The organism is Mesorhizobium sp. M1B.F.Ca.ET.045.04.1.1, assembly GCF_003952465.1.
GTDB lineage: Bacteria > Pseudomonadota > Alphaproteobacteria > Rhizobiales > Rhizobiaceae > Mesorhizobium > Mesorhizobium shonense.
The window spans coordinates 2,823,540-2,881,210 of the sequence record NZ_CP034448.1 but is presented as its reverse complement, the minus strand read 5'-3'; the positions used below and the strand labels follow the sequence as shown (position 1 = coordinate 2,881,210).

The 57,671-nt window shown below is 61.1% G+C and carries 45 protein-coding genes, 1 rRNA gene and 5 pseudogenes (2 of these 51 cut by a window edge); 20 read left to right on the top strand and 31 right to left on the bottom strand.

Annotation, left to right across the window (positions count from 1 at the left end):
* Together EJ071_RS13865 and EJ071_RS13860 are read right to left on the bottom strand one after the other, a co-directional pair.
* On the bottom strand, positions 1 to 928 hold the 5' portion of the coding sequence (locus EJ071_RS13865; protein ID WP_126098369.1) for a HipA domain-containing protein. It extends 302 nt beyond the left edge of the window; the window shows 928 of its 1,230 coding nt (coding positions 1–928); it begins with the start codon at positions 926 to 928; its stop codon lies off the left edge, out of view.
* Positions 921 to 1,511, bottom strand: a complete 591-nt coding sequence (locus tag EJ071_RS13860) for a helix-turn-helix domain-containing protein (protein ID WP_126098368.1) — start codon at positions 1,509 to 1,511, stop codon at positions 921 to 923. Before EJ071_RS13860 ends, EJ071_RS13865 begins: the two co-directional genes overlap by 8 nt.
* A 487-nt stretch (positions 1,512 to 1,998) precedes the next feature.
* On the opposite strand from EJ071_RS13860, the pseudogene EJ071_RS13855 reads away from it, so the two are divergent.
* The 3 genes and pseudogenes from EJ071_RS13855 to EJ071_RS13845 form a co-directional block, all read left to right on the top strand.
* A pseudogene (locus tag EJ071_RS13855) lies at positions 1,999 to 2,378 on the top strand (hypothetical protein); the annotation flags it as partial.
* A gap of 201 nt (positions 2,379 to 2,579) precedes the next feature.
* The gene (locus EJ071_RS13850; RefSeq protein ID WP_126098367.1) at positions 2,580 to 3,506 is read left to right on the top strand and encodes a nucleotidyltransferase and HEPN domain-containing protein; all 927 of its coding nucleotides are present in this window, start codon (positions 2,580 to 2,582) and stop codon (positions 3,504 to 3,506) included.
* 441 nt (positions 3,507 to 3,947) lie between these two features.
* Positions 3,948 to 5,267 (top strand): hypothetical protein, encoded by a 1,320-nt coding sequence (locus EJ071_RS13845; protein ID WP_126098366.1) that lies wholly within the window; start codon positions 3,948 to 3,950, stop codon positions 5,265 to 5,267.
* Between the two features lie 261 nt (positions 5,268 to 5,528).
* On the opposite strand, the gene EJ071_RS13840 is transcribed toward EJ071_RS13845, so the two are convergent.
* From EJ071_RS13840 to EJ071_RS13820, 5 genes are all read right to left on the bottom strand, one after another.
* Positions 5,529 to 9,701 (bottom strand): hypothetical protein, encoded by a 4,173-nt coding sequence (locus EJ071_RS13840; protein ID WP_126098365.1) that lies wholly within the window; start codon positions 9,699 to 9,701, stop codon positions 5,529 to 5,531.
* Between the two features lie 651 nt (positions 9,702 to 10,352).
* Positions 10,353 to 11,312, bottom strand: a complete 960-nt coding sequence (locus EJ071_RS13835) for a hypothetical protein (protein WP_126098364.1) — start codon at positions 11,310 to 11,312, stop codon at positions 10,353 to 10,355.
* A gap of 188 nt (positions 11,313 to 11,500) precedes the next feature.
* Entirely contained in the window at positions 11,501 to 13,723 is a 2,223-nt protein-coding gene (locus EJ071_RS13830) for a DEAD/DEAH box helicase (RefSeq protein WP_245460228.1), read from the bottom strand.
* On the bottom strand, positions 13,704 to 15,023 hold the full coding sequence (locus tag EJ071_RS13825; RefSeq protein WP_126098362.1) for an ATP-binding protein: 1,320 nt from the start codon (positions 15,021 to 15,023) through the stop codon (positions 13,704 to 13,706). The genes EJ071_RS13830 and EJ071_RS13825 overlap by 20 nt, the downstream gene beginning before the upstream one ends.
* A complete protein-coding gene (locus EJ071_RS13820) occupies positions 15,020 to 17,377 on the bottom strand; it encodes a TerB N-terminal domain-containing protein (protein WP_126098361.1) in 2,358 nt (785 codons plus the stop codon). The genes EJ071_RS13825 and EJ071_RS13820 overlap by 4 nt, the downstream gene beginning before the upstream one ends.
* A 303-nt stretch (positions 17,378 to 17,680) precedes the next feature.
* Between EJ071_RS13820 and EJ071_RS13815 the strand changes: the two genes are divergently transcribed.
* The 5 genes from EJ071_RS13815 to EJ071_RS13795 all read left to right on the top strand — a co-directional run bounded on the left by EJ071_RS13815 (position 17,681) and on the right by EJ071_RS13795 (position 25,967).
* Positions 17,681 to 21,079: a TM0106 family RecB-like putative nuclease gene (locus EJ071_RS13815; protein ID WP_126098360.1), complete on the top strand. Its 3,399-nt coding sequence runs from the start codon at positions 17,681 to 17,683 to the stop codon at positions 21,077 to 21,079.
* Between the two features lie 151 nt (positions 21,080 to 21,230).
* On the top strand, positions 21,231 to 22,949 hold the full coding sequence (locus tag EJ071_RS13810) for an SIR2 family protein (protein WP_189521459.1): 1,719 nt from the start codon (positions 21,231 to 21,233) through the stop codon (positions 22,947 to 22,949).
* The gene (locus tag EJ071_RS13805; RefSeq protein ID WP_126098358.1) at positions 22,946 to 23,152 is read left to right on the top strand and encodes a hypothetical protein; all 207 of its coding nucleotides are present in this window, start codon (positions 22,946 to 22,948) and stop codon (positions 23,150 to 23,152) included. Before EJ071_RS13810 ends, EJ071_RS13805 begins: the two co-directional genes overlap by 4 nt.
* An 86-nt stretch (positions 23,153 to 23,238) precedes the next feature.
* Positions 23,239 to 23,556, top strand: a complete 318-nt coding sequence (locus EJ071_RS13800; protein ID WP_126098357.1) for a hypothetical protein — start codon at positions 23,239 to 23,241, stop codon at positions 23,554 to 23,556.
* Complete coding sequence (locus tag EJ071_RS13795) at positions 23,553 to 25,967, top strand: AAA family ATPase (RefSeq protein ID WP_126098356.1); 2,415 nt, start codon at positions 23,553 to 23,555, stop codon at positions 25,965 to 25,967. The genes EJ071_RS13800 and EJ071_RS13795 overlap by 4 nt, the downstream gene beginning before the upstream one ends.
* A 171-nt stretch (positions 25,968 to 26,138) precedes the next feature.
* Here EJ071_RS13795 and EJ071_RS13790 read toward each other — a convergent pair whose 3' ends face one another.
* The 5 genes from EJ071_RS13790 to EJ071_RS13770 form a co-directional block, all read right to left on the bottom strand.
* On the bottom strand, positions 26,139 to 28,370 hold the full coding sequence (locus tag EJ071_RS13790) for a hypothetical protein (protein WP_126098355.1): 2,232 nt from the start codon (positions 28,368 to 28,370) through the stop codon (positions 26,139 to 26,141).
* 24 nt (positions 28,371 to 28,394) lie between these two features.
* Positions 28,395 to 29,177, bottom strand: coding sequence for an SMC-Scp complex subunit ScpB (locus EJ071_RS13785; protein WP_245460227.1), 783 nt, complete (start codon positions 29,175 to 29,177; stop codon positions 28,395 to 28,397).
* Positions 29,178 to 29,179: 2 nt separating this feature from the next.
* A complete protein-coding gene (locus EJ071_RS13780; RefSeq protein WP_126098354.1) occupies positions 29,180 to 30,136 on the bottom strand; it encodes a DUF1403 family protein in 957 nt (318 codons plus the stop codon).
* 425 nt (positions 30,137 to 30,561) lie between these two features.
* Positions 30,562 to 30,676 (bottom strand): 5S ribosomal RNA (gene rrf, locus EJ071_RS13775).
* Between the two features lie 153 nt (positions 30,677 to 30,829).
* A complete protein-coding gene (locus tag EJ071_RS13770) occupies positions 30,830 to 31,846 on the bottom strand; it encodes a DUF2235 domain-containing protein (RefSeq protein ID WP_126098353.1) in 1,017 nt (338 codons plus the stop codon).
* A gap of 126 nt (positions 31,847 to 31,972) precedes the next feature.
* Between EJ071_RS13770 and EJ071_RS13765 the strand changes: the two are divergent.
* Positions 31,973 to 32,563, top strand: a pseudogene (locus EJ071_RS13765) (SOS response-associated peptidase family protein).
* A 371-nt stretch (positions 32,564 to 32,934) separates the two neighbouring features.
* On the opposite strand, the gene EJ071_RS13760 reads toward EJ071_RS13765, so the two are convergent.
* On the bottom strand, positions 32,935 to 33,219 hold the full coding sequence (locus tag EJ071_RS13760) for a hypothetical protein (protein ID WP_126098352.1): 285 nt from the start codon (positions 33,217 to 33,219) through the stop codon (positions 32,935 to 32,937).
* Positions 33,220 to 34,085: 866 nt separating this feature from the next.
* On the opposite strand from EJ071_RS13760, the gene EJ071_RS13755 reads away from it, so the two are divergent.
* On the top strand, positions 34,086 to 34,361 hold the full coding sequence (locus EJ071_RS13755; RefSeq protein ID WP_126098351.1) for a hypothetical protein: 276 nt from the start codon (positions 34,086 to 34,088) through the stop codon (positions 34,359 to 34,361).
* Positions 34,362 to 34,518: 157 nt separating this feature from the next.
* Here the strand turns inward: EJ071_RS13755 and EJ071_RS13750 are convergent, their stop codons facing one another.
* The 13 genes from EJ071_RS13750 to EJ071_RS13690 are packed head-to-tail and all read right to left on the bottom strand — an operon-like array spanning position 34,519 to position 47,323.
* Complete coding sequence (locus EJ071_RS13750; RefSeq protein WP_126098350.1) at positions 34,519 to 36,582, bottom strand: type IV secretory system conjugative DNA transfer family protein; 2,064 nt, start codon at positions 36,580 to 36,582, stop codon at positions 34,519 to 34,521.
* Positions 36,579 to 37,610, bottom strand: coding sequence for a P-type DNA transfer ATPase VirB11 (gene virB11, locus EJ071_RS13745; RefSeq protein ID WP_126098349.1), 1,032 nt, complete (start codon positions 37,608 to 37,610; stop codon positions 36,579 to 36,581). Before virB11 ends, EJ071_RS13750 begins: the two co-directional genes overlap by 4 nt.
* The gene (virB10, locus tag EJ071_RS13740; RefSeq protein WP_126098348.1) at positions 37,591 to 38,808 is read right to left on the bottom strand and encodes a type IV secretion system protein VirB10; all 1,218 of its coding nucleotides are present in this window, start codon (positions 38,806 to 38,808) and stop codon (positions 37,591 to 37,593) included. Before virB10 ends, virB11 begins: the two co-directional genes overlap by 20 nt.
* Entirely contained in the window at positions 38,808 to 39,617 is an 810-nt protein-coding gene (virB9, locus tag EJ071_RS13735; RefSeq protein ID WP_126098347.1) for a P-type conjugative transfer protein VirB9, read from the bottom strand. Before virB9 ends, virB10 begins: the two co-directional genes overlap by 1 nt.
* Positions 39,614 to 40,309 carry a type IV secretion system protein gene (locus EJ071_RS13730; RefSeq protein ID WP_126102572.1) on the bottom strand — a complete coding sequence of 232 codons (696 nt, stop codon included), beginning with the start codon at positions 40,307 to 40,309 and terminating at the stop codon, positions 39,614 to 39,616. Before EJ071_RS13730 ends, virB9 begins: the two co-directional genes overlap by 4 nt.
* Positions 40,310 to 40,347: 38 nt before the next feature.
* A complete protein-coding gene (locus EJ071_RS13725) occupies positions 40,348 to 41,346 on the bottom strand; it encodes a type IV secretion system protein (protein ID WP_126098346.1) in 999 nt (332 codons plus the stop codon).
* Positions 41,339 to 41,554 (bottom strand): hypothetical protein, encoded by a 216-nt coding sequence (locus tag EJ071_RS13720; protein WP_126098345.1) that lies wholly within the window; start codon positions 41,552 to 41,554, stop codon positions 41,339 to 41,341. The genes EJ071_RS13725 and EJ071_RS13720 overlap by 8 nt, the downstream gene beginning before the upstream one ends.
* Positions 41,551 to 42,249 (bottom strand): type IV secretion system protein, encoded by a 699-nt coding sequence (locus tag EJ071_RS13715; protein WP_245460226.1) that lies wholly within the window; start codon positions 42,247 to 42,249, stop codon positions 41,551 to 41,553. The genes EJ071_RS13720 and EJ071_RS13715 overlap by 4 nt, the downstream gene beginning before the upstream one ends.
* Positions 42,250 to 42,260: 11 nt before the next feature.
* Positions 42,261 to 43,316 carry a lytic transglycosylase domain-containing protein gene (locus EJ071_RS13710; RefSeq protein ID WP_126098343.1) on the bottom strand — a complete coding sequence of 352 codons (1,056 nt, stop codon included), beginning with the start codon at positions 43,314 to 43,316 and terminating at the stop codon, positions 42,261 to 42,263.
* The gene (locus EJ071_RS13705) at positions 43,313 to 45,727 is read right to left on the bottom strand and encodes a VirB4 family type IV secretion/conjugal transfer ATPase (protein ID WP_126098342.1); all 2,415 of its coding nucleotides are present in this window, start codon (positions 45,725 to 45,727) and stop codon (positions 43,313 to 43,315) included. The genes EJ071_RS13710 and EJ071_RS13705 overlap by 4 nt, the downstream gene beginning before the upstream one ends.
* Positions 45,728 to 45,729: 2 nt before the next feature.
* Complete coding sequence (locus EJ071_RS13700; RefSeq protein ID WP_126098341.1) at positions 45,730 to 46,020, bottom strand: VirB3 family type IV secretion system protein; 291 nt, start codon at positions 46,018 to 46,020, stop codon at positions 45,730 to 45,732.
* A gap of 11 nt (positions 46,021 to 46,031) precedes the next feature.
* Positions 46,032 to 46,340: a TrbC/VirB2 family protein gene (locus tag EJ071_RS13695; RefSeq protein ID WP_126102571.1), complete on the bottom strand. Its 309-nt coding sequence runs from the start codon at positions 46,338 to 46,340 to the stop codon at positions 46,032 to 46,034.
* 56 nt (positions 46,341 to 46,396) lie between these two features.
* Positions 46,397 to 47,323 carry a lytic transglycosylase domain-containing protein gene (locus EJ071_RS13690; RefSeq protein WP_126098340.1) on the bottom strand — a complete coding sequence of 309 codons (927 nt, stop codon included), beginning with the start codon at positions 47,321 to 47,323 and terminating at the stop codon, positions 46,397 to 46,399.
* Between the two features lie 126 nt (positions 47,324 to 47,449).
* Here EJ071_RS13690 and EJ071_RS13685 point away from each other — a divergent pair, with 126 nt between their 5' ends.
* The 6 genes and pseudogenes from EJ071_RS13685 to EJ071_RS13655 all read left to right on the top strand — a co-directional run.
* Positions 47,450 to 48,061, top strand: a complete 612-nt coding sequence (locus EJ071_RS13685; protein WP_245460225.1) for a hypothetical protein — start codon at positions 47,450 to 47,452, stop codon at positions 48,059 to 48,061.
* A complete protein-coding gene (locus EJ071_RS13680) occupies positions 48,058 to 48,603 on the top strand; it encodes a thermonuclease family protein (RefSeq protein WP_126098339.1) in 546 nt (181 codons plus the stop codon). Before EJ071_RS13685 ends, EJ071_RS13680 begins: the two co-directional genes overlap by 4 nt.
* 26 nt (positions 48,604 to 48,629) lie before the next feature.
* Positions 48,630 to 49,274, top strand: a complete 645-nt coding sequence (locus EJ071_RS13675; protein WP_245460224.1) for a thermonuclease family protein — start codon at positions 48,630 to 48,632, stop codon at positions 49,272 to 49,274.
* 617 nt (positions 49,275 to 49,891) lie between these two features.
* Complete coding sequence (locus EJ071_RS13665; protein ID WP_126098337.1) at positions 49,892 to 50,362, top strand: nucleoside deaminase; 471 nt, start codon at positions 49,892 to 49,894, stop codon at positions 50,360 to 50,362.
* A 143-nt stretch (positions 50,363 to 50,505) separates the two neighbouring features.
* Positions 50,506 to 50,625 carry a DUF983 domain-containing protein gene (locus EJ071_RS39395; protein WP_348628141.1) on the top strand — a complete coding sequence of 40 codons (120 nt, stop codon included), beginning with the start codon at positions 50,506 to 50,508 and terminating at the stop codon, positions 50,623 to 50,625.
* Positions 50,616 to 50,908, top strand: a pseudogene (locus EJ071_RS13655) (alpha-hydroxy-acid oxidizing protein); the annotation flags it as partial. The gene EJ071_RS39395 and the pseudogene EJ071_RS13655, both read left to right, overlap by 10 nt.
* Positions 50,909 to 51,204: 296 nt before the next feature.
* Here the strand turns inward: EJ071_RS13655 and EJ071_RS13650 are convergent.
* From EJ071_RS13650 to EJ071_RS13635, 4 genes are all read right to left on the bottom strand, one after another.
* Positions 51,205 to 51,525 carry a hypothetical protein gene (locus EJ071_RS13650; protein ID WP_126098336.1) on the bottom strand — a complete coding sequence of 107 codons (321 nt, stop codon included), beginning with the start codon at positions 51,523 to 51,525 and terminating at the stop codon, positions 51,205 to 51,207.
* Positions 51,526 to 52,302: 777 nt separating this feature from the next.
* Positions 52,303 to 52,692: a cupin domain-containing protein gene (locus EJ071_RS13645; protein WP_126098335.1), complete on the bottom strand. Its 390-nt coding sequence runs from the start codon at positions 52,690 to 52,692 to the stop codon at positions 52,303 to 52,305.
* A 293-nt stretch (positions 52,693 to 52,985) separates the two neighbouring features.
* Positions 52,986 to 53,279 (bottom strand): GYD domain-containing protein, encoded by a 294-nt coding sequence (locus EJ071_RS13640; protein WP_126098334.1) that lies wholly within the window; start codon positions 53,277 to 53,279, stop codon positions 52,986 to 52,988.
* 194 nt (positions 53,280 to 53,473) lie between these two features.
* Complete coding sequence (locus EJ071_RS13635; protein ID WP_126098333.1) at positions 53,474 to 53,767, bottom strand: DUF1127 domain-containing protein; 294 nt, start codon at positions 53,765 to 53,767, stop codon at positions 53,474 to 53,476.
* Positions 53,768 to 53,972: 205 nt separating this feature from the next.
* Between EJ071_RS13635 and EJ071_RS13630 the strand changes: the two genes are divergently transcribed.
* The 4 genes and pseudogenes from EJ071_RS13630 to EJ071_RS39385 all read left to right on the top strand — a co-directional run.
* The gene (locus EJ071_RS13630) at positions 53,973 to 55,733 is read left to right on the top strand and encodes a winged helix-turn-helix domain-containing protein (protein WP_126098332.1); all 1,761 of its coding nucleotides are present in this window, start codon (positions 53,973 to 53,975) and stop codon (positions 55,731 to 55,733) included.
* 141 nt (positions 55,734 to 55,874) lie between these two features.
* On the top strand, positions 55,875 to 56,435 hold the full coding sequence (locus EJ071_RS13625; RefSeq protein ID WP_126098331.1) for a GFA family protein: 561 nt from the start codon (positions 55,875 to 55,877) through the stop codon (positions 56,433 to 56,435).
* 182 nt (positions 56,436 to 56,617) lie between these two features.
* Positions 56,618 to 56,839, top strand: a complete 222-nt coding sequence (locus EJ071_RS39390) for a hypothetical protein (RefSeq protein ID WP_245460223.1) — start codon at positions 56,618 to 56,620, stop codon at positions 56,837 to 56,839.
* A gap of 265 nt (positions 56,840 to 57,104) precedes the next feature.
* Positions 57,105 to 57,322: pseudogene (locus EJ071_RS39385) on the top strand (thermonuclease family protein); the annotation flags it as partial.
* A 156-nt stretch (positions 57,323 to 57,478) separates the two neighbouring features.
* Here EJ071_RS39385 and EJ071_RS39380 read toward each other — a convergent pair.
* Positions 57,479 to 57,671 (bottom strand): annotated as a pseudogene (locus EJ071_RS39380) (Zn-dependent hydrolase) (its annotated part continues 14 nt past the right edge of the window); the annotation flags it as partial.

The window sequence follows — 57,671 nt, the reverse complement described above, 5'->3', positions numbered from 1 at the left end:
CCGAGCGCCGGTCCGGATAGATCAGCGACCAGTTTTTGAGGTGCATGTCGCCATTGCCGATCAGCGCGCTGAACACGAGGCGGCGAATGAACTCGGCCGCGCCGACATCGCCCGCCTCGGTGCCGATCACGCGCGCGATGTTGGCGTAACTTGCACGCTTGTACTTGTCGTCCGGGAAGACCCCGAACACCTGCGCGAAATCTTCGGTGTGGACAGGACCGTCACCGGTTCGGTCGAAGCGGCTGACAGCAAGCGCCTGCCCTTTTAATTCACCCACGCCTTCTGGAATACCGGCGATCGCATCGAGATCGACCAGGTTGATGATGGGCACCTCCATGCCGATCATCCCGGCGATCGTCATCATCGAAAACTCGTTTTCCGGAACGCCGGTGAACTGCTGGGACGGGAGCTTCACAATCCACGATCCGCCGACGCCCTCGGCGGGAATGGTCAGGCCGCCGCCCTTCCCTGCATTCTGAAACGCGGAGAACTTGAGCTGCACACCGGCGAGCGAGAAGCGCAGCGCATTGGGTTTGGCGTTCTTCGGAAGATCCTCGTCATCACCAGGAGGAAGGCCGTCACCGGCCGCAGGATGGATCGAGAGTGCTCCGGGCAGGTCGAGCCCCAGCACCCAGAGCAGGAAGAATTCGCGCTGCTGATTGACCCCGGCCCGCTCGGCGAGATAGCGACGCAAGCCGCCCTCCGGCAACAGGTTCGAGAAGAATGGCGGCACCACCCTTTGTGTCGGGCGGATCCTGGTGATGAGGCCGCCCAGGTCGTCCTTGAACGACAGGCTGAGGGTCGGCCGATCCGGGTTATCGACGTAGTCTTCGTTGAACGCAAATATCGTCCGATCGCCCTGCAGGTGGGTTAGCGTGCCAATAGGCTCGTCGTAGAGCCGTACATCCAGAACCGAGACATCAGGCATCCGCATCTCCATCGTCCAGCGAATAGGCAGGTCGCGGCTCCGATGGAACGGGATGGGCGATCGAGTTGCGAAGGCGCTGCAGGTTCTGCGCGATTTCGTGCAAGATGGGTGCTGCCTGCGCGCTCGCCTGATAGCGCTCGAGGCGGGCGATCAGCTCGCGCACGAGCTGCATCTCTTGATCGCTGAGATTCACCCGCCGCAGAAAGCGCAGCGTATCCTCGATGCGATCGAGGTCGGCTGAGCTGCCGTAAAGGTGCTTCATTTTCTTGACCAGGCGCTCGGCACGGGCAAAACGCCTGTCGTTTGGCTGACCGGCATGGATATGCATGTCCGGCGTCGCCTGGGCCTTGACCAGTCCGAGCACCGCCGACACGAGCTTCTTCGGCACGAGCATGACCTCGAGATCGAGCGCCCGTGTCAGGTCTATGAAGCTCGACAGTCCCGGCTCCATCTTGCCGCTCTCGATTTGCGAAATATGGCTCTGCGTCAGCCCGGCCCGCTCGCTGAGCGCGCGCTGGCTAACGCCGGAGGCCTCGCGGACCTCCCGTGCTTGCGCGATCAGGTTTTCGCTCTGGTAGGCCATGATGTAGAATCCGGATCAAAAATGTCAATGTGATCAGGATATTATATCGAGCGCGCATCCTCTGTCAACCGGTCGATATAGCATAATGATCAATTCGCTGCTCTGATATATGGTATTGTATCGCTCTTGTTGATTTGCGCTGTCTTGGCCCAGCAACAAATTCCGTCCGCCTGGCGGCCTAAGGAGCGTCAGCATAGCGCCGCCGCACGCGGGACGCGGGGCAGACCGCCCCCGGCGAGGCGTGCCACATGACCTGATGATTTCAACGGGCAGTTGGTCAAGTCTGGCTGCCGGGAGTCGAGCATCACGAGACCGATGGGAGCCAGCGGCAGGCAGGCTTTTACCAACGACATGCGGCGCGTTGCGGCCGATACCATCATTTCGACAATGAAGAGGGCGTTGAACGTCCTACAAGGTGTTAGCGTTGTCACTTGCTATGCCCTGAAATATGGATATGCGTGCCTAGGAGAACATTCGGAGATTTGTCGTGACCAACGCACGGCTCGCGCACTCGAAAGAGCTCTCAGGTTTCATCTGCAGCTTGCAGGAACCTCGCACGCTCCATATCTCCGCGAAGTGCCCATCGCAGCGCCGGGCCTGGAATTGACCAACCTGGCGCGATTGACAGATGTTCACCCCAACACGCTCCGTAATCCGTTATCGGAGCGACTGCAGGGCCGGATGCGCGAGGTGGTGAAGGTGATTTCGGCCGCAACGGAATGCATCCGCGCGGTAGACAAGGCGATCCACTGGTACCGCAACGAACTTATCGCCGACTATGACCGTCGCACCGCGGCGGAGCTCGTCGCCGACGGCCAGGTCGAAGCAGTTCCGGCCTTCATCCGAAACCTTGAGAACGGGGCGCGCGATGAAAGTCGCCCGCGCCGGGAAGGATGGGATTGTCCATTGCAAAGACTTTGCGCATTGCAATGCTCTTCACATAGGCTCAACAAATCATCACAATACAAGAATGACATTCGCGTTGCTTCGCCCGATCCGACGGATCATTATAGGGATTCGTAGCTTTTTCCCGGCTATGCATATGTAGTGGGCGGTCCACCTTTGTTCATGAAATCCAGCATCGATCATCTCCCCCCGCCAAAGCAGCGTGAGCTGACCAGGACTGTCGAGGTTCTTCTTGAGGAGCTCGAAGACGCGCTAAAAGGCGGAACGGCTGATTTCAAGAAGCGCGGCCGCATCCTGAAGATCATCCTCTTCGGTTCCTATGCCCGCGGCGACTGGGTCGACGAGCCGCATACGAAGAAAGGTTACCGCTCCGATTTCGATCTCCTAATTGTTGTCAACAATCGAAAGCTGACCGATTTCGCCAGCTATTGGCAGGCAGCGGCTGACCGCTTGATACGCGAGATCAAAACCCCAGTGAGTTTCATCGTGCACTCACGTCGCGAGGTGAACACCGCGCTGCGCGAAGGCCAATATTTCTTTGTGGACATCCGGCGAGAAGGCATCGCGCTGTACGAACTCGATGACGAATCTCTGGCGACGCCGAAGCTACAAAGTCAAACGGAAATTTACGATGCCGCCCGGGGGCATTTCTCTGTGCTTATGCCAGCAACCAATAGGTTGTTAGAGACAGCCCAATTCCATATCCATCGCTCTGGGGAGAACCCCGAATGGAGGAAGGATGCCGCTTTCAGCCTCCATCAGGCCATTGAGCGCGCCTACAGCACTTTTTTGCTGACCATGACCAACTACAGCCCTCCGTCACACAATATCAAGTTCCTTCGGAGTCTCGCTGAGGATCAAGCCCAGGAACTTGCCGAAGCGTGGCCTCGCGACCAGCAGCGGTACGTTGCGTGGTTCAACATTCTCAATGAGGCTTATGTCAAAGCCCGCTATTCGCAGCATTTCGAGATCACGCGCGAAGCACTTCAGTGGCTTACAGAGCGAGTGTTCAAACTGGCCGATCAAATCGACGCGATGTGCCGATCACGGCTTGAGAAGTTGAGGGCCGCGGCGAATTCGGCTGCTTAGATGGTGTCAATTCCAGACTGCCTTTTATGCGACTTTCGAAGCACAAAAAGCGAACATGCAGTAGCGGCTTAGGTGTTTTCGACGTCAACAGCTCTGGCTCAGTTCAGCGACCGGCAGGCTTGTGAATGGCTGGAAAGGAGGCCGAAAATAGTTGGGCAGCTCCCAGTGTGACGCGTAAGTGAGCGGACATTCAGCTCGGCGCAGGGCTCTGTCCCCACCTGACCCGTTCAAGACCTCCAACCGGCGGGGGCCAATGCAAGCCTCACCCAATCCGAAGCTTCCTGACACGGTTTGCCTGTCGAAAGCCGAGGGTGAGGCCGCCAGAGGACGCGACGCGAACCAACGCCTCTCGCTTGTGAGTAAGGAGTCCTTGCACGTTCCGAAGAGGCCGGGGGTCTAGTAGAAACAATCCAGGCGAACGGGCCAGCTAATGGGGGTGGGATGAACGCGGTACAGATGCGTGAAATTATCATAGGGCTGCTTGCCGCAACCTACAACACAGTTGGCGAAGACGGCCTTGCCAGCGCATTCATCCTTGGCCGACGTGATAGGCATCCCGCCTTAGGCGGCATTTCTGTCACGCTTTTCTTCCGTCGAAAGAAGCTGATGCCTGCGGTGGTGCAGTTGAGGTCCCTTGGGCCGCCGCATCTCCGTTATCTTCCATTGGGCCATTCCTTTGAGAAGCTGCGGTCCTTTCTCACAGACCGGTACCACTTGGTCGCGGGCAACAATATTTTCAGTCGCGCTGAAACCTCACTCTTGGAGCGGATTTCGAAGGAGCAAGTTGACTTGCTTGTCGACCAGTTCGCTAAGAGCGATATCCTCACTCCGCCTCAAGAAACTTGCCTCTTTCCGCTGGTCACAATCCAGATGAGAGATGCTTTTGAGGGGGTGGTGTTCTCGCTCTCGACAGCGTCTGGTCTTGCAGCACAAACGCCGCTGGCGGACCTGCCACGCGGGTACGTCAATGGCCAGCTATTCCCACCATTCAGCGACTGGAAGCACAAGACCCAATCCCCGATGAGCTGGCTCCTTGTCACGGCTCCATCGCCTGAGGTGGCAAAGAAATATCGAGCATCGATCTTGGGGGCGATCTCCCTCACCGTCATGCATGGTTACCGACACCAGTTTACCGGCAGGAAGGTTTTCGGCGGAGTGGTGACCGTTCGTGACGGCTGGTCTTTTTCCGACAGCTCGCCGCATACACCGGCGCTCGGCGAGGACGTTGTACTAGGGGTCGAGGATGGTGTCTGGCTTGATATGATTGATAGGGCGCTAACTTCCAGCAGCGAGGCCGATATCAAGAAGCTGAAATCGCTGCAGTACTTCTACAGGGCTTGGTTTCTACCGGACAGCGAGCGGTTTCCAATAGACTGCATCACGATCGACTCGATGTTTGGGGATGCAAATGGCGCAACGGAGGCTGTTGCACGCGGGGTGGATGAACTGTTCGGGGGAAAGCTGGATCGTGCCCGTGTACTTCTGTTGATGCGATTGCGCAACTCGGTGATCCACGGCGGAGCGCCGGATGTCTACGATTCGTCGAAATACGCGAGGTACTACCGAGACTATGGCGACGATCCGATCACCGACATGAGCGCCCTTGTCGCCGAGTGCCTCCGACGAAAGGTTTTCGACGGGCAGCTTCGAGAGCAACTTGACCCGTACGCTGAAGCGATCGCGCAGGCTGTCGCAGCGGGTAGGTTTCCTGCGAGAGAGCCGGCGGGAATCCTGGCTCCCTTAGCCATGGCGGCGGCGTGACCACTTGCGCCGTTCACAACAGAATTCGTGGCGATGGGATGCAGCTCTGTGTGCTTGCCCGAGGCTTTCAAGGGAGCTTCTGAAGAGACAAATGCTTGTTAAGACATTGAAATCGTCGGTGCCCCTTGTGTGACCCGAAACTTGCCCACCTGAACATGTCGCGGTCACAGCGCTCGCAGTCCGCTTCTTTGAGGAGGTCTACGACGCGTCAGGTTATCCACGTCCGACCGGCCTTCATGGCATTTACCGCGTGGCCCTAGGTCATTTGGGCGGCGCCATGCGTGAACGCGGTCCTCGATCGGCTTCTGGCGGCCAAGGAAGATTCGACGCGATGTCAGGGTGGCGCGGTTCATCCTCAGGAAAGCCATTCCGGTCCCGCATCTCATCAATCACCGTCAGCGCGTCGTTTGCGAGCCCGGCAATCGCACCGCCTTCGCAAACTGCGGCGAAAAGCGCTTTGCGAAGGGGTGCCGCATTGATCGGATAAATCTCGTAATGCGTTCCCTCGTCATTCTGGTAGCGCCGCGCCGTGACGGCGTGCTCGATTGCCATACGCAACGTGCCGTCCATTCGTCCGCCACCCCGATGTCGGATCATCGCAAGCACAGAGTTGCCGTCCGCTTCATTCGCCAAAATGTGTTCGACCAAAGAGTTTGCCGGACCAGAAAGCCCGACATCATAGCGTTGTGCGAGCTCGTCGCGTAACGCAGGGTTAGCGGCGACCAATGGCGCAATACTTCGCGCTGCGTGCCAGGTTTCGACTTTTTTCGCGGCGATACCCGCCGCGTGGCAGAACTCAACCAGGCCGATCACCATTTCCGGCTCCTGGCGGCTCAGCACCGCGTGGAGCCATCGATGGTGCTCCACGATGCGCGGATCGCGGCGGGCGAGCTCGAACAACAGTTCTAGGCCTTGAGCATCAGGCGTATCGCCGAGGGCATCGATCATGCCACCAAGATCGCTAATCCGATAATGATCGTCCGGCAGTAGGTTGAAGCCGTCGAGCACAGCGGCCGGCCGGTCCGACACCGGCAGCAGTTGCAACCACTCATTCAGCTCGTAGCGCTCCTGTTGGGCCACCCACCATTCCTTCTTCGAGCGCTCGACCCAATCGGCAACGCCGCTCAAGATGAGGTCGGCATGCACCACAAAGCCGGCCGCGGTGAGCGCATTCAGGAAATGCAGCTTCTTGGAGACCGGTAGCGGCAAGGCGAGGAGGCAACCGGCCAGATCGTCATGGCCACCACACGGCATCATGAAGGCGGTGGACGCTAGCGCCAACGCCCGCAACTGATCGCGCTCGATCGAGCCCGGCCCGATCAGCGATTCAACGACGTCGAAGATCGCCGCTGCGTCTTTGCTGCAATCGTTGGCCGTTGCCGCCGCGTATTCGGCCCTCCGCGATTGGAGGTTCGAAAGGTCTGGCCAGCGCGGTTGAAACATCCTCTGGCGAGGTACCGCAGGCGCCGCAATGAGGCGCACACCGATCGCTGCTTCGGCACCGAAGTCGGGATCAGAAAGTTGGCTGACTAGGTATTCCTTTGCCCGGTCACCGCCGATTGCTACCATGGCCTGGCGCATCTGCAGGTAGTGCGGATGATGCCTGGCGGCCTCCAGGTCCGCCTGCAAATGAGTGTGGTCGTATTTAATGCGCGCGGCACGGTGGCGAGCCACGTCTTTTTCAAGCAGCCGAATGAGGACATCAATTTCACATTCATCGGCAACGCGCTGGAGCGCGCCAACAATGGCGTAGCATTGCCAGGGCAGCCATGCATCACTGGCCAAAAATCGCTCCGACCAGCCGACCGCCATTTGTGCCATGGCTTTCTTCATCTCGGGTGGAAAGTCGGCACTCGCGCCCTGCCGATCACGGCCGTGACCGCTTAGCAAGTCGGCGAGCGCAACGACGGTGCCGATGTCCGTTTCGTCGGCGTAGCAAAGGAGTGCCTCCCCGAACGACGTGCCCCGTGACATCTGAATGAGGTCGTGTAGGCCACAGTATGCATCCACCTGGGGCTTTGCGGCTGGGTCATTGCGCTGGTTGGCGGTTGGCCGCTGCGCCAGCAGCCGATCAATCAGCTTGCCTATCGTCTTGGGGCCTACAACGAGGATCGCTTCATTGCGCTCGCGCCGCGCCACTGTTTGCCGAAGGGCAAGTTCCGCTACCGGACCTTCGTCGACAGCATCGAGCTGCTCTAGCAACTCTTCCCCACCGAACGGAAGCTTCTTCCCGGCGACCATGCGAGCGAACATGCCGCGTGCGACGGCATTTGTATCGCGCTCCATGAGATTGCGCAGGATCGCGGCCCCCCGATGATCCGCTGCCTCGAACTCGGCGGCGGCGATCAGCGAGACGACGTTGTCGGCGTCTAACTTTCCCGTTCCGGGGCGACTAAGCATTGCGAGCCGTTCTAATGGAATCTTCTCTGCCGCCAGCTTTTTTTCGCGAGCCGCGACGATCCGCTCAACTATTGCAGGATCGTCAAACTCTTCATCGTATCCGTTACGCGCAATCTCAAACCAGACGTTGTCGGGCGCGTCCTTCAAGGCGAGCGCGGCAAGACTGGTGCATCGTCGAAATAGTAAGGCGCCGATGACATCGGCGCGAACCGTCGGATCAGGCTCGTTGATCGCCAGGCCCGCGGCCAACATCATGCTATCGAAGTCTCCGTGGGAGGCAAGTTCACCCAATAAGTGCCTATGCACTTCACCCGTCAGAGCCGAAAGCTTCTTCGCGGCGTCAGGACCGAGGACGCCGGAGCGGAAGCGGTTGGCGGCACGTGTTGCGGCCAGATGCGTATTGGAATCCGATGCACTCAAGAGGGGCCAAACCTGCGGCGCGAAGTCTCCGCGACCCGTTGTGACCATGAATCGTACCGCCCGGTCGACCGTGCCGGGCCGATGCCAGCGCTCAGCAAACTTGATGACTTGATGCTTCACCAAGTTCCAAACAGCATCGGGCGACCGGAAGATCATCTCCGCTGCAAGGATTGGGTCGACGCCCAAGGTCCAGATGATGACGGCCGCAGCGGCATTCTGTTCCGCGCTGGAGCCGCGGCCAAGCCGCTCGACCGCGAACAGGATCGTCTCGGTCCAATCTCGGCGATCTAGAATATCGGCCGCGATTGACGCCATAAGCTCCGGCTTCGCCGCGGCCTCGACAAACATGTCTGCCACGCGATTTGAGGCGTACCATTCCTGGAACTGCTGGTGGTGGAACATGATGGTGCGCCCAGATCGGACCAGGAGGTGGTGGGCGACCAGCGCATCGATCACAGGCCCGGGCACGAGTTTGTCACCAATCTGCCCCGCTGCTCGCAGGCGCTTGAACTCCTCGGAAATCGCTGCGCGTGCCTCGGCGTCGGAGAAGCCAACCTTGCCCGCGTGCGACATCGCCATTGCTAGGCCGGTCAGCAATTCGGCGTGGACCCCTTCGAGTTCTGCCCTGAGGACCTGCGCATGGGCGGCTTCGATCCGAGCCACGAAGGCGTTCAAGACTTTGTCTTTGGTTGCGGGCAGGTTGCCTGTCGGTGAGTTCTCCGCGAGCGCGGTCAGGTAGAACGGAATGCTGACGAGATCCCGCAGACCGTGCGTACGCCAAGCTCGTTCCATAAGGTCGGTTCCGCCGTCTCCTACAATGGCGCGCGCCAGTTCAAGCTGCTGATCCTCCGACAGCGGCTGCACGTCGACCCGCCGCCCGTTGAAGGGTGCGTCGGTAGCTTCCTGCCGTGTGGTTCCGGCGAGCCGCATATGCGGATAGTCCCGCCGCAGCTTTTTAATGAAGGTCGCTGCCGCCAAGCGCGCATCATCATCGAGTTCGTTCCAACCATCGAGAAGGACGGCCAAGCGGCCGGAGGCGGCTAGAGCTTTTAAGCGGCCGGGGTCAATTCCCTCAAAGCTATTTCGAGCGGCAACCTCGGAAATAAAGCCAACACTGGTGTCGACTGACCACTCGTTTAGCGGAACGATGATTGGAACGAACGTCCGCGTCGCAACCAGCGCCTCTGCGATCTGGATCATTGCAGTTGACTTTCCCGTGCCGGGAGGAGCTGCGATCAGCAGCTCGCGCTCGATCGACAAGCCGGCCGCCAAACCCACGGCCGTTACCAGTTCACCACGATCATCGCCTTGGATCGCGAGGCTTATCGCGATCGGGTGCTTGGGGAATGTCTCCAAGCGCTTGAACTTTGCCAAATCGGCCGCCGCTGCTATCCAAACCTCAGTGTCGCCGCCGTCCGACGCCGGATTCGCAGCCGCCGCCAGCCGCCCGGTCGAAACCTCCACAAAAGCCTGATCTTGCGCTCTCCGTTTCCAGCCACGGAGAAGCTCGACCGTGTGATAAGCAGGATCAGAATCGATCAGCTTGCCGCAGTTCTGACAGAGCCAAATCCCATTCTCGGCAGAGGCACGCTCTTCAGCGGTAAGGGTTGCCACATAACGCGGTCCACCTGGGGCCGCCGCGGTGATATGGGCAGCTTGGCCGACATTGACGATCGACTGACCTTTTTCTGCGGACCCAATTGTCGGCCGACGGCACCCAGGGTTCGAGCAGCGGTTGCCCACCTGGTCACGAAGAAACTGAATCGTGGCCTTCGTAAAGTCGTGTCTCAAGTTGTAGCCAACATGTGGTCCGATCGAATGAACAAGTGCGCTGCCTAGACACCCTCGCGATAGGCGTCGAATAGCAAAGTCCGTTGTTGGCGCAAAGTCGCCGCCGTTACCTGAGCGCAGGAGATGTCCGCTTTAAGGTTGTGCCAAAAGCCCACGGAAAGGCCTAGATTGGGCGCAAAGCCACCGCTCAGCTCGTGGAAACGCGCGTCGCCATTGAGTAAGGAACTTGCTTCGATGAGAATGCCTCTCGGTGCGAATGGGTATTTCACACCCTGAATGTTCTACCGCGCGCCGAAGTTCATTCCTCCAATAAATCGCGAAGCGCCGATCGGATGCGCGGCCGAAGTGCGTTTATAAACGCGTTCGTCCGCTCATGAAGCCAGTTGAGCGCCCGTGTGCGGTCTTCTGGATTCTCTAGGTCCCGCACGGTGAAGTCCTGCGCAATAATCGGCCTATCGCCCTCAAAATCGATAGTCACCCCTGGGCCCAATTCCGCAGCCAGTTCTTCCGCCTGGGGGCCAGCGCTTTAGACGCCCGCTCGCCCACCGAGTTGCGGTTAGAGGAAAGGTCCAGGCCGACGCGGTTGGTGCGCACATCACGGTAAACGGTCAACCAACTTGAGCCACCGGGAGCTCCGAACTTGAAGACGATATGGCCGCCAAGGGCAGGTGGAGGCCGCATCTGATCCGGATCGTCGAGATGGAGTCCCGACAGGAAATCTTGCCAGAAGCTCTGCCTGATGGCGTTGCGCCGCTCCCGCCCGGCTCTTCTTTCCGGTGACTCTATGGAACCAGAGGATTCCTCTTCTTCGTCCTCAGACAGAGCGAGGCCATCCGGAAGCGCGATAACGCTCCTCACAATTGTCTGCGTCTTCGCGAGAACACGCGGCACCACGATCCGCGCCCCGTCTGCCAGCTGGTAGATCGGCATTTCGACGAGGCCCAATGTAAAATGAAGACCGGAATGGCCTTGCAGATACTCCGCGATCGTCTCCACCCCGACGCGAATACCATCACCAACAATCAGAAGCAGGAACCGCCCTCGCCTCAGGTTCACTGTCAGCGCGTCATTGAAGCTGATCTCGTCCACATCGTTCCCTGCTGCCCGCACCAGATCGAGGAGGACATTTCCTTCTCTGCCAACTCGTCGGCTGGCCTCGCGCTGCAGGTCGGATGAGGTCCACAGCGCTAGTTCCTTCGCATAGTCGAGAATCTGCCCAACTACCTCCCGCCTGCCTTCTGGATTGCGCCAAAGCTTGCATTCAGCGAGCACTGGCAGGCCTGTGGGCGTGACCATGAAGTTGTCGATTGGACCAGCCGGCGTCGAAAGCTCTCGGCAAATCGGTACCGGGTTAGCGAATAACGGATCGATCTCGGCGATTGGCAGGCAAGATGGAAAGAGATGAATGAGGTCCTGGATCGCCGCCTCGGTCATGCCATGTCCCCCTCCGCCAAGCTCGAGGAGCCTTGCAGTCACTACCGAAGCTCCGTCGCCGGAGATAACCAGAGGCGTTGAATGCTGCCTCGCCATGCGTCATTCCTCCTGTTTAGGCTGCGGCTGAACCGCATTTGCCCAGCGACCCGATTGCCTCGCTGGGCAACAATTTCGTCTCCAAGCACCGTTTAGCCGCGCGGATTGAGTAGCTCTGTCGCGACCGCGCCGATTTCTTTCCCTATGTTCGCGCGCGCGTTGGCCCACAGCCTTCTCAAAAGTGGCTCAGGGACCATACCGTCGAACCTCGCTGTCTCGAGGTTCTCGACGAACTCCGAAATGGACTGAATATCCGGCGGGCGTTCAGCTACCTGTCGAAGGACAGCCTCGGCTTCTTCGGGCGTAGTCTCCAGAACTGTCACCCCCACTTCGTGCGGCGCGCATTCAAGACCTGCCGAAACCATCGTGAAGGCGAGAACGGAGTTGGCTTCGGTACCTCTCCAAGTCAGGACGTGCGTATCCTTCCCCGCCGGCAGGAATCGGGTCTGCCGCAGTCCGAGCTCCAGATAGGCCTCCCTCCCCTGGCGCAGAAAGTCGGCAGCTGCCGCATCCAGATAAGCGGGAATGCCATCGCCTTCGAGGACCGCTCGCATTTCGGCCGAGAGCCTGTCGTGCACAGGTTCGCTCGTCACGTTGTCGAACTGAGGAATCTTTCCGGACCGATGCCGCTCGACCTCGAGCACCTTGCTGCGGTCGTCCACCGAAGCGATACGCCAGCGCTGCCCGGCAAACGCAATCACCACTCCGATGGCGACTGGGTTAGAGATCGGGATGGCGCCAAGCGTCCGCCCGCCGCAGACGATCCGCCACTCCTCGTCCGTCGAAAACACGGCATAGAAGTCGCGGCCAGCCGTAAGCCGCTCCCCGATTTCGCCGAGCATGATCGTACCATCTGGCGCCTGCTCCAGCAGCCGATTGTCCGCCGAAGCCATGCCGCGCAGCAACTCGACATAATCGCCCTTGCCCAAAACGGAAAGCGAACCACCCGAGCATATCGTCTCGAAAAGGCGATCGGCGCGCTGCCCGCCCTCCTGTGCGATCACGGAGAGCGTCTGGTGAAGCGCGACGGTCGCAACGGCGTCGACGACGGAAGGTGGCTCGACGAACTTTGCGACGAGCAAGCGCACGGCGGCAACTGCACGCACCGTCTCCAATCTCAGGTGATCGAGTGGGTCGGAATCTTGTCCGAGATTTCGTTCTCGCACATACATGCGAAGGATTGCCGGAACGCCACGCCGCCGGCCGCTGCGTCCCAGGCGTTGGCGGAGCGAAGCGAGCGACCGCGGCGCCCCGACTTGGGCCACCGACTTAATCGATCCGATATCGATGCCGAGTTCCAGCGTTGTCGTAGCGACCGCTGTCGTGGGCAGGTTGGACTGCTTCAGCCTGTCTTCGAGTTCCTCCCGCAACTCCTTCGAGAGGCTGCCATGATGGGGAAAGAACTCGTTGGGAACACCGGCTTTCTCGGATCGCGTCCGCAGCCTGTCCGCCAGGGCTTCCACGCGCCTGCGCGACCCGGCGAATACCAGGTTGTTCGCTCCGCGAAGCGTCGCGAACATATGGTCGGCGATGAAGTCGAGCGCGACTGGCTTCTCCTCCGCCTCCAGCCCGTCGATGTCTTCCGCGTCTTCGTCATCCGCGTACGCCCGCACCTGGAGCCTTAGCTCAGGCGAGTCGGCCAAGGACTCGACGATCGAAACGGAAGATGGCGAAGCTGGATTCAGCCAGCCAGCGGCAACGGACAGGTCGCCTATCGTGGCGGACAGCCCGATCCTCCTTGCTGGTTCCACGGACAAGGCATCCAGCCGCCGCAGCAAGGTCGCAAGGTGGAGGCCGCGCGGCCCGCTCAGAAAGGCATGCAGTTCGTCGATGACGATGAAGTCCAACGCGCCAAGCATCCTCATCGCGTCACCCGGACGACGCAGAAGCATCGCCTCGATGGATTCCGGAGTTATCAGCACGACGCCGCGCGGATCGCGTCTCGTCCGCTGCTTGGCGGCTTGAGGCGCATCCCCATGCCATCGGACGACGTCGATCTCCATCCGCTCGCAGAGGTCGTCGAGGCGGCGGAACTGGTCGTTAATCAGGGCCTTGAGCGGACTCACGTAGAGGACCGACACGCCGGGCTCCGTACGCGCCGCCACTTTCGTCAGGATTGGCAAGAAGGCGGCTTCCGTTTTCCCAGCCGCCGTGGCGGCCGCGATCAGGACGTCGTTCCGGCCGCCCAGGATCGCGGCGATCGCCTTGTCCTGGACATCGCGGAGTTCCTCCCACTTGCGCTCCCAGATCCAGCGCCGGATCGTTTCATGAAGCCTGTCGAATCCGGAGGGCGCTTCAGAGCCTGACGGTGGCAAGATCCTCATCCCCACCCGCGGTTTCGCCCTCGCTCTCGTCCGCCGAAGAGCTTTCGGCATCCGGCGCGATATCGACGCGGCCCACCAGGCTCGCCCATTCGGTCCCAGGATTCTGCTCAAGGATTGCCAGAAACTGCACGAACGCCTTTATCGTGTTCCGCGGCGTCCTGAAGTAGGCATCGCCCACGTGCTTGTTGCAATGCTCCATGAACGCTGGAAGGGCCTCGTCCGGAACGAGGTTCTTGGCCGGGTCACCGGAGGCAAACACTGATCGGATATTTGAAAGAAGGATCAGAAGGTCCTCTGGTGTGAGGCTTTGGAGGCGCAGCACCGGACCGGAAAGATCGACCAGGCCATTCGTTGCGAACGCGTTCTCGGAAAGGCGGGACTGCAGAGCGGAGTAGCTGTACAGGCCGCGGCGAGTGTCCATGAGGAACTCCGGCGTGCCGCCGAACGCGAAACCGAAGCCGCCGAAGTTGCCCTGCAGCACATCGTTGAGCATGCGCAGGACCTGCTCGAAGTTCTGGTTGCGAGCCTGGGCGCTCTGAAGCTTGTACAGGTTCACCATTTCGTCAAAGACGACGAACAGCCCGGCATATCCCGCAAGCTTCACGAACGCGGCCAGCAGCTTGAGGGAATCATAGACGTTGTCGTCATCGATGATAGTGCGGACGCCAAGCGCCTGGCGTGCCTCCGTCTTCGTGGAGTACTCCCCGCGGAGCCACCGGAGGGCCGAGGCCTTGAGGACTTCGTCGCCCTCCTCGCTTCCTTTCCAGTACGCCTTCAAGACCGTCGCGTAGTCATAGCCGCCGACGTGCTCCTGCAGGTGCGCAAGCCGCTGGTCGATGATGCGCTCGACCGGCACGCCCGCTTGTCCCACCTCCTGGATGCAGTCCGTCACGAAGCGCTCGACCACGCTCGGCAACGCGCCGCCGTCTGGCCGGGTCCGCGTCGCCATGTTCCGGACGGCTTCGGCATAAAGCCCCCTCGCCTGGCCTGCCGTCGCATGAATCCTGCGGTCCGGCGCGAGGTCGGCATGGATCGTGACGCATTTGCGCTCAAGCGCGACCAGCCGAACGAGGTTAAGGAAGAAGGTCTTGCCGGCACCATATTCGCCGATCACGAAACGGATCGCCGCTCCGCCGTCGCAGATGCGGTCGATATCCCGGACCAAGGCTCCCACCTCGGCCGCACGGCCGACCTGCACGTGACGAAGTCCCGTCTTGGGAACCACTCCGGCGGCGAGTGCCTGCAGAATGGCGTCGCGATCGCGCGTCTTGATAGTCGTCACAGCCGTCATGCTTCCACCCTCGCTTGCTGCAGCTTGTCCCTGAGATGCTCGGCGACTGAAACGCGTTCGTCGCCATCGATAATAGGTTCGTCGAACCTGTCGAAGCCCCATTCGTTTATCGTTTCGATCGCTCCATCGGGCAACAGCCGAAGCTTCCGTGCCTCGTCTTCGAACGCCTGCCGATCCAGTTCGCCGCTGTCGGCCAGAAGGCTCAGCAGCTTGGCATGAGCGCCATCAAGGCCGGCGAACGTCCCTTCCGCAGCCACAGGTTCCCTGGCTTGAGGCGGAGGGGCCGGCGGCTCCTCTTCGATGAAGATGCCCGCGAGAAGCTCCGATACGGCTGAGGTCTCCGATTTGATCCGCTCCAGGCGACCATGATCTATCCTGACACCGCCCGAAGAGGATGCAGGGGGCTGCGCGGGGATCGGAACGCCGGTTGCCCGCGTCTCTGGAGCGACGGCGACGGGCTCGTCCAGCGCGACCGACCCGCGATGGAGGGCGGAGTATAGATCCTCCACTGGGTAGCCGAGCGCCTTGTACAGCCGCTCGAGGAACTTGACCTCGTCAGGAGCTGCGTAGCCATCGGCCAGGATGGCCGATGTGGCCGCCCGGACGGCGCTGGCACGGGCATCCGCACCGATGCTGCCCAATTTCTTGATGGCGGATTGCTGCGCTGCCGGGTCCCTGAGAAGCGTGCTGGCGTACGCCATGAGCCTTCCGCGCTCGACGCCGCCCACGCCGGGGAACGAACGGATGTCCGCCTTGATCGACTCGAATTCGCTGGGCTCGATCTTTCCGTCGGAAACGGCTGCCAGCGCCGCCACCTCTACCATCGCTCTGGCGGCAGCATAGGCGGCGGACTCACCGTCCACGGGCGCTCCTTCCTTCGCCTTGAACAGCAGGATGTAGCCGTCGGCTTCCAGGCCACGCGAGCCGTACCTGCGGTCCGGCTCGAAGCCAACATCCAGCTTGTCCATCAAGGCGCCGATCTGGTTGCATAGGCCAGCGCCGAGTTTTCCCTTGGGCGGGATTTCCATTCCCAGGGCTTGCGCCAGTCGCGCCACCTTGACCCCGGCGATCCTGTGATCGCCAAAAAGATCGTCAATGCGCTTGAGCGCCGCGGCTCCGGTCCCCGAGCCGGACGTCAGGATCTCCTTGGGTAACAGGAAAGCCGCTTCGACGGTGTCCTTGGCCTCAGGTCTCTTCCCTAGAAGACGGCTGTAAGCGGCAAGTTCGTCGGTGCAGGCGTTGAGAAGGTCTCTTAGTCCATCGATTGGCGCGGAAACGGCAGCGACGTCGGGAAGCGGTCCTAGCTCGCGGTCCGACAGGTCCACCCTGCCCCCGAAGCCTCCGCTCGCCGCCCGGTATTCGATTTTGATCTTGGTCCTCGGCGAATTGACCTTCAGCCCGTCCGGATAGCGCGACGCGAACCGCACGTGCCAGAGTTCGGTGAGTTCCTCGAAGCATCTGGATGCGGGCGTGCGGAGCTGCGTATCCGGAAGGGACAGCACCCACAGGAGCGCGTCAGTGCTGTCGAAAGGAAGCTTGGAACCTAGCTTTCGTCCGAGATGGAGCCTTACGGACAGCGGCATCTCGTAGCCGCTCCTCAGATCTGGCGAGAGTGCCGGGCGGGAGATGTCCGGGCTCGCCATCAAATCTGCCACGTCCAGGAACTTCGACGCGTAGCCCTTGAAGGAGTAGTTCTCGCCATGGAGCGCGAGAAGGCGCCGGACCTCCGCTGCCATCGCCGGCGCTTCGTCCCTCGCCTCGTCGATGAAGAGACGACGTTCGAGGCCATAGAAGTATATGAAAACGTAGCCTATGCCGAGCGAAGCATCGTTCCTGCCTCCTGAAAGCCATTCGAGATAGGTCCGGCGCGCTCCGGGGGAGATCGACTGATATGATGGCCAGTAGGGCAACGTTTTGCCTTCGGGATCACCTCTTGCGGAGCCGACCTGGCAAGTTGGATCAACCAGGCAGTTCTCGGCCCCGGATTTTCCGGCGAAGGATCCGCCGAGATAGAACATGCCCGAGTTGATTGAGACTCCCGCCACCCGAACGCCTTCTCCAGAAGGTATCCATTTTGCCGGAGCCTTGGGCTGACGACCGCTATCGCCCACGAGCATGCTAGCCGTGACCGGGCGCCGTTCCCACTGGTTGTTTCCATCGGTGAAGCGCCTGTCAGGACGAGATCGTGGGTCCTGCCAAGGCTGCTGCGGCGACGCAATCCGTTGGCTCGTCGGAGCAACCCGCTCCTGCGCAGGTCGGCGTGAGCGCTGCGGCGCCTCTTCTGCGAGACTTTGCTTGCGTCCCAGATAGATCAGCCACGCAACCAACGCCGCGCCGATCAGGAACCAGCCCATAGTCGTCCCCCCGGACCCTCAGGATTTTCCGTCGACATCATGGCATGGTCTGCGGGTATCGGACAATCTTCGAATAAAGATTGCCGACGACGGCAAACAACTTCGATGACGAAGAGCACCTTCCTTGGTCATCACCGCCAAAGAGAGCCGGACAATAGGGCTGCGTGGCGGTCACGCGAGTACCACGCATCCCATTATCTTGCGGCTTCCGTGCACCGTTACGTGGCGAAAGTTTCTCCCGCTAGGGTTTATTAACGACAGGGAATGGAAATAGGCTCCGCAGCAGCAATGGGGGACGCGGGTATGCAGCTGGTTGCAGGCGAACTTCGACTTAGCGCGAGTGACTTGGTAGGCCATCTAAGTTGCCATCATCTGAGCGTCCTTGACCGGGCCGTTGCGGAGGGACAGCTCGCAAAGCCAACCTACTGGGACCCGCAACTGGAAGTTCTGCGCGAGCGCGGCGCCGTGCACGAACGGAACTTCGTGCAGCATTTGATCGACAGCGGATTGGAGACAACACGAATCGACGGCGTCGACATCTCGGACGCGGCCGTTGCTGCGACCCTCCGGTCGATGGCAGCGGGCACCGAAGTCATCGTCCAGGGAGCGTTGCGCCACGGCCGTTGGGGCGGTCGGGCCGACATCCTGCGGCGTGTGGAGAAGCCAAGCAACCTTGGTGCCTGGTCGTACGAGGTGCTCGACACTAAGCTCGCACGGGAAACGAAGGCGGGAACGGTACTTCAGCTCTGCCTCTACTCCGACCTGCTGGAGCGAGCGCAAGGCCTTGCGCCGGATCACATGCATGTCGTCGCCCCGTGGTCCGATTTCGTGCCGCAGACGTTCCGCTTCGCCGACTACGCGGCCTACTATCGGCAAGCAAAGCGTCGGTTCGAGCAGTCGCTTGAGCAGGAGGATGCTCCGGCCACGTATCCCGACCCGACCGCTCACTGCGACATTTGCCGCTGGTATGACGCGTGCGATCACAAGAGGCGAGAGGACGACCATCCCTCCCTGATCGCCAGCGTCACGAAAGTCCAGATCAACGAGTTCGCGCAACATGGCGCCGCGACGATGGCCGGCATCGCTGCGCTCCCCCATCCGTTTTCCTGGCGGCCCGAACGAGGATCGGTTGGCTCGTACGACCGCGTGCGGGAGCAGGCGCGCATACAGGTTGAGGCGCGAGAAGCGGGAATGCGCAAATTCGAGATGCTTGAGATCGAGCCGGGGTTCGGACTGGCGCGCCTTCCTGAACGCTCTCCTGGCGACATCTTCCTGGACCTCGAAGGTGATCCATTCATAGGAGAGCACGGTCTCGAATATCTCTTCGGCTACCTGTCCAGCGACGATCACGGCGAAAACGTTTATCGCGGCGAGTGGGCTTTAACCCGCGCCGAAGAACGGCAGGCTTTCGAACGGTTCGTCGATTTCGTCATGGCGCGCTGGGAGGCATATCCGGACCTGCACATCTATCACTACGCACCCTATGAGCCAGCGGCCCTCAAGCGTTTGATGGGACGATACGGTACGCGAGAAGATGAAATCGACCGCATGCTGCGCGCGAAGGTCTTCGTCGACCTTTATTTGGTGGTTCGCCATGCCGTTCGAGCCAGCGTCGAGAGTTACTCCATCAAACGCCTCGAGCCGTTCTATGGCTTCGTAAGGCAGGTGCCGCTCCCTGAGGCGAACAGCGCGCTCACAAACTTTCAGGCCAATCTCGAGCTCGGCGATGTCGCGTCCATCAGCGCGGAAATCCGCGCGACCGTGCGCGGCTACAACGAGGATGACTGCCTCTCGACAGCCGCTCTCCGCTCATGGCTTGAAGATCGGCGCGCTGAATTCATTTCCGCCGGCGTGGATGTCCCGCGGCCTGCAGCCGGCGATGACGGCGCCCCGAACGAGAATGTCACTGCCTGGCTTGCGCGCATCGCTCCCGTTATCGAGCAGCTTCTGCAAGGGATCCCCGACGACCCTGCCGATCGTTCGGAAGAGCAGCATGCACGTTGGCTGCTTGCCAACCTGCTGGATTGGCATCGGCGGGAAGCCAAGGCGACCTGGTGGGAGCTCTTTCGCCTTGCAGCGGTATCAGCCGAAGAGCTGCTTGATGAACGGGTGGGGCTGTCAGGGCTTGTGTTCGTCGGGGCAGCCGGCGGAACGGCTCGCGCGCCCATTCATCGCTACAGCTACCCAAAGCAGGAGACTTCCCTCCGCGGCGGCGAAGATCTTCGCAATTGCGGAGGCGAGAAGCTCGGATCAGTCTCGGCAATTTCGCTCGAGGAGCGGACCGTCGATATAAAGAAGCGCCAGGATAGCGCGGGCCTACACCCCGAAGCAGTTTTCGCCCACAAGGTCGTCGGCGCTGAGGTCATTGCGAAAGCGCTCCTCCGCATAAGCGAGTACGTCGTGGCAAACGGGATCGAAGGTCCTGGCCCATACCGGGCCGCGCGGGATCTTCTGTTGAGGCGACCGCCTCCCATCGGCGGCCATTCCATCAGGGAAGCCGGCGAGAGCACTCTAGCTGCCGCGCTGCGCCTGGCCGAGCATCTCGGCGAAGGCGTGCTGCCCGTCCAGGGACCTCCGGGTGCAGGGAAGACTTTCACGGCGGCGCAGATGATCTGCGCACTCGTCCGCCAGGGCAAGACGGTCGGGATCACCGCGAACAGCCACAAGGTGATCCGGAATCTCCTCGACAAGGTGATCGAGGAGGCGGACGGACTCGGGGTCGATCTCCAGTGCTGTCAAAAGGCTGACGATGACGAAGAAGAACAGCATCGGCTGACATTCGCCCGCCGGAGCGAAGACCTCATCGCTGCGATCGGCCAGAACGTACATGTCGGAGGAGGAACGGCCTGGCTCTGGTCACTGCCGGACGCATATGAAGCGGTCGACGTGCTCTTCGTCGACGAGGCCGCGCAGATGGCGCTTCCAAATGTGCTCGCCGTCTCCCAGGCAGCGAAGACAGTTGTGCTCGTGGGCGATCCCCAGCAGCTCGACCAGCCAATCCAAGGCAGCCACCCTGATGGCTGCGACGTGTCCGCTCTCCATCACATCCTTGATGGCGCCCAAACGATCCCGCCGGATCGCGGCCTGTTCCTAGACGAAACATGGCGGCTGCACCCCGACATCTGCGGATTCACGTCAGAGCTATTCTACGCGGGGGAACTCCATCCTCGCCAAGGACTCGCGGGCCAGCTAATTAGTGGCTCGACACGCTTGTCTGGCGCGGGCCTGCGGTGGCTGCCCGTGGCGCATAGCGGCAATCAGAGCAATTCGCCGGAAGAGGCAGAGGCAATCGCGGGCCTAGTGATGGAAGTCACCGCCGCCGGCATTAGCTGGACGGATCGCCTCGGGAACGTTCGTCCGCTCACGCTCGACGACATCCTCATCATCGCGCCCTTCAATGCCCAAGTGTTCGAGATCCAAAAGCGCCTGCCCGGCGCGCGGGTCGGCACGGTGGACAAGTTTCAGGGGCAGGAAGCAGCGATCGCCATCTATTCTACGGCGACCTCAAGTCCTGCTGACGCGCCGCGTGGCGTGGAGTTCCTTTACAGTCTCAACCGCTTGAACGTGGCGACATCGCGGGCGAAGTGCGTTTGCGTCCTGGTATCGTCCCCAATGCTTTTCCAAGCCGAGTGCCGAACGCCTCACCAGATGCGGCTGGCGAATGCACTTTGCCGCTACTTAGAACTGGCAACATCGCTTTAGCAGGATATGCATATCTGCTAGAAGAGGAGGCCGTGCGCCACATTGGTAGAAATGAGGCGTCAATAGCATTAGAAATGAGGTACGATTTGCCACTATTTCAAAAATGGAGTTTTCACGTTTCAAATCAAAGTCCTGTATCGAAAGTTCGCGCATGACTGTGGCGCCAGGTGCTTCCGAGATAACAATCCGCCAGACTCTTGACATCCTCGATGGCCCATTCCGCGCTGTCGCGCTCGGGGTGGCCGAGGATAGATACGCGTTTTGGCTGGGTTCCGGCATCTCATTCGGTCGTGTTGACGGGCTAAAGAAAATTATCCCTCGCGTCCTCGAGTTTCTGCGGCAGCAGATCGATGCCGCGGATGGGGGTTGCCCATTCAAAGAGGCACTCGATCGGGCGCTTGCGCTCGCAGGTCTTTCGCGTGAGGAGTGGACCCGTGTGGATTTTGGGTCGGGATTTGCAACCTGGCCTGACCGCGAAGCGATCGTCGAGCGCCTTACGAACAACTACGCACGGCTGCTGGACATCACCGTTCCCGGGAAGCCGGACGACTATCTCCTGTGGGAAGGTGTGGATGTGCCAACGACATTCGCCAATCCAACAACCGAGCCCGACGTCGAGCATCTTTGCGTGGCGATGCTCGTGTTGGAGGGCACTGCCTCGGACATCGCCACGGCCAACTGGGATGGGCTGGTCGAAAAAGCGATGAATGAGCTCACTGGGAATGTCCCGAAGCTCGTCGTCTGTGTCAGGTCCGAGGACCTTCGTCAGGCGGCGCTCGTTGCACAATTGATCAAGTTTCACGGCTGCGCCGTTCTCGCCGTGAAGGATCAACCGCACTACCGACCGTTTCTTGTCGGGCGCTTCTCGCAGATTAATCGTTGGGCCGCGGCTCAGGAAAACAAGGCGGTGATCGGTCGTCTCACCGATATCGCCGTCTCTAAGCCAACGCTGATGTTGGGTTTGTCGGCACAGGATTCCAACATCCAGGCGCTTTTCGCGAGCGCGGAGGCGACAATGCGATGGCCATGGCCAGGTGAGCGGCCGAGCTTCGTGTTTTCCGGCGACAAGGTCGGAGCCGATCAGGAGGCCCTGCTCAAGAACGTGTATCCCAACGATTACACTGGCGCGACGCGGACCCAGATCAATGGGCAATCCCTCATCAAGGCCTACGCGAATCCCCTTCTGATGGCTCTGCTCCTGTCCGTGATCTGTGACAAGATGAGAGCCATGGTTAACTTGGTCGAAGGCACGCTGAGCGACGACGGCAAGCAAGCCGTAGAGCAGGGCCTTGTCGCTCTGAGGAACCAGATTGCCAGTGCTGACAATGGAAGCCGCCTGGACTTTGTGAAGGCGTTCGCCGACCAGGCGTCGCGCGCGATGACGATGTTCAGGGATGGCTCGGCCGGGATAGTACCGCGTCGGTACAATCCCTTGACGTCGGTGCCTCTGCACCACGTGGCGGGCGATCCCAACATTCCTTCCTCCGGCCTGGCCGAGGTAGCCGTCGTCGCCGGCATATTGGGCATTGGCCTCGAAAGCGGCGCTTGGACGTTGGAAGGAGTGGACCCTTCGGATCCCACTGCCGGCATCGTTCGCGTGTCGACCGCGACCGCCAGCACGAAGGTTGTTCTTGCCGCGAACGGTCGGGCCGCGGTTCGACTGCAGCAGAACGGTCACATCGTTGACGAGGAGGACGCCGTGCTAGTTTACAGCGCCGAAAAGCCCCTCACAATGCCACGGTCGCCGCGTAGCTCCCCTGGCCGGACGGGCCACTTGGGCTTGCGCGAGGTCAGCATATACGATCTCCTGCAACGCGTGACCGGGGTTGCTGATCTCGTACAGTATTTCCGTGAGGAGGCTGCGATATGAGCGCTTCCACGCCCATAGAAAGCGTTGTCGAGATCCTGACTGGATCGGGCTATCGGCGACTCTCGTCGCCGCTTTCGATTGCCGGGCTTTCTTTCGAGTTCCCTGCCGCACTGATCGGCGAGAATCCATCTCCTGATCTCGTCCTGGTTGCGGACACCGCTTTTGAGGCCGACACGCGAATCCTTCGCAAGGTAGAGGGGTAGCCCGCGCCCTCGATGTCGCCCGGTCGAAACGCCCGCTCACCGCCATTTTGGTCGGACCCCGGCCCGCCGGAACGGTTCTCGATGCTATGACGAAGGTCTGCCGTGTCCTGCCCACCGGTGTCATCCAGCCCGACGACACCAGTGGCCTGTTACAGAATTGGCTGGCGGTCTTGCTTCCCCTTGCGCTACCCGAACCGAGCCAGAACGTTACGGAGCCGCTTGAATCAATCGCCCAGCGCTCGAAGGATCTGGATGACAGCGTCCTTGGGGTCATCACGCTGGCGGCCCAGGGAGCCGACACCGTGCAAGCGCGGCTCCATGAACTGCTCAACACCTCGTTGAAAGTGCCTACCGTGAACCAATTGAACGAATCAGGTCGACCAGTTGGCGGAGTTTTCGAATGAGCCCAGCTCAGTTGCAGTCCATTACGCTGACCGACTTCCGCAGCATCAAAGGCACCATTTCAGTCCCGTTGGACGCGCCGATCGTTCTTGTTCACGGACAGAACGGGGCGGGAAAGACAAGCCTGCTTTCGGGCATCGAGCTGGCTTTGACTGGAGGTGTCCCCTCGTTGGAGCGCGTCGACCCCGACTACGCCAGCCATCTGGTACACAAGGATGCCAAGTCGGCCCGTATCTGGATCAACACCGACGGCTTGCCCCGCAACGAGGCGGAGATCAATGTCGGCACTGATGGGATTTCGGGCGCCGCGCTGCTCGCCGCTGACTTGGCTCGATTCTACAGCGAGCGCTGTTTTCTTGCCCAATCCTCGTTGGGACGGCTGCTTGAATTGTACCAGGATTCCCCAAAGCGAACCGATTCCGCTCTCACCAAGTTCGTCAAGGACCTGCTTGGCCTCGATCATTTCGACGCCATTATAGACGGACTTCACGACGCGGGCGACGTTCGCCGCCTCCGATCGGGCGTGCCAGCCTATGCCGAAACAAGGGATGCGATCCCACAGATCGAAAACGAGATCGAGCGTTTGCGGAGTGGATTGGCGGCGACAGATTCCCGTATCCTCGAGCTCAGTAGGCAGAATGACGAGCGAACGAGGGCGGTCAACGCGGTGGAACGCCGTGACGTCAACGCACGTCCGCTCTCCGCCGAGCAGGAAGAACAGGAACTCATCCGATTGGCGAATCTCAGGCGGGAGATCGAGGTCGCGCACCGCCAGTGGCAGCAGGTTTCGACTACTGATGCCTCGCGGCAGCGAGTAGCTGCCCAGCCACGCAGCGAGGCAGCAGAAAATGCGTTGCAACAATGGAACGCAGCCCAGGGCCGCGAATTAAACCGACTGCTGGAACGCCTCGCTCCCTTGTTTCCCGATCTGCCGCCAGCTAGCGAAGGACCGCAACACGCCTATTCTGTGGCGCTCGCGTCCGTGACTCAGGAGCTTGCCCGTTGCTCGGATGTTCTGGCCAGCGACTCGCAGGCCGCACAGCGCGAGACCGATCTCAGCGGCGAATACACTCGGGCAAGGACCCGGGCCGACGCCCTTGAGAAACAGATATCCGGCTATGCTGCCGAGGCCGGCACGTTGGCGCAAGCGCTCAGTGGCCTCTTACCCCACATCCATTCGGAGGATTGTCCCGTTTGTGGCCGTGATTTTAGCGAGGAATCGAAGACCCCGCTTTACGCTCATCTCTCGGCAAGGATAGCGGAGCTGACGGCCGTCTCTGGACAGCTGCAGGCGCTGAACAAGGATCGCGCCGCGACACTTGCGGCTGCGTCCAACGCGGAGAGGCAGCTTGGCGAAATCCGGAGCAGACGGCTTGATAATCAGGCTCGTGACGCGCTCAAAACCAGACAGGCTTTGTTGCAGGAGATCCATATTGCGCTCGAGGTCATCTCCGATAGCGTTGCCGAGGGCCAACAGCTGCTTGCGGCTGCGGCTTCGGCATCGCGTGAGCTTTCGGATTTGGCCGCACTCGACCAAAGTGGGACGGCGCTGCGGGACTCCCTGGTTCGCTTTGCAACCGAACTCAATCTCGACCCGATCAGCCCGACGGAATCCGTAGATGCGGCCCTGTCGCGGTTCGGGGCGGAAGCGGCCCGGCTGGAAGAGGTCTACACCTCAAACCAGAGCATTCGGCGCGAAATGCGAGGCAACGCGCTTGAGGTGCAACGTCTGACTGCTGCGCGTGAACCTGTCGTGTCGGCGATTGCCAACTCGCAGGCGCGACTTGACCAACTGAATGCCGCCAAAGGTCGGGCGGACTCGATCATTCATGATGCGCGCGAGCTTGCGAAGCGCGTCGGCGAGGCGCGTACGACAGTCGTGAGGAAAGTTTTCAATGGTTCGCTCAATCGCGTTTGGCGTGATCTGTTCGTACGCTTGGCGCCGGAAGAACCGTTCGTGCCCGCTTTCGCAGTGCCTGAGACAAATGGGGGACCTGTCGAGGCTATCCTGGAAACTTGGTACCGCTCCGGCGGCAAAGGCGGAAACCCCCGAGCCATGCTGAGCGCGGGGAACCTCAATACAGCGGCACTAACGCTGTTTCTCGCTTTGCACCTGTCGGTCACTCCAGACCTTCCGTGGCTGATAATCGACGATCCAGTTCAAAGCATGGACGAAGTCCACATCGCTCAGTTTGCGGCATTGCTGCGCACGCTGGCCAAATCGAAACTGCAGCGCCAGATCGTCGTCGCAGTCCATGAAAAACCGCTGTTCGATTATCTCGCCCTGGAATTCAGTCCGGCCTTCCAGAATGACAGGCTGATAACGATCGAACTCAGCCGAAGCGCCGATGGGCAGACGCTGATGAATTACCAGCCCCACGTCTGGCAGCCCGACAAGGCGATCGCCGCTTGACGATTCGACGCCAGGTGCGGCTGTGGAGAAGAACGGCTTCTGCGAACCTGGGGGAAAGCCTATCTGAAGGTCACGCCCTTTGTCCGCGTGACTGCAGCCAGCGCGCGACGGCCGCTTGTCTCCTCGGCACCAAAGCAGCCGTTCATGGAGAGTTGGCTCGACTTCTGCCTGCTAATCATCGACATCGTCGAAGATCGTGCTGCTGTCGGCAGCAGCCGACGTCGCCGAGATACTTGCCGACGTAGCCGCCTGCGCTGACCACGCGGAAGGCTCAGGCGAGGGTCCGTCCTCCTCAAGCGTGCTGATATGGGCGCTGATCTCGGCATAGAAGGTGTCGAGCGGCTCCGTCCGCCCACTCGGGAAAAAGAACGGTTCGGCCTTTTCCATGCTGTATTTGAAGTCCTCATAGAGGCTGAGTTCGTTGTCCGAGGAGAAACTCCCCCGCACATGGTCCAGCAGGTTACCAAGATCATTCAGCCACTGTTTACGGAAGCGTGAGGCAAGATCGTCAAATTCGTCGCGAGTGAAGATCTGCTGGTACATCTCGTTCGCAAACACATCGGTCCGCATCCAGGTGATCGTGTCATCGTCGACGTATTCCACGATCCTCTCCCGGGCTTCTTCAGGCAGGAGACCGTAGGAGTTGAGGGCCGCCAGGAGCAGCAGACTGCCCGATGAAAGGTTGCGGGGGTTTGTCGTTGCTGACCATTCGAGAATGTCTGGGCGCGCAGCGACGATCTTGCCAAGAAAGCCGTCACCGGCACGGGCACCGAGGAACGATTTGAAAATCTCGTCGAGCGAATGATCCTGAAACCGCTCCGAGAGCTCTGCAAACAGCGAGGCCGGGATGCGGACATGGGCGCGTTCAGTAGTCAACGGTGCGCATACGACCTCGCGCATTAACCGATCGACCTTGGCGCCATGTACATAAAGCTCGATCAGCTCGGGGGAGCGAGCGACTATCTCGGCGAATGCATCGGTCACTGTCGGATGCCGGAACACCCAGCGGTCACCGTCATGAGCTGAAAGGCGCCGCGTCAGGCTGTCATTCAAATGCTCCATAGCCATGGCCACAGCCGCAGGCTGCACGCCCAAGAGCCGCTTGACCATTTCGAGCGCCGGCTGCTTCCCGATTGGCGATGGCACGCCGCTTTCCGAGTTGAGGAAAATCAATGCGATTGCGCCAAGGGACGGCGCATCGAGTTGTTCGAGCACTTCGGTCAGAAACTCGACCGGCTGCTCGACAAGCTCCTTCATCCGACCCGCGCTCAGCTTCAGCTTACCTGTGAACAGAGGATCACCGAGTCGTCGTGCGGTTTCTGGCAGAAATGCTTTGTTGGCAGCGACAGAGGGCATAAACGGCTTCAGTCGCTGGCGCATTGCCTGGGGCTGGATCCGGCGGACGTGATTGTAAAGCATCTGCGCGCGCTCATTGTCGGTCAGCTCTTGGACATTTACGACGACTTGGCTCTCCTTGAACAAGGGGAACGCACTCTGTTTTAGGTAGGGTCGGGCCGCTCCCCAGATATAATTGCGGGACGTAAAGACGATGCGGGCGCCGCCCTCGATCGCCGCACGCATCGTGCCGAGTTCGGCGTTCCACCGGCTCATTCGGTCCACGTCGAAGTGATTGGACCCGAAGGCATCGTCAACCCATAGCAACTGCTTCTCGCCAGGATGCCAAAGGTGCAACTGGTCTGGCGCGTTGATTTTCAGGGCGCCGATACAGCCGTCGTCGAGTGCGCCCAACGCCAGGATCGCCGCGATCGTCGATTTGCCCGAGGCCGGATCTCCCAGCAGGATTACGAAGCGATGCTCTTGGAGCGCCTTAACCGCCTGTCGATAGGCGTCGGTCGGCACGAAGCAGCTGAGATCGGATCCCATATTGTCGAGGATCGCCTTGGCCTGCTTGTAGGCATGGTCGGTGATGATGTGCGAGAGGTCGCCGATCCCGTAGATCCGTGGCACCAACATGCGCAGACGCACACTCTGGTCCAGCTGTTGCTGGATCCATGAGCCGCCAAACACCTGGCATCGCTTGACGCCTGCCGCCTTGAAGGCGTCGCAAATCTCCTTGTCCGCTTCACCCGATACGCCCGCATTGGTCAGGATCACATAATCCTCAGCGAGGCCGTTCTGAGCCAGCAACGCTGCCTTCGGCAGCTCGCTCTTGAGGTTGGCCAGCGTGAGGTTGGCGCCCGGCTTCCCCGTGTACTTGCACTGGAGCGTCGACTTGATCGGCTGGCCGTCGTCACCGGTCCAAGTCCCGAGAAACGCTCCGTCTCGACCTCCATCGTTCGACCCTAGGAAGGTCTGCACCGGGCGTTTCAGGATTTCGGCCGCGACGGCCGTGGCGAGATCCTGAAAAGCTTTCCAGCCCAATTTTGTCAGATCAAACGTCATCGCTGTGTTTCGCCGGCCGCAGGATCATTCATCCTGATGGTGGATTGGAACCTGACGCTGAGGACGAGATTCAGAGAGCACCCCAGAAGGCATTTCATCTTCAAAGACCTCTGTGTACGGCTCTTCGTCGTCCCCGTCGCTCTTCCCGCTCACCAATCCGGTCGGAATATCTCCCGCCAGAAGCTTTTCCTTCGACAGCAGCCCTGCGTCCTCGAGCGCCTCAAAATCCGGCAGCTGCCGCAGCGTGTCGAGCCCGAACTGCGACAGGAAGTTCTTGGTCGTCACATAGGTGTAGGGCGCGCCCGGCTGTGGGCTGCGCGGCCCCGAGGCGATGAGATCCTGTCCGCGCAGCACGCCGATGAGATCGCGCGACACCTCCTTGCCGAAGAAGGAAGACAGCTCGCCGCGGGTGATCGGCTGGAAATAGGCGATGCACATCAGCACGAGCGCCTCCGACTGCGACAGTTCTTTTGACCCGTCGGCGCCCTGCTGGCCGAATGCGGCGTGGATGACGTCGCCAAAAACCTTTTTGGTGCGGTGCTGCCACCCGCCGGCGACCGCGACCAGCTCATAAGGGCGGCCGGCGAGCTCGGCGCGAATGTCGTCGATGATCAGATCGATATTGCAGTTTCTTCCCACCACCCGCGCGAGGACACTACGTGTCACCGGTTCGCTGGCCGCAAAAATGACCGCTTCGACGCGGCCCATCCACTCGCGCCAGCGCAGTTCCGGCGGCAGGTGCTCGAGCTCGGTATCCAGCAGTGCCGGCTGATCGTTCGGCTTGCGGCGGACGGAGGCTTGGCCCATCGCTACAGCCCAAACAGCCGGAAGCTGGTGCGACCCGACAGCTCGCGCACAACCTCGAGGTGTTGCAGCCGCTCGAACAGTCGTCGCGCCGCAAAACGCGACAGGTTCTTGGTCGTCAGGGATCCGGCGACGGCATCTTCATTCAGGAGCAAAAAAATCACGTCGCTGGCGCCTTTGGCGCGCAGTTTTGGGGACACCGCCAGGAGTTTTTCGGCGCGGCGCCACAGTTCGCTGGCCAGCCGGCAGGCATCGGCTACTGCATGAACCAGCGCAACGCAGACCGAGCGCTCAAAGCTTTTTTCGCCGGGTCGGATGCGCTTGCCGCCGCCGCCCTCGGTGCGGAACGCCGGGCCAAAGGCCTGCGCCATCAACAGCGGCAGCGGGCGCGGCCAATGCAGACTTTGCGCCAGCACCAGATCGGCGAGCCACAAGGCGAACAGCTCGGCATCGGGGCGGGTGGCTAGGACATGGGCGGCGATTGCCGCCGCGGCGAACGGTGCCGGCCGCTGCGACCCCGCCACGTCTTCGATCTGCGTGCAGAGGTCGGCGAGAGCCTCATCGTCCCAGGCGAGCCCGAGCATCTCGGCCACTTTTGCCAGCCGATCGGCGCTGACCGCCGGCGGCTGCAGCGCCAGCTGGCGCCAGGCGCCATAGATGGCGCCGGCGGGACCGGGGTCGGCGCCGGCCGGGCAAAGCTGCCAGGCATCGCGCAGGCAGGCCGCGTCCTCGGCGCGGCCGGCGAGCCGCATGCTGGCGGCGGCGCAGTTGAGCGCCAGCCGCTGCCGCCAGGCGCCGGCCCAGGCCGGCTGCGCCCGAGCCAGCGTGTCGAGCGAAGCCAGGGCGGCGCCGGCTTGGAAGGCGGCGTCGCTATCGCTGCGCACGTCGTCGGCGAGCGCCCAGGCTGGGACGGTCGGTGGCGCGGCGACGGAGCTGGCGGTCGCGGGATCGAGGCGAATCATGTGTTTGGAGGGTAAAGCGGTCGTGCGCTTTTGGCGATGATTTTCGGCGCAAAACGCACAGCCTGTCGGCGCTATAAAACGAATGATAATGTTGCCTTATCAGCCATTTAGTCACGTTAGCTGCCGCTCCCAGAGCTCTCTATTAGCTCTACTGAGGAAGCTCTGGATTTAGTGCGGTTCCAAACCGCAATGCCGAAATTGCTTGAGGCGCAAAGCGGTGTCCGAATGCGGCTTTCGACAGTCTGCAGCGCTACTAAACGCGCTCGCGAGCGGCTTCATAACCCTCAGCTACACCACCCGACGGGACACGACCGTTTGGTTTTTGGGCTTTCGGGGCAACGACAGGCATCAAAAACCGTAAGAAGAAGATTGGTCTCAATCCGGATCCGTTTGATCCGGATGTGAGTTGAACGTGCGCTTGGCAGACCTGGCAGCGACCTACTCTCCCGCGTCTTGAGACGAAGTACCATCAGCGCTGGAGCGTTTCACGGCCGAGTTCGGAATGGGATCGGGTGCAGCCGCTCCGCCATCACCACCAGGTCGGCAAAACGCACGTTCGAGAAGCTGTCTATCCGTGCCGCCATCTGGCGACAACCCCTGGTAGTTATTCTAGAGTTCGCCCCCACAGCGCGTGAAGCCCAACACGCGATGCTTGCGGATAAAAGAGGGCCTCCCCCGCTGCCAACGGGTTCTTCATCCGGCGCCACCTCGAAGGAGGCCCTTTGACCTTAGCCACCTCTGCCCCGGGTCCGTGAGAAAGAAGTCAAACATTTCGTCGCCACACCGAGGGCAGTCGGCAAGCTCATGAAATGGTGGGGCGACATTCTCCTGCCTCGCGCGATCTAACGCCGACCTTTCGTATTTGAGACCCAATCTTGTCGTCAAATAATCGGAACAAACCGGCTCTTGATCGGGGTCAGCGCTACGCAACACCCCGAGTGCGTGCCCGTGTTCATGAAGCTGGCCACAGCCGATATTGTCGAATTCCAAATCAAGCCCATAAGCCTCGCGAACCATCCACCAAAGAGTTACGCATGCTAACCCTTCCGCGACCTTCATCCCTCCCCCGATATCGCTGTGGTAGCCGGGAAACCAGAGTTGGCTAAAGGTCTCCTGATCTCCTGTATTTTCAAACAGTATCGGCCTGAATGACCAGCGCCGTTCATGGATAGCCATCGCATGGCGGAAATGCCTTATTCCGGGCTCAAGCCGACTGCCATTAAGGTGCCTCGACCGGTCCCTCATCACATATATCTGGTTACCTGGGACACAATCAAAAAGACCAAGAAAATGTACCTCTTCGCGAGGGGATAGACATGGCTTTTCCGCGTTAACCTGCCATTCCCTAAATTCCTCCTCAATATTGCCTTGCCATCCTCTTAGGCCGTGCCTGACGATCATTCCAGCAAGATGCCGCGCCGCGAACGCCCCCCGGCTAAAGCCAAAAATGTAAATCTTGTCGCCACGCTGATGGTTTCCAGCCACCCATTTCCATGCTGCTCTGGCCGTCTGGAAGACACCCTTCCCGGTAGCGCCAAACAACCATTTTCCGAGCGTTCCGGCGTGTTCGCCAACACCTTGGAAATAGTTCTTTGTTTGATCTCTTTTTGACAGGGATTGGTATATTATGTCGATATTTGTACCGCTGTTGGTTTGGCTGACCGCATTGTTCCATGTGCCGTCGATACAGACGACAATTCGCTTACCCATTGACTACCCCTCGTCGCTAGGAACCACGTTCTAGCTTAATGCATTTTTTGTTGATCCAGTAGCCCGCAGATCCCGTGTCACTGATGGGCACACCGGACCACGCAAGTTCGTCTCTGGGACTTTCTCATGTGCAACGATTTCGAGCAGCATATCGCCTGGGCGGAGTATTGCCGGATGATGGCCTCACTGGCGCTCGAGATCCCGACACATCAAACCGAGCTCGATTTGCCACAGGCGGACGATGTCCGCATCAACGACCCGGCGCCGATCATACGCTCGGCTGATGATGCAATAGAGCGTACTTCAATGACCTTCGGGTTTCCGCCGGCAGGCCTGAATGGCGGGCCGGTATTCAATTTCCTCTCCGAAGGCCAGCAATTCGCAAATAGCAAACGCTGTCTCGTGCCGGCGTCTGCATTTTTCAAATTCACCGGGAAATATCCGTAGGCGAAGCACCGCTTCACGCTTAACGGGTCTCCCTTTATGACGATCGCCGGGCTGTGGCGTGCAGCTACCGGTAACAAACCGCCGACCTTTACGATGCTCACGACCGATCCCGGCCCCGATGTCGCGCCTTATCACAATCGGCAAGTCGTCGTCCTCCAGCCCCACGAATGGGTGGCATGGCTCAGCCTGACCAAGCCCGAAGCCGAGCTGCTGCGCCCGCTGCCGATCGGCTCGCTTGCCGTCGAGACCGTCCGCCCGGAGAAGTCATAGCCTACCGAAGGACTTCCGGCACGCTCAGCGGTCCAAGCTCCAGAATTCGTTCATAGGCTCCTTGACGCCGCCAGACGCCGCGTGCGCCCTCTCCCCGTCCCGCTTCGGGTCGAAGGCGACGCCTCCAAAGTGACCCAGAAAGGCAGCGGCGGCTTCGGGGGCGCGCAAAGCAATGCAGCCGCCACTGTTCCTGTTTGCCGTCGTCCCAAACTGCAATCACGGCTCTGATCCGGCATGCGGGAGGCGTTCTCTCAGAAAACGCCCGATCAGCGTCAAGTTGCGATCGGTGCAGATATCGTTGGGGAGCGCGACCTGATGAGGCTGCCAGTCATAGTTAATGACGGATGGCGTCGGAATGCTCCGGCTGCGCTTTACCACGCGTCGTCTAAGAAACTGTCAGCCTGAAGGCGAATCGCCGCGAGCGTCAGCGCAATAGCGCTGTTGGCCAGTGGTTTCTCCATGTTGAGCCGCCTGCCGAAATAGCGCCAGGCGGCGACACTTCTGTCGTCCAGATCGTCGCCGGTTTTATCACGTTGCGGATCAAGGATGCGTGCATCGCAAGGGTCATGGTCGATCTCGACCGTCCAGTCCTTGAGGGATTTCCGGGTGAATTCGGCGACCTTGGCCAGATCGGCGGTGAGATAGGGCAGACCCAATTCGGCGACCTCTTCCGCCGTGCTGGTTCGTTGACCCAGCCCATCACATAGCAGATGTCGATGTCGAGCCGCCGGTCCGGGCCGGTGGCTGTTTCCAAGCGAGTGATGATCTCCGGGTAGAGCCGCTTGCGGTCAGGCCCGGTGGCCAAGTTGGCCGTCTTCACCTTCGGCTCCTCCGGCCCGGTGCTCAAAGCCCGATGTCGGACTACCCTGTCTTCCGGCCATCCGGCACAGCATCCTCACAGGCGGCCTGCTCGGCCGCATACCAAACTTTGGCTGCTGCGCGCTGTTCGTCGGTTGGCTCTGCGTCTTTGGGCAACCCATCCATTTCCCACAGTTCCACCGCGAACATGCCATTATTGCATCTTCGATTGAGATTCCGGTAAAACTACATCCCCGTCCGATATTTTTGTCGATATCAGCGATGTACGTCACGACTGTGTGCCTAAATTTTGCGCAAAAAAGCCAATGCCGCATTAGTTAGCGACAACTAATACTCAACCTCAAATCTCGTGAGTTTTGGTAACTACAAACGGCGCGCAGCCCCGCAGGGCTGCGTTTTTGATTCAGGGCCGGCGTCGTGGCCGCGTGGCGGACCTGAGTTCGCGCGGCCGGCGCTGGCTGCCTATCGGGACAAGCCAGCGCCGGCCGCTTTCTTTCAGCCAAGGAGGACCTCGGCGGATCCATCGGGATATCTGTCTGTCGCAGACTGCGTGAAATTTCATATTCGATAAGCGTCGACTGCCGAATCTGCTTGACTGCCGCCTTGCCTGCAACGCTTCTCGTAAGCATTCCAGCGTCCGCCGGTTTCGATACGGGAACCTTTCGCAACCAGCGGAGTTGATGGCGCGGTTTGGAGGCTTTCCTTGAAAAATCTCGAAGCTGTCGAAGCGCTGATCGGCCCCGCAAATGCCGACGGTATCGAACAGGCAAGAAACCTTCTTGCTCGTTTCAGGACCTCTGAATCATTGGCGTCAGCAATCGACGAATTTCTGCTCGATTTCATCACACTTGTTTTCGTCGTCGAGAACAAGCAAGAGAGCTTCGAAAATTCGTTGCGGAGACTGACACTGCTTAAACTCGAGAGGGTCAAGAGGCTGTTGGCCATTTCACCGCTGTTGCAAGACAGCCGCGTCGGATGATGGACGTGCTGTAAAGCCAACCATGGCGGCATGTTCATCTTCGAGTTGCCGTGAACCTCAGCTGTTTCAGTTCGAATGTTCATCATCTGCGTGAACTGGTTTTCAGTGCTCGCCCAGGATCGGGATTCGCTGCTTGTCGCCGCGCCTACAGCCGATGCTAATCCAGCGACATCTGCTCGGCGGGGTCCGGCACGGTCGCATCGAAAATAGCCCCCCAGTCGCGGCCGGAAATGCCTCCTTCTGCTTTAGATTTCTCGCGAACGATTTTCCGCAACTTCCGGGCGGCCCTGGTGAAATTGGCTTCGAGCAATCGAGCCTTCGTTTCGTCGGAGAAAAGGCTCTCCTCTTCTCCAATCGATACGGCAGCTCCCGACCGCGAGGCAGGACCTGCCGACAAAGACGCCGGTGAGCTCGCTGGCCGCGCCGCGTTATACAGCAGAGCCGAAGACGGTTGGCCGCTGGCAAACTGTGTGCTCCCGGTCGACGACTGGACGGGAGCCGCAGGGTCCGGCTCGCGGACGTCCAAACCTCTCCTGTAGGTTTCTGTCAGCGCCGGCACCGTCGTTGGCGGCATCAGCTCGACCGCGGGGACCTCAGGCGTGTGTGCCCTCGAGAACGCTTCCATCCGGTGGAAGGGCTTCTGGCGGAAGAAGCGAAGCTTGTCGGCAAGCACCGGCGCCTGCGCCTCGGCCAGGATCACAATTTTGTCGGCAGAGAGCTGGCGAACCTCCTGCGGCATCATCAGGTCGCGTTCGCGAAGCTGCTCGACCTTGGTGCGGCGATGCAACCCCATCAGCTCGATCGATCGCGACTCCGTCGTGTAACGCACCGTCCGCTTGCCGAGGCTCTTCGAGATGGTTTCCGCCGTCACCTGATCGTTGGCCCCGTATACCAGCTGATAGCCGCAGTTGCCCATCAGCGAATGGCGCGCCGTCTCGCCATAGATCTCGTCGAGGTTCTTCAGGTCCTGGATGACGAAGGCAATCTTGATGTTGTAACCAGCGACATAAGGCAGCTTCGTGGTGATCTCGCTCATCTTCTTCAGCTGCCGGAACTCGTCGAGCAGGAAATAGACAGGTACCGGCAGGTTTGCGTGATCCAGCATCAAGAGATCGAGCAACTGCTGCACGAACAAGGCCAAGAGCGGTTTCAGCAGCGTGATGTCGGTGATGCCGGGAGACAGGTAGATGGTGATCGGCCGATGCTTGAGCGCACGCAGGTCCATGTCCGTGACGCTCGTCGCAGCCGCAATGCGCTCGTTGCGAAACGGGCGCAACGCCTTCTGGATATCGAGCAGCGCCGACGCGGCCGCGCGCTCCGACAGCGCAAGATAGGCGTTGAAACTTTCCAGCGTGAAGCGCGACAGGTAAGGCTCGCTCTCCCTGACGGCTGCCATCAGCGCCTGCAGGTCGACGCCGCTGTTGAAGAAGGAGTTCACCTCGGCGAGGTTTCGCCGGCCCTCATAATAGACGCTCTCGCAGACATAGCTGATCACGCCGGCCATGATCTGCTGGGCCGTCGCCTGCCAGATCGCATTCTCGGAGTCTACCGTCTCCGGCACCAGGATCGAAGCAATGTTCTGGATGTCGGTGGTGCGCTCGCCGCGGTCGGTGCGGATGAAATCAAGCGGATTGTAGCGATGCGTCCTTGCCGAGCCCGGCGCGAACAAAAAGACCTGGTTGCCTTTCGACTTGCGATAGCCGGCCGTGCTTTTGAAGATCTCGCCCTTGAGATCGGTGACGACCATCGAGCCTTCATAGGTGAGCGCGTTCGGCACAACATAGCCGGCGCCCTTGCCGGAGCGCGTCGGCCCGATCACCAGATGATGCCGCTCATCATCGACGCGCAGGATCTTCTTTCCATATCGCCCAAGGATATGCCCCTTTTTGCCGAACCACCCTGCCCTGCGAAGCGACATGGCATCCTGGAACCGCGCATCGCCAAGCGGGTGTGAAACCGGGCGAAGCCCTGCATAGGCTACCAGGGCCGCACCGAAGAGTGCGGGTACGATCGCGGCAAACGCCACCGAGCGAAGCACGCCCGAGTCCGGATAAGCCATCAGCTGCCGCACTGGCGCCAGCAGATCGGCGGTGATGGTGGCGCTCAGCATGCGGCCATCGCGATAGATCAGCTGCAAGGCTAGTCCGTAGCAGAGTGTCCAGGCCAGGTAGCCGATCACCAGGCTGAAGGTCAGGTAGAGAGCGCGCAAGAGGCCGGTCATGACGGCGTCGCCCGCTCGCGCGCGAACAGGATCTCGGAGACGCCGCGACGGCCGCCATCGCGGCGCAGCTGGATGACGATCGGGATGACGCTTCTAATGTAGGAGATCAGATCCGCCTTCGGGTAAGCCGACGACAGGCCGGATTGCATGACCATCATGGCCAGCTGCTCATAAGCACCGAGCGGCGTGTCGGCATGCACCGTCGACATCGAGCCCGGATGGCCGGTGTTGATTGCCCTCAAGAAGGCGAAGGCCTCCGTGCCGCGCACCTCGCCGACGAGAAGCCGGTCAGGACGCATCCTGAGCGAGGCCTCCAGGAGGGATTGAAGGGATACCTGCGCTGTTCCCTGGTCGCCGCGCGAGGCCAGCAAGTGGACGGTGTTTGGCTGAGTTGGCGTAAGCTCGCGCGTGTCCTCCAGCGTGATGATGCGCTCGTGGCGGGAGACGGCGCCAAGGCAGGCGTTGAGGAACGTCGTCTTGCCGGTCGAGGTCCCGCCGCTGATCAGCATCGAGACGCGATTTGCAATGGCCGAGCGAATGAAGCCGAATATGTCACCCTCGCCAAGCAGGCGGGCGAGCAGCCGGTCCGTCTCGTTCATGCCCTGCATGTTTATCGCCACACCCTCGAGCGCGCCGCTGTCGCGATAGTCCTCGAGCGTCAGCTCGCTGACCCGATGCTTGCGGATCGAGAGCGCGCCGCCATCGGGCGCCGCCGGCGGAAGGATGATCTGAATGCGCTCGCCCGAGGGGAGTGCCGCGCTCAGCAGCGGGTTGCTTGCGCTCACGAACTGGTTGGTTGTCGCCGCCACGCGCTCGCCGATGTTAACGATCTCGGCGCTGGTCAACTCAGGTATCCGATGGTGCTCCATGTGATCGGCGCCAAGGCGCTCGACATAGACTTGCCCCGGCCGGTTGACCGAGATCTCGACCACGTTTTCATCGTCGAGAAAACGCTTCAGCGGTGCAAGCGCGCGGTAGAGGAAATAGTGCCGGTCGCGGCGGGCAAGCTCACCTGAGGCCACGTTCACGACGGACCTCCTTCAGTGCCTCTGTTACGGGATCGTCATACATGGCCGAGAAATCCAGGTCCTGGCGCACGAAGACAAAGATGCGCTCGCCTTGGCCGACGCTGATGGTCGGCTTGATCTTCAGGCTGTCACCGAGCGCCTGGTTGGCCATGTCGGAAAACGTCCGCGCGATCGTCTCGTGCGCCGTCTCCTCGGCGTTCTGGGAATTTCCGCCGCCGCCTGACCTGTCGCTGCCATAGCCGGTGAGATAGCTCGCGCCGCCGCCAACGATCGAAAGCAGGATCGCCGCGCCGAAACGCTCACGGAATTTCTTGTCGACGTGCCCCGTCAGTCCGGACCGGCCGAGGCTGTCGGCTCCGATCGAATCGAGGCGGATGCTCACCCCGTCGTCGCGCAGCATCCGCGTCCAAACCACGAAGATCCGCGTCTGGCCCTTAGTTATCTCCGACTGGTACTCGCCGATGAGCCGGGTGCCCGTTGGAATGAGCACGCGACGACCGTCGAAGGAATAGACGTCGCGGGAAACGATTGCCCTGATCTGCCCCGGAAGATCGCTGACGATCGCCGTCTCGAGGATGCCCGATATCAGCGTTCCTTCCGGCACCATGGCGTCGATCCGGTCGATCTTGCGTGCCCTCGCAGCCCGGTCGCGAAGACCGGTGGCCGCGGCCAGGAACTTGCTTGAACGGTCCTCCCCGGCCACGGTCGTGCCGTTGCCGTCATCGCGCCGGGCACCGTCGGCTTCGCCGTCCGATCGCTGGTCGTAGATGACCATCTTCGAGCGATAACGCTCAGGGAAACCGTCATCGGGGGCGGCTGGTGGCTCTGGTGCATCCGCAACCGCGGCAGGCTCCGGCGGCGGCGGGACATTGAATTGCGTGGTGTCGACCTCCTCCTCGGCGGCCGCCGGCGGCGGTGGCGGCGGCAGCTCGAGCACCTTGGGTTCTGGAGGCTCCGGCTGCTTGCCTTCTTCGCGCATGAAGGAAGGCGGCCGAAAGCCGGTGGTCGAGAATTCTTCCTCCCCGTTCACACCGTCTTTTGTCGGCTTGTCTTGCCCGGCCAGCACGAAATAGGCCGCGACGAGGCCGGCAGCGACAAGCAGGCCGCCGCCGATCAGCTGCCCGCGGCGAAGCGAGCGATCGGCAATCTCGGGATCCTCGCCCTGCCCCAAAGCAATGAGTTCTGGAGCGCGTTGCATCAATTGCCGCTCCAGCGCCGTTTCTTTGCCTGCCTGTCTTCAGCCGGTCCAAGGATGGCGGGATCGGGAGCGCCCAGATCGGGCTTGCGCAGGTTGAAGATGCAGGTCCACTGATTGCCGTCCCTCAGCGTGAACTGGGCCGCCGTGCCGTCGACGACGATATAGTCGCCTTCGCGACGGAAATTGCGCAGGGTCTCCGAGAAGTCCGTGTTGACGGCAAAGATCGCCGGCACGCGTCGGTCGAAGCGGAAAAAGGTCTTGTTGCCGTCGTCGAACAGGAGAAGCGGCTTCAGGTCCGCGTCGCCGGAAAACGAATAGTCGATGTTGATGTTGGCCTTGTCGATCGCCGAAATGTTCGGCCAGGAGGCCCGTTGCTCGGCCTCCCGGCGCAGAGCGCTGTCGACGTCCTTGTCGGGATAGACGAAGCGGATGCCGAACACCGTCCGGCTCGCGCCCGGTGCATGGTCCTGGAGTTCGAGATAGTAGATGCGCTTGGTCGTGACGACATTCATGTTCGTCGCGGCATTCCTGGCGACCGGCTTGACGAAGAGGATGTTTCCCTTCTCCGCCGGCACCACCTGCCAGCTTTCGGTATCGCCAAGCGATATCGTCTCGAACTTCTCGTCCTCGTCGAAGATTACCATGGTCGAGACACCATAGGTGGCGAAGACCTGCACGACGTTGTTCTGCTGATAGACGACGCTTCTGACGCGCGGGTCGAGCGCCCCTGCTTTCGGCGTCTGTGCCGCGAAAGCCGCCGTCACGGTCGCGCCAAGCGCCAGACATGCCCCCAGGCAGCGGGCCGTCATCCTCCCTGCTCCGGGCTCACCGTCTCCTGATCGCGGCGGTAGCTGTAGACCTGGAAGCCAAGCGGGTTCTCGAACCGCCACTCGTTGCGCACCGGCGTATCGGTGTAGCGGAAGCGGACAACGGAAATCCAATGCTGGACGGTTGCCTCCGTCTCGCTCTTTTGCGTCGTCGAGAAGCGCACGATGGCGGTGCTGGCATTCGGCAGGGTCACGGACTTGACCTCGACCAGAACCCGCTTAAGCCGGCCATAGATCTTGGCCGGGTTCTCAGGATTGGCGGCGCTGAACAGCGCCTGCAGGTCGCGCGCCGCCTCCGCCGTCGACAGCAGGGCGGCGATGCCGAAATTCTCCTCGATGGCGTATGGGTCATAGCCCTCGCGGTTGCGGATATAGCGCACCACATTGGCTTGTGTGACCGCCTCCTGCTCGGTCAGATTCGTCGGTCTCGTCAGCCCCGACTTGACCTCGATGAAGCCCGTCGTGCGATCGACCGTCACGACATAGGGCTCGAAGCTCTTCAGCGGCAGCATCAGCACGACGGCCGAGAGACCGAGCGCGGCCAGCCCGGCAAGAAGAAGCGCAAAGAACCAGGCCAGCCGCGCCGAACGCTTCGCCCGCTTCACGATCTCTTCTTCCCAGACATCTCCCTGCTGGAAATAGGAGCGAAGCATGGTGTTCGAGGTCTCGTCCATTGGTTTCATGTCTTCACTCAAGCCATTTCCCTTGCCGGCTATTTCGGCGTTCCGTGCGAAACGATCGCTCGTTGCATGGCGCTTCCTGAAGATGACGAGGCCGACGACAAGCGCGCCTGCGCCCGATGCGCGGCGGCGTTGGTGCCGGCCGACCAGGTTACTGCCGCGCGGCCCAAGGCGAGGCCGCGATAAGCCTGGCGCCGCGCCTCATGTCCGACCGGTGTGCCGAATGTTCCGACAATGCCTTGGGCCAGCGACTGCACCTGGAACAGCACGAAAGCGCCTGCGATGCACAGCATGATGAAGGCCGCGAAATCGCTGAGCTTGAGCTCTCGGCTGCCGGAGATCTGGTCGATCTTGGTCAACTCGGGCTGCATGGCCGCAATCAGGAATGCGGCGATCACATAGACGAAGAGCGGGATCAGCGCATAAAGCAGCGACTGGTTCAGCCAGCCGAGCGCATAGCTGCGCGTGGCATTGAAGAACATGCAACTGATGAAGATCGGCGCGGTGCCGAGCAATACCCACAAGATGACTTTGGCGAGCACCAGGATGCCGAGCGCGATCGCCACGAACAGGCCGGCGAACACCATGATGATCAGGCCGACCAGAGCCGGCAGCACCGAGAGATAGCCGGCCTGTTCGGCAAAGGCGGAGCTTGCGACATTGGCCGTCTTCCAGATCTGCGACAGCCCGTTTGTGGGCTCCGTGACGCCGGTCGCCGAAGCGGCCAGGATCGCTCGCCCGGCCGCTTCCGGGACCTTCGTCAGCCAGTCGTAGATGAGCGTGTTGAAGTCGGCCCATCGGCCGGCCAGGATCAGGATCGCGAAGACGCGCACGAGCCGGCCGACGATCTCGGCAGCGCTCAGGCGCGACGTGCCGAGCACCAGCTGGATCCCGTAGAGCAGGACCGCAAGCACGAACAGAACACGCAGCAGCGGCGCGATGTCTGCGCTCAGCGCCTCGAACGCGCGCTGCGAGAAATTCTCGCCGGAAGCGTCGATGCGCTCAAGAAGCGCGCCGATGAAATCATCCATCGCTATCCTGCCCGGCCTGAAGCGCCCGGATGGCCGCCTTGGCGCGCATGTCATTGACCTGTTTCATCGGGCCGCATTCGTCGGCCGCGGCATAGCTCGACAACATGGCAGGCCGCTTGCAGGGCGCGGTCTTGTCCTTTGGCGTGCCACAGCCCGAAACAGCGACCGCAGCCGCCGCCCAGGCAGCCAGTACTGCGGGGCGTCTCATTCGTAGGTCAAAGCCTTGCGCGTGTTCGAGATGTCGGTCAGGCGCCGCTGGTTTTCGGCCTGCAGCGATTGCACGCCGGCGCCGAGCACGCCGATCATTTCGTTCAGCGTCAGGCCCGTCTGCACCTGCAACTGCGTGTTCTGATCGATCGACCCCTTGACGTCGGTTGCCTGGCCGATGCCCTGGCCGGCGCCTTCCAGCGCGGCACGGCGTGTCTCGACCGCCTGCCTGGAGCCGTTGATCATCGCGGCGACACCGAGCACGGTGCGCATCAGCTCTTCGTAGGACTTGTCGCTCGCCAGTCCGCTGCCTTCCTTGCCCGAAAGCGACCTGACCAGCTTCAGGCCGTTGATGAACGTCGATGCGGCTTCAGCGACGTTGCCGTTCATCGCGCCGAAGTCCGGCATGCCGTCTTGCAGCAGCTTGTTGAATGAAGGAACCGACGAGACGCTGAACCCATTGCCGATCGCCAGATCCTTCAGCGAGCCGGCGTCACCGCCGCGATCGCCCGTCACGGCTTGAAGCGTCTTCTCTACTGTCGCCAGCACGTCCTTATTGGTGTCGAGGATTTTTGCCGTGATGTCGGCGGTCTTGCGCGCCACGGCATAGTTGGTCTTGTCGATGACAGGCATATCGGCCCTTGCCGGCGACAGCGCGGCCATGGTTGCCAATACCGCGGCAGATATCCGTCTCATGATTTCCTCCTTCATTGGGGTGTGATCTGCAGTCCGGTTTCGCTGTCGCTCCCGGTGGTGCAAGGCCGCTCGGTAGTGGTCCTGGCTGGTCCTGCGTTCGTGGCGCAATCCTTGCCGGGAGGCCGCGAAGCGCCTCCGTAGCCTCCGGATCGGCTGGATCCGGAGATGTCGCTCAGCGACAGCGCGTTGCGCGAATTGGTGAGGTCCGCGAAGGCCGTGCCGAGCAGGATGAGCCGGTTCAGCATTTCGATGTTTGCGTTGCGCGCGCCGCTGTTTTGATCCCAGCTGTCCTGGACCGTGCCGGTGGTGACAGCGCCGAGCTGCTCGAGCCAGGAGCGCACATCGCCGGAGCCGTCGGCCATTGCCGCCGTCAGCCCCATGGCGTTGAGCGTGGAGTGGCGCGCGCCCTCGAACGCAGCGCTTCCGCCGCCATAGCTCAGCGGTATCCCGGACTTGTCCGATCCGCCGAATGCCGGCAGCCATTTGTGGGTGATGCTGGCAACGTAGCCCTGTGTCTCGCGAAACGGCGGGATGCCGCCGTATTTCTGAACGTTGCCCGCCCCGGCATTATAGGCCGCGAGCGCCAGCGCAACATTGCCGTTGAAGAGCCGCAGCTGCTGCTTGAAGTAGCGTGCGCCACCGCGCAGGTTCTGCTCGATGTCGTAAGGATTGACGCCGAGATCGCCAGCGGTGCCCGGCATAAGCTGCGAAAGACCGAGAGCCCCGGCGCCGGACTTGGCGCAAGGATTGAAGCGGCTTTCCTGATAGACGAGCGCCAGGAACTGGTTCTCGTCGATCCCCTCCTCCCGGGCAATGCGTCGCACCAGCCCCGCGATCGTCGGATTGGCCCTGGCGGCCGCGACCGGATCGTTCTTGCGGCCAGGCCGGTAGAGGGCGCACGTGATGCCCTGGCTTTTGCCGTACCGGTCACGATCGATCCGATCGAGTTGCGTCGCGGTTTTGTCGCGCTGCTGGCGCGGATCGAGCACGGTGCCGTCGATCGTCGCGACATCGGCGAACGCTGGCGACCAAAGCAGGCTGAAGAGAATGGGGAACCGCCTGATCATGTCGCCTCTCCCCATCCACAGAACTCGGAGAGCCATCGCTCAGGCTCTTCGCCAAGGCGCGCACGCAGCGCCGCACACGCCTCGACGGTCTCCTTGCGGCCGGACAGCACCTTGACGATGTCGGGCATCGCCGAAAGATCGAGCCGCGCAATGACGGAATCGTTGCCGTGCTTGATGAGGAATGTCCGTCGCTCGGGCGGCGTGTTCCTGATGAAGCCGAATTCCTTGGCCGTCAGCCCGAAGCGTCCGATGTAGCTTTCCTCATCGGCGCGAGGATTGGGAAAATGAATGTTGGTCGCCGACTGCTCGATCAGCGTGTGCGCCTGTGCCGCGCGGGCGATATCGGCAGCCGACTGAGTGCCAAAGCCGACAATGCCGTTCAGCTTGCGGATCGTCTTCATCTTGTCGACGATGAAGGCGCAAAAGGTCGGGTCCTGAAGGAGCTTCCAGCCCTCGTCCATGAAGATCAGGACGGGTTCGCCGGTCAAAAGCTCATCCAGGCGATGGTAGAGATACATCAGCGCCGGCGTCCGCACCTCGCGATTGTCCAGTATGTGAGTCATGTCGAAGCCGAAGATCCGCCGGCCCGAGAAGGAAAGGACGTCGCGATCGGCATTGAAGAGCCAGGCTTTCTCGCCTTCGAACCAGGGCCTGAGCCGCGACTGCAGATCGTTGGCGTCGGCGCGCGAACGGCCCATCAAAAGGCCTGAGAGATTGGAAAGCGTGCGCTGCTCGAGGGGCTCGCGCCCGATACGGGCGATCGCGCGCTCAAGCGTGTCCTCCTCGTCCTGGGTGAACCCGCCCTCGCCGGCCGGCTGCAGCATGGCTTTCATGAGCCGCGAGAGAAACTCGCGATTGACCGGATTGTCCTCAAGCTGAAGCGGATTGAACCCGGTCGGCACGCCCGGCTGGAGTTCCTCATAGGCGCCGCCGACGGCGCGGATGAAGATCTCGGCGCCGCGGTCCTTGTCGAAGAAGACAGCCTTCGGCTCCGGCCTTATGCGGAAGGCCTGAGCAAGCAGGAAAGTCAGCACCACGGTCTTGCCGGACCCGGTCGGACCCGTGACCAGGAAGTGACCGATATCGCGCTGATGGAAGTTGAAATGGTAAGGCGTCTGCGAGGTCGTCTCGAGGATGGAGATCGGCAGCCCCCAGTGCAGCCTGTCCACCGCGCCGGTGGCGAAGTTGTGCATCGACGAGAAGCCGGAGAAGTTCGCGCTCGAAAGCATCGCGCGCCGGGCAATGTAGGCGTGGTTGCCCGGCAGCTGCGCCCAGAACGAAGCCTCCAGATTGAGGTCTTCGCGCAGCCAGTTGATGTTCATGTCGGTGAGGCAGGAGCCGAGTTCGGCGATCGTCTTGTCGAGGCCCGCCAGGTCGCGCGAGACGCAAAGCAGGCTGAAATGGTGATAGCCGAAAACCGCCTCCTGATTGACGAGGCTGTCGAAAGCGAAGTCGATGTCGGTTTCCACCGTGCTGCCGGCCTCGTCCGAGGCCTGGATCTGTCGCTGCAGCCGTGAAATTCGCTCCTGCGCGATCGGCTTGTCGGCCAGCGTGAACGACTGGGTGCAAATGAACTCATGCTCGGCCTGCAACAGGCCGTCGAGCATGCCGGGAGCCGAAAACGGCGGATATTCCTTGATCGACAGCATCGCGCCGAAACGGTTGTCGGACCGGGTTGGACCCTGCGCCTGCATCACGCGCCGGGAAAAATGCAGACGCGAGGATCCGACGTAGCTTGCGATGCCCATGCGCGGCAGGCGCATCGGCTGCGAGACACCGCAGTTCAGGATCGCATTGAAGAACGCGCACGGCTCCGAATAGGGGTCGCCACCGCGATAGACGATGCCGAGGGCACGCGCGCCATAGCTTTGAAGCTCCCGCACGACGTTGCCGGCGACTTCCTCGAGTTCAGCGACACGTTCTTGGAGCCGGCGCTCCGCGACCGCGGCGCCGGAGGTCCTGTCGAGCACTCTCGAGACGGCCTCCGCCACGCCAAGCGCACCGCGCATGCCAGCACGCACGATGGTCAGGTAGAGCTCGTTCTTGAACATGTGCTTGGCGCGCAGCTGCGCCATGTAGCGCTGGTCGAGCAATGCGCAGAACGGATCGGTGAACGCGCCCGAGATCGCCGGGTCGATCCGGCTGCGGATGATCGTTGACCACAGCGAATAGCGGCTGGATCCGAGCGCCCGGATCATCGTGTTCTGCACGCTTGCGCGCATATTGAGCTCGGCCTGGTCCTGCGTCTGGAAAAACAGGCCATCAAGCTTGATCACGCTCGCGATCGCGCCGCTTTCCAGGCCAATCACGGTGTCGGCAAGATGGCGCGTATAGGGAATGTGGGCGGCAATCGCGCGATCGCGCCGGCTCTCCCGGCCAAAACCCAGCTCTTCGGCAACGATGTTCAACATGGTCATGGTCCGTAGGAGTTCGTGCGCCAGAAGAGCCGGTTCGGCGTCCGCGGCGTGCGGCGGCCGGCAACCTGGGCAAGGTCGAGGATGCGAATGTCTCGGCTGCAGAAGCCAAACAGCGTGAGATAGACAAAAGGTGCGATTGACGCCGACCAGAAGCTCGCGGTCACCAGGAAGGCAATCAGCGTGACGCCCACGATGATGTAGAATGCATTCAAGGGAATACCCCACATCATTGGCGGCCGCGTCAGACCAATCACCAGCGGCGTCAGGGTCGGTTTTTCGTCGGTCATTCTCAGGCCACCTATTGACCGACGGCCGAGATCATCTGGTCGACGATCGCCGGCGCCCCAAAAACCAGGCCGATGCCGAGCACGACCGCGCCTGCCGTGAACCATGACAGGCGTCCCGCGAAAGCCAGGAAACCAAGGCTGATCACCGCGATGATCGCCAGCAGCCGGCCGAACGGGCCGGTGATGAAGTCGACGATCATCTGAACCGCGGTCTCGAGCGGCGCAAAGGCGCCACCCGAACCCTGGGCGAAAGCGAGATCCGCGCCGGCAACGTGGAAGGCCGCGCCGAGGCAGATGATGAGGACAACACGCCCCCTCATCGTTTGCGTCGCACTCGAGATTGGCTGCATGGTAGCGCTCCTTGGAAAATTTCGGCTCAAAACTGCATGACCCCGCCCGCCCACTGGCGGCGGCGGTCAGGGGTGATCACGCCGCGATCGGCGAGAGGCGAAACTGCGGATCCTTTGTAAGGTGAGCCGTTCTTCGCGCGCCGCGGGACCGAGATGCCAAGCTGATGGTTCAGAACCTTGGCGACGTAGCTGACCGTCTCGGAAAAGGGCGGGATGCCGCCATATTGATAGATGCGGTCCTCGCCGGCATTGTAGGCAGCCACCGCAAGGATCGGGTTCTGGAACTCCTCGATCAGCTCTCCAAGATGGCGTACGCCGGCGTCGATGTTGGCGACAGGCTCGCACGGGTCATCGAGGCCGAACCGCACCGCAGTTTGCGGCATCAGCTGCATGGGTCCCCGGGCACCGGCGGGTGAGTTGCGATTTCGGTCGAAATCGCTCTCGACGGCTGCCACCGCCACCGCAAGCGACTGCTCGACCTGGTGACGCTTGGCGGCCGCTATCACCAGGGCTGCGATCTGGTCGGGCTCGTAGGGGGACGGGCCACATGCGCCGGGGCGAGCGCCAGTGCCCGACATTGCCCGCGTTGGACCGACGTTACCAAATTGATTGGAGCCTGCGGACTGGGATTGGTCCTTAGCGCTAACGCTGGATCGATCTTCCGCGTTATCAAATTGGTGGGCGACGCTGAGCTCTCGGTCGTCTCTTGCGCCGGTCAGCTGGATGCTGGCGATCGTATCCGAAGCCTTGAGGACATAATCCTTTTCGCGCGGTGAGCCACTTGTGGCCCGCACTGCGGGGGCGTCGGCTTTCTGCGCGTCAGTTTGCCTAACATCTTGTAATATAAGCTGTTTCTCGGTCGACTCGGCCGGCAGAGCAAATGCCGCCAGGGAGCACGCTGCCAACAGTGCTGCAAGCTTCGCGCCGTTTGCGAATTTCGGCCTGCGCGCCATTGCCGGTCCTTTCCCGCGAAAACCCATTGACTAATCAATTTGATTGGAAAATGATCGAGGATACCTGGTATGTCAAGCCGGAATGCAAAGAGAATTCGGGGAAACATTAAGCAGAAGGGTAATGAAATGCGTTTTGGTCTGAAGATCGGCTTCAGCATGGCCGCGGCTGCCGCGGCTTCCTCCGCCTTCGCGGCGCCACCTGTCGACAAGGCTTACATCCGTTCGCTTGCGACGCCCGGCAAGACGGTGCTGGTCGTGGAATACTACGATGGCCAGTCAAGGGTTGTGGATCGCAAAGGATACGCCTCGTCCAATGGCTACAAGGCGGCCTCCGCGACGGAAATCCGGGTCGATCGAAAGCTGTCGCTGCGCCTGTTCGGCATCGAGCCTTGCGCAGGCGACATGGTGAATCGCAAAGAAAATTACGCCGGGAGCTGCTCGGACTTTGCCAGGCATGGACTGATGACCCTTTTGCAGTCGCCAAGGGTGATCCTGTGCCGCGCATTCCTCGCCGAGCAGCAAGCGCAGGTCCAGGATGCGACCTGTTATGGCTACTACAATTTTCCGGGAAGCCTCGATTCAGTGGACATGTTCGAGGAGCAACTGGTCTCCCTCGGCAGCCACCGCATCGCCAGAAAGACGGACGGCTCCCCTGCCCGTCCCGACCTGATGGAGGCCGAAAAGATTGGCCGCAGCGGCTATGGCATGTGGGCCGACCCAAGGATCAAGGGCCAATGAAAATTCAAGCCGTAATCCGAACAGCAATATTGGCAATCACGGTTTCGGCCGACTTTAGCAGCGAAGCCGGTTCCGCGAGCTTTACGCTCCTGCCCGGTGTGACGCTAGAGACCGGCGACAGCTGGACCACGGAGGGACGCCATTATCGCCTCTACGGCGTCCAGGCTTGCCTGCGCGGAAGCGCCTATACCGACCGAAGCGGCAAGAGACGGGACTGCGGCGAAGCCTCCTTGGCGGTGCTTGGCGCCTATGTGCGCGACACAAGGCCGACTTGCGCGGTGCTTTTCACGAGTGCCGCCACGACCTATGTCGCGTGCTCGGCAACCGTCGGTTCCGACAGGCTCGATCTCGCCGATCTCCTCATCGCGTCGGGCTTTGCCTTCGCAGCCGTCGGCCCCGACGGGCTCCCGCAATACCCGCCCTACGCCGTCGTCGAACAGATGGCCCGCAACAGAAATGCCGGCCTCTGGCAGTTCGGTGACGTCCAGCATCCTGCCTTCCTGCTTGCACGCGCAAGGCAGGCCAAGCGAGGCGCCCAATGAGGATATCAACGCCAGGCCTGGTCCTGTTGCAACTGGCGATCGCCGCGCCTTGTCTCGCCGGCGCCACCGACGCTGCGGGCAGCAAGGCTCAGCCCGCAAGGGTACGAGCCGCTACAATCGCGGGCGGCGTTGCAATCATCGACGGCCACACGCTTTGGTTTCCGCGAGAAGCCGTGATGGTCCGCCTGGCTGGCATCGACAGTTGCGAGCTTGCACAATGGTCGTTCGATCCAACGGCCTATGGGTCGCATTCTGAGCTCAAACCCATCCCCTGCGGAGCGCTGGCAAAGGCATGGCTGAAAAGGGCTGTTGGCCGCAGGCAGGTTGTCTGCACGATCTCGACGTCCGCTGCCGGGGCGGCCGCGCTGACCGGCGTTTGCGCCGCGGCAGGGCAAGATCTCGCGCTTCGCATGCTTCGGTCGGGCTGGGCACGGGTCACGGCGTCAGACTGGCGCCCGGGCTATCTCGCTGCGCAGGCAAGGGCGCGTGCTGCCCGCTACGGCATGTGGGCGACGTATGTTCTCGACGCCGACGAGTGGTGGGGCAAGGCCGTGGACAAAACCCTGGCGCGACTGCCCGTCGCCGACCTTAACCTCCTGGCTGAACGGGAAAGCGAAGTCTCTCCGCCGTTCGACGATGCTCGAAAGCTTCCTGCGCGGACTGATCGTTGACTCGTGAAATCGGCGCCCCATGAATTAGGCGGTGGTTTCATAAACGTCAGACCGATCCGATCGCACTTCCGCTATTCGGATGCACCGCCAGCGTCGCAGCCGCCACCGTTTCCGCAAGTAAATCAAAAGGTTGTTTGAAGGCTACGCGAACCTTGCCTTCGCGCGAATGAACAAGTTGGCGATCGCGTCCTGAGCAACACCGAAACCTCGTGCCCGACTAAGCTCCGTCAGAAGGCGTCGCGCGCTCCGGTCCTGCGGCGAAAGCGCCTGCCGGTTGACACCTCCCTTGGGCGCGGCGCCGATCCTGGCGAAGGCATCGAGACGATTAAAGAAACGCTCGGCGTCTATCCGAGGCTCGCTCATACAATGTTTCCATAGGCGGCATCATGGAAGGCAATCTCCAGTGCCTGCACGCGGCCGAAGACGGCGCTGAGCCGGGCCTGACCTGCATCGTCCCGGCAAAGACGCGGCCGTCAGCCAACTAGCACCGAGGATGGCTGATTGGACCTATGCGCCGGCCGATGCGACTTCCGTCATAGAATTAGTGCTCGCTAATATGCTATATCCAAGGCGAGGGTTTCCATGGGGCGGCCACACAGGAGTACAGGAGTATTGATATGACGCGCGACCGGATGATCGCTCACATACTCGCGGCAGATGCTGTTGCCCGCGACGCTGCCGCGCATGGCCATCATCCCTTCGGTGCGGTGCTGGTCGGTCCCGACGACGCGATCCTCATGCGCCAAGGCAACATCGACACCGTGCATCACGCCGAGACCGAACTTGCGCGGCGCGCGGCGGAAGCCTATTCGCCGGAGTTTCTCTGGACCTGCACGCTGGTCTCAACCGGTGAGCCCTGCGCGATGTGCACCGGAACGCTCTACTGGGCGAATATCGGCCGTCTGGTCTACGGCTTCGAGGAGACCAAGCTTCTCGCGCTGACTGGGGACCATCCTGAAAACCCGACGATGAGCCTGTCCTCGCGCGTTGTGCTCGGCTCCGGGCAGAAGAAGATCGAGGTTCACGGCCCCTTCCCCGAAATTGAGGACGAGCTTCTCGCTGCCCACCGTGACTTCTGGCGGCGGTAGCCTGGCGGCCAAGGCGGCGGGCCGCAATACCGCGCTTATCGGCGCTCCCGATCTATTCCCCGCAAAGGGGGCGTGTTTTCACGCTTCCTGACGCTCGCACGCGCAGTGCGGGGGGTGCGGCTTGGGCTATTCTTTTTGCAGATTTGGCAGACGGCCCCGCCTTCTTTTCGACGTCCATCGTTGCATTGCCCGCCCTGAGCTTCGCTCTGTGGCTCCGGCTCGACTTCGATCCGCCATATTGGGTTCGTGTCGTGAAGCGGTAGGCTCGGAGGTGGAGGTGCTGTTCGACGGCGGCGTGCGCTCGGGCCAGGATGTGATGCGCGCATTGGCACTGGGCGCCCGCGCTGTCTGGTCGGGCGCGCCTACGTCTACGGCCTCGGCGCCGGCGGCGAGGCCGGCGTGGCGAAAGCGATCGAGATCCTGCGCAAGGAGCTCTCCGTCACCATGGCGCTGACGGGGACAAGGAGTGTCGAGGAGATTGATCAGAGGGGTGCTGAACTAGACGGCAGTCCCCTCTGCACGTCACAGGCGCTTACGGGGAGGTGAGGAGCAGTGGCCGCGCCGGCTTACTCGGATGGGCCAGCAGCGCCTGCGGATCGGGATCGCGCGTCTTCGGCGATTGCCACCGAGCGGCGGCTCGCTTCATCGATGGGCGCGGATCACCGAGAGCGCGCCTCGAGACGCCCGATGCGGACTCAGGTCCGCGCTACCTCGGATGCTGAAAGGTGGCCGGACGGCACCGCTGCGAATACTGCTTGTTTCGAATGCGCCGCCGACCACGCTCCATGGAGAGAAGCCTCGCCAACGCCTCCCTCAACGACTTCCGAGAGGCCTGAAAAGAGTCACATCGCGTCGACGGGCGCGAAGAAGCAATTCCCGTCTTCTTCGGTGGGATGCAGGCAGATGTGAAAATTGTCATCACCGGATGGAATCACCACGTCGTAGGGAACGAAATAACGGTTCTGATGAGTGACTTTCCGGTGATCGCCCGGCCGCAAGATGATGACGTAGCCATCTGGCCGGGGCGTTACTGTCGTGGCAGGTATCCTGTCACATTCGCCGGTGACTGCATCGCCGTGACAGCACGCTGGCGGATAGGTCCAGGTCCGATCAGCGCTATGCGCTAACGCAGAACCACTCTCCAGCGCCGCAACCGTGGCCATCAGGGTTGCGAGCCCAGCGCGTTGTCGAGTGCTGACCAAGTGCATCGAAGAGCCGCTCCCGGCGGCGACCGAAAGTCGTCATCGTCCACAACACCATTCGCGGTCAAGCCAGGTGACCCGTTGGATGTCGCGCTGGGCGATGCGGCTTCATTTAGTAGATTAGCATTTACTAATATGCTATGCAAACGCGAGAGGCTGATCCATGCGACAGTTCCAAAGACCTATTGCATTGATGTGGCTTGTCTTAGCCAACGATGCGAACGCCCACGATTGGTACACCGGCAAGACTGACCCGGTTCTTCAATATGATTGCTGCGGCAACAAGGATTGCCACCCTATCGATTCCGATGTCGTCAGGGAGACCAAAGGCGGCTATTACGTCAGATTACCTCGCCCCGCCTACATGAACGAGCCACAAGAAGCAGAGTGGTTCATTCCAAGGGAGCGTGTCCAGGCCGCGCCGGACGATCGGTACCATATCTGCGAGCGTCTGATGACGTTTTACCGAACGATCACTCCCCATATGAAGTTCGAAGCCTATCAGAGATTCAGGTGGACGTGCTTCTTCGCGCCGAGGGGCACAAGTTCGATCGCACAGGCTCGCTAGACGGTTCCGGGCCAGCATTTGCTAAAATGGCAGGAGCATTGCCATCTCGACTCGGGCCGAACGTTCGTTGGCAACAGTCCTGCCTTATTTCACGGCCCTCTGTCTCGGCGACGTGTGTCTCAGTTCGAATTTCTGAACTCGACCCGTTGCCGTCATCGCAGATGGCAGACTTAGGCTTTTGCAGTAGCCCAGCGTGTGATCACTTCGGGCTGCTCCTTATATGAGGCCTCGAAGGCTGGCGCGGCCAATATAGCCTGCATGTGCAATGTCACGCTTCCGGAATTGCGAAACCCGTGCCAGCTGCCAGCCGGCACGATGACGGATTGTCCCGTTGACACCGTTGTTCTTTCATCGCCCAACCAAAGCTCGGCCCGACCTTCCAGAACGGTCAAGACTTCCTCGACGGGATGGGTGTGAGACGGTGTGCCAGCTCCCGGTGCGACCCACTGTTCAAATATGCAGAGTGCGGCTGCGTCGGTGGCTGCAGAAACCTGCATCTTGGTCAACACCCCGGGACGCCACTCTTCAGTCGGCTGAAGGCTATGGTCGATAATCTGCATGATGCGCCCTTCTAATATGAGAATACCATTTACCGGGGATTGCTCGCAAATGTTGTCATGCCGACTGTATCCCCTCCATGCCGGAAGAGGGGGCAGGGACTCCCTCGTCCATCCTTCGCAACATGTTGTGGTCCCTAACCAAACGGGATAAGCGGCTTTTTCAAGCGCCTGCTGCGTGCATGATCCGCTATCGGGCTGCGATGATCTGACGTGACGAGACATCCCTAGTCGAGGTGTGCGCCGAGCGCCCCGGCCCAGCGCAGACCTCGACCAACGCGTCGGTGAAGCAGCCGTCAGGCCATTTTGGCCAGTATCTTGCCCATATCTGCAGAGTCGAACGCCCTCAGCATCTCGGTTCTGATGTTGCCCATCGATGCGATTGATAAGCCTAGCGCGGTCGCGCCAATGTCGTCCTCTGCTTCGGCAACCACCACGACGTCATACTTGCCCTGCGTCCACAACAGGGTGTGAATCTTGACCCCGCTTTTGCTCGCCTTCTCTTTGAAGGCCTCAGCACGCTTCTGAGTGTCCCTTATGGTCCTGATGCCTTGATCTGTGAAATTCGACAGTAACACGTAATGAGCCATTGGTTTCCTGCCACAATGGGAAACACCAGGGCGCTCACGGCGCTTCCGCCGTTCCCGGCGCGAACCACCGGCGGCCAACACACGACACTGCGCCGGTAGCGTTTCAACCAGCAAGTTTAAGCGCAGTTGGCGCGGAAGCGGTCTCGATCCGCAGTGCCAGGCGCGGATGGATGTTCAAGTCTTTGACCAATGCCCTAAGCCTGCCTGCGCAACCTGCGCTCGCGAACGACATTTGCCAGATACACTGTCGGGTCCTGGTCATTTCGCTGCGCGAGGGCGTTGGCGATGTCGCAGGTGTTCAGGCCGATATCCAGGAGCTCGCGAGTGCTCATCGACGCGAGGACCGCAAGCTGCCTGCGTTGTACCCAAAAGCGCGGTAGCCACAGAACGGCAGCAGCGCTTCCGTGCAGAAGCGCCAAAAGGCAATGGACAGCACGGCTCTCCTTGCGTCCCGCCGCCGCGCTGTGGGGGAATTCGATGGTGGCCATGGCGTTCTCTCCTATCTAGCCGCCTTTTCATGGGCGGCAGGTGGAGACTAGGCGAGCTTTCAGCGCCAGGCCTGATACCCAGCGGAAACATTTCCGAAATCGAGATGAAATTGGATCGCGCCAAGGTCACGATGGGTTATAGTTGCGAATTTCCTAATATGCCTAGCTACGCTATTGTAGGGCGCGCTCTTCAAGGGAGACGCCGTTGGGAGAGGCCGATAATCGCGACAGGGCCACCATCCGGCTTGGCGCATGCGCCTTCGACCGGGAGCGGGGTCTCCTTTTGGACAAGGGCAGACCCGTTGATGTCCGCGCGAGGACGTTTTCGCTGTTGGTATTTCTCGTTGAGCACGCAAACCGCGTGGTGAGCCGGGATCAGATATTCGAGGTCGTGTGGAAGGGGCTCGTCGTAACCGATGACGCATTGACACAGACGATCCGCGACCTTCGAAACGTCCTTGGCGACGACGGGGCAGCTCTGATCAAGACGGTTGCAAAGCGCGGCTACATGCTCACGCTGCAATCGCAGGACGAAGCAAAGGGTCGCGGCGCCACCAGTGTAGAACCTCAAGCAGTGGCACAAGACTTCGGGCAGCGAAGTCCCTCACCGGAAACTCAGCTCGATACGCTTGTAACACCCCACGCCGATGCGGATCTGCCCGGCGAACGATCGTTGCAGAGCGCTTTCGACTTGTTGGTCGATGAAAGCAGGTCGACGGTGCCTCTTGTGGGGTCGGCACGATCGGCCGAAGCGCAGCCGGTTCGCACCTCCGGGCGCGACAGGCCGGCGGTCGCGGTGCTGCCGTTTGCGCTCGAGGACATCGCTTCCCGGCACCTCCACGTCTTGAGGGACGGGTTGCTGCGGGACATCATCCGCGACCTTGCCCGACTGCGAACCGTCTTCGTCATCGCGGCGAACTCACTGCAGGCCTTGTCGTCGGTCGGGCTGAACAGCCTGAAGGCCGCCCGGCTGCTTCGCTGCGACTATGTCTGCGCCGGCACCATCACGCTGGATGGAGCGACCCTTCGGGTCGATGTCGAGTTGATCGCGGCCGCCGGTGGCCATGTGATTTTCTCCGAAATATTCTTGAGGCCTCTCGCATCCATCTCGCAGTTCGGACAGACCCTGGCCGACGAAATCGCCACACTGATCGCCGACGAGGTCAATCTCGCGGAGCGCAATATCGCGGTCCGGCGGCCTCTTCACGAACTGGACGCATGGCAGGCCTATCATCGTGGCCTGGGGCACATGCACATGTTCACTGGCCAGGACAATACGGTTGCCGAGGACCTGTTCAAGGCGGCGATCGACCTCGACCCGCGCTTTGCAGGTCCCTATGCGAGCCTCTCGTTCACGCATTTTTTGAAAGCGTATCTGTTTGATCCGTCGCATCTCTCCGTGGAAGGCCGGCTCGCTCACGATCTTGCGGCCCACGCGGTGGTGGTCGATCCATACGACCCCGCGGCGCATTGCGCTCTCGGGCGCGCGCTCTGGATCGTCGGTGCGCGCGAAGAAGCCGCCGAGGCTCTGGAGCGCGCCACGGTCCTCAGCCCTTCATATGCCTTCGGGCATTACTCGCGAGCCTTTATCCAAGCCCACTCAGGGGATGCCAGGATGGCCATCCAGGCAGCCGACCATGCAAGAGAACTGTCGCCGTTCGATCCCTTCCTCGCTCCTAACCAGGCGGTGCGCGCCATTTCCCTGCTGCGACTCGGAAGAGCCGACGAGGCTGCTGCCTGGGCCTTGCGCGCTACGCTCCATCGCAACGCTCACGCCCATGTGAGGCGTGTTGCGGTCTTGGCGCTGACCGCAGCCGGCCGGACTGACGAGGCGAAGCAGTTGGCACAGGTGGTCAACAGCGAAAGCCCGGAAAACGGCAACGAGTTGTTCATTCGGGCAAACAGGATGCGACCCGATGACGAGAAGTTGCTGCGCGACTTGGGCCAGCGAAGCGGGTTGCGCTAGGGGTGCTAGGCGGGTCGACGAGCAGTGACGCTCGGACTCACCCACCGCTGCTCCGGCCAGATATGGCTCGTGCCGGCACCATTCGCTGCCGTGCTTACCCCAGGGGGAGTTTACCCAGGGGCTCAACTAAGGAAGCTTACTATGAGCTCTGAACGTTCCAAGCCTGAAGCATTAGACATGGAAGGCACGCAGACGACGAAAGGCCGATGCATGTGCGGGAATGTCCGCTATGAACTCACGGGGCCAATGTTCGACGTAGTCCATTGCCACTGCGAGAGCTGCCGGCGTCAGAGTTCTAGCGCTTTCGTGACGTTTTTCAATATCGATAAGGCGCACTTCCGTTACACCCGGGGAAGGCCGATATCGTACGAGTCATCGGATGGTGTCGAGCGCACGCATTGCGGGCGATGCGGGTCACCGATCTCCTACGAAAACCCACGAGAGCTCTCGATCTTTGCCTGCACGCTCGAAGATTTGACGCTCGTGAAGCCTCAAGCACATATCATGGTCGGCGAGATGCTCCCTTGGCTCGTCTTCGGCGATGACTTGCCTTGTTTCGAGCAGGGACTTCATCATGGCAAACTGCCGGTCGTTCATGGTCCTTCCAACCTGTTGCCGGTCAGCGTCGAAAATATTAGAGCCAACAGTGCCAGGACAAACGCCGCCAGGGACCATTTTGCCACGGAGAGCGCAACTGATTGAAGCTCGCGGGCGGGGGGCGGCTTTTCGTATAGAGTTCTCCTCGAGCAGGATCATCTCGCTTTAGATGCTTTCGTGAAGGGCGATCCTGAACCTCTGAAAGATCTCTATTCGCAACGGGATGACGTCATTATCGCTAATCCGTTCGGACGCCGGCGAAGGGGTGGGAAAAGGCCGCCGCGACCATGGAACGGGCTGCCACCAATTACCGGGACGGCGAGGCCACCGGCTTTGAGCGCATCTCCGAGTACGCGACGGCGGACTTGGGATACACCATCGAGATCGAGCGGTTGCGATCCAAAGTCGGTGGTGGCGACAAACTGGTACCGATTGCGCTCGGGTCACCATCATATTCCGGCGGGAAGAAGGCGCGTGGAGGATCGTCCTTCGTCATGCCGATCCGATAACCTCAGCCCGCCGGCGTCCATAGTCGGAGAGTAGATGGGTTGCCGGACCCGTCTGGGTCTTATTCGATGAGAGCCGCAGTTTGCGCCGAGGCGGGACGCGATGCCTGTCGGCTTTGACACCGACTCCGGATGTGTGATTCCAGCTCCTCAAAACGGAGCCTCGAACCATGCGGTACGAACTCACAGACTGCGCATGGGCCGCCATCAAGTCGATGCTTTCGAACAAGCCGTGCGGGGGCGTCGGAGGCCTCGCTCATCATCGGTGACGCGATATCTCGCTGCGCAGTCTAAGGCGCGTGCTGCCCGCTACGGCATGTGGGCGACGTATGTTCTCGACGCCGACGAGTGGCGGGGCAAGGCCGTGGACACAAGACCCTGGCGCGACTGCCCGTCGCCGACCTTAACCTCCTGGCTGAACGGGAAAGCGAAGTCTCTCCGCCGTTCGACGATGCTCGAAGGCTACCTGCGCGGACTGATCGTTGACTCGTGAAATCGGCGCCCCATGAATTAGGCGGTGTTTTCATAAACGTCAGACCGATCAGATCGCACTTCCGCCATTCGGATGCACGGCCGACGTCGCTGCCGCCACCGTTTCCGCAAGTAAATCAAAAGGTTGTCTGAAGGCTACGCGAACCTTGCCTTCGCGCGAATGAACAAGTTGGCGATCGCGTCCTGAGCAACACCGAAACGTCGTGTCCGACTAAGCTCCGTCAGAAGGCGTCGCGCGCTCCGGTCCTGCGGCGAAAGCGCCTGCCGGTTGACACCTCCCTTGGGCGTGGCGCCGATCCTGGCCAAGGCATCGAGACGATTAAAGAAACGCTCGGCGTCTATC

Bases quoted from the DNA above. Each gene is read 5' to 3' on its own strand.
- EJ071_RS13860 (WP_126098368.1), bottom strand. From the start codon at position 1,511: ATGGCCTACCAGAGCGAAAACCTGATCGCGCAAGCACGGGAGGTCCGC.
- EJ071_RS13850 (WP_126098367.1), top strand. From the start codon at position 2,580: ATGAAATCCAGCATCGATCATCTCCCCCCGCCAAAGCAGCGTGAGCTG.
- EJ071_RS13845 (WP_126098366.1), top strand. From the start codon at position 3,948: ATGAACGCGGTACAGATGCGTGAAATTATCATAGGGCTGCTTGCCGCA.
- EJ071_RS13835 (WP_126098364.1), bottom strand. From the start codon at position 11,312: ATGACCGAGGCGGCGATCCAGGACCTCATTCATCTCTTTCCATCTTGC.
- EJ071_RS13825 (WP_126098362.1), bottom strand. From the start codon at position 15,023: ATGACGGCTGTGACGACTATCAAGACGCGCGATCGCGACGCCATTCTG.
- EJ071_RS13820 (WP_126098361.1), bottom strand. From the start codon at position 17,377: ATGGGCTGGTTCCTGATCGGCGCGGCGTTGGTTGCGTGGCTGATCTAT.
- EJ071_RS13815 (WP_126098360.1), top strand. From the start codon at position 17,681: ATGCAGCTGGTTGCAGGCGAACTTCGACTTAGCGCGAGTGACTTGGTA.
- EJ071_RS13810 (WP_189521459.1), top strand. From the start codon at position 21,231: ATGACTGTGGCGCCAGGTGCTTCCGAGATAACAATCCGCCAGACTCTT.
- EJ071_RS13805 (WP_126098358.1), top strand. From the start codon at position 22,946: ATGAGCGCTTCCACGCCCATAGAAAGCGTTGTCGAGATCCTGACTGGA.
- EJ071_RS13800 (WP_126098357.1), top strand. From the start codon at position 23,239: ATGACGAAGGTCTGCCGTGTCCTGCCCACCGGTGTCATCCAGCCCGAC.
- EJ071_RS13795 (WP_126098356.1), top strand. From the start codon at position 23,553: ATGAGCCCAGCTCAGTTGCAGTCCATTACGCTGACCGACTTCCGCAGC.
- EJ071_RS13790 (WP_126098355.1), bottom strand. From the start codon at position 28,370: ATGACGTTTGATCTGACAAAATTGGGCTGGAAAGCTTTTCAGGATCTC.
- EJ071_RS13785 (WP_245460227.1), bottom strand. From the start codon at position 29,177: ATGGGCCAAGCCTCCGTCCGCCGCAAGCCGAACGATCAGCCGGCACTG.
- EJ071_RS13780 (WP_126098354.1), bottom strand. From the start codon at position 30,136: ATGATTCGCCTCGATCCCGCGACCGCCAGCTCCGTCGCCGCGCCACCG.
- EJ071_RS13770 (WP_126098353.1), bottom strand. From the start codon at position 31,846: ATGGGTAAGCGAATTGTCGTCTGTATCGACGGCACATGGAACAATGCG.
- EJ071_RS13750 (WP_126098350.1), bottom strand. From the start codon at position 36,582: ATGACCGGCCTCTTGCGCGCTCTCTACCTGACCTTCAGCCTGGTGATC.
- virB10 (WP_126098348.1), bottom strand. From the start codon at position 38,808: ATGCAACGCGCTCCAGAACTCATTGCTTTGGGGCAGGGCGAGGATCCC.
- virB9 (WP_126098347.1), bottom strand. From the start codon at position 39,617: ATGACGGCCCGCTGCCTGGGGGCATGTCTGGCGCTTGGCGCGACCGTG.
- EJ071_RS13730 (WP_126102572.1), bottom strand. From the start codon at position 40,309: ATGGACGAGACCTCGAACACCATGCTTCGCTCCTATTTCCAGCAGGGA.
- EJ071_RS13725 (WP_126098346.1), bottom strand. From the start codon at position 41,346: ATGGATGATTTCATCGGCGCGCTTCTTGAGCGCATCGACGCTTCCGGC.
- EJ071_RS13720 (WP_126098345.1), bottom strand. From the start codon at position 41,554: ATGAGACGCCCCGCAGTACTGGCTGCCTGGGCGGCGGCTGCGGTCGCT.
- EJ071_RS13715 (WP_245460226.1), bottom strand. From the start codon at position 42,249: ATGAGACGGATATCTGCCGCGGTATTGGCAACCATGGCCGCGCTGTCG.
- EJ071_RS13710 (WP_126098343.1), bottom strand. From the start codon at position 43,316: ATGATCAGGCGGTTCCCCATTCTCTTCAGCCTGCTTTGGTCGCCAGCG.
- EJ071_RS13705 (WP_126098342.1), bottom strand. From the start codon at position 45,727: ATGTTGAACATCGTTGCCGAAGAGCTGGGTTTTGGCCGGGAGAGCCGG.
- EJ071_RS13700 (WP_126098341.1), bottom strand. From the start codon at position 46,020: ATGACCGACGAAAAACCGACCCTGACGCCGCTGGTGATTGGTCTGACG.
- EJ071_RS13695 (WP_126102571.1), bottom strand. From the start codon at position 46,340: ATGAGGGGGCGTGTTGTCCTCATCATCTGCCTCGGCGCGGCCTTCCAC.
- EJ071_RS13690 (WP_126098340.1), bottom strand. From the start codon at position 47,323: ATGGCGCGCAGGCCGAAATTCGCAAACGGCGCGAAGCTTGCAGCACTG.
- EJ071_RS13685 (WP_245460225.1), top strand. From the start codon at position 47,450: ATGCGTTTTGGTCTGAAGATCGGCTTCAGCATGGCCGCGGCTGCCGCG.
- EJ071_RS13680 (WP_126098339.1), top strand. From the start codon at position 48,058: ATGAAAATTCAAGCCGTAATCCGAACAGCAATATTGGCAATCACGGTT.
- EJ071_RS13665 (WP_126098337.1), top strand. From the start codon at position 49,892: ATGACGCGCGACCGGATGATCGCTCACATACTCGCGGCAGATGCTGTT.
- EJ071_RS13650 (WP_126098336.1), bottom strand. From the start codon at position 51,525: ATGGCCACGGTTGCGGCGCTGGAGAGTGGTTCTGCGTTAGCGCATAGC.
- EJ071_RS13645 (WP_126098335.1), bottom strand. From the start codon at position 52,692: ATGCAGATTATCGACCATAGCCTTCAGCCGACTGAAGAGTGGCGTCCC.
- EJ071_RS13640 (WP_126098334.1), bottom strand. From the start codon at position 53,279: ATGGCTCATTACGTGTTACTGTCGAATTTCACAGATCAAGGCATCAGG.
- EJ071_RS13635 (WP_126098333.1), bottom strand. From the start codon at position 53,767: ATGGCCACCATCGAATTCCCCCACAGCGCGGCGGCGGGACGCAAGGAG.
- EJ071_RS13625 (WP_126098331.1), top strand. From the start codon at position 55,875: ATGAGCTCTGAACGTTCCAAGCCTGAAGCATTAGACATGGAAGGCACG.
- EJ071_RS39390 (WP_245460223.1), top strand. From the start codon at position 56,618: ATGGAACGGGCTGCCACCAATTACCGGGACGGCGAGGCCACCGGCTTT.